We start from the raw sequence: 43655 nt of genomic DNA, 5'->3' as shown, positions 1-43655 counted from the left end.
ACGTATGTTCACTCAGAGACTTGGTATTCATTTATTGTCCGAAGACATTAAGAATCCATGTCACTTTGAGTGCCCACACAGATTGTCTGATAAATTGTTAAAGAGCAGTGCCGCTTCGCTTTTCGCTGCGGCGCGGGGTGTGCATATTACGCTTTCCCGCTTCAGAGTCAAGCGTTTATTTTCGCTATTCTCTGCTGACCCGGCGGCGTGTGTGCCGTTGTTCCGTGTCAGTGGAGGCGCATTATAGGGAGTTATTCCGAGGTGACAAGAGGAAATTTAAAAAAAGTTTCCGTCCGCGTTTTTTTTCACCAACAGAGGTGAAATCAAGCTACAAATTGTTCTATTTGATGTATCTGCAACCACAATCACATTCGAGGTGGCATAATTATCAGCATGAATCTTTAAGGAATAAAAGCGATGCCATTAAGCGCACAACAGCTGGCCGCCCAAAAAAACCTGTCGTATGTGCTGGCAGAAAAGCTGGCTCAGCGGATTTTAGCGGGTAAATATGCCCCGGGCAGCATCCTGCCGGGTGAAATGGAGCTGGGTGAGCAGTTTGGGGTGAGCCGTACCGCAGTGCGCGAAGCGGTGAAAACCCTGACGGCAAAAGGTATGGTGCTTCCACGTCCTCGTATTGGCACACGCGTGATGCCACAGAGTAACTGGAATTTTCTCGATCAGGAGCTGCTCTCCTGGTGGATGACGGAAGACAACTTTCATCAGGTCGTCGATCACTTTCTGGTGATGCGCAGCAGCCTTGAACCTCAGGCATGTCTGCTTGCCGCCATGCTTGGCACAGCAGAGCAGAAAGCGCAGCTTAACGCGTTAATGGAAGAGATGGTGTTCCTGAAAAAACACTTCAACCGCGAACGCTGGGTTGAGGTCGATATGGCCTGGCATGAACATATCTATATGATGAGCGCCAATCCGTTCCTCACCTCGTTTGCCTCTTTATTTCATTCGGTGTATCACACCTACTTTACCTCTATTACACAAAACGACGTGGTAAAACTGGAATTGCATCAGGCGATAGTAGATGCCATTCAGGAAAGCGACGGGCAGCGAGCCCTGAGTGCGTGCCAGGCATTACTGGCTGCGCCAACCCACCAGCAGGTAAATAAATGACAAAGAAAAAAGCGCGCAGCATGGCCGGATTGCCGTGGATTGCAGCCATGGCGTTTTTTATGCAGGCACTGGATGCCACCATCCTCAACACCGCGCTTCCCGCTATTGCGCAAAGCCTTAACCGCTCCCCGCTGGCGATGCAGTCCGCCATCATCAGCTACACCCTGACGGTCGCAATGTTAATTCCGGTTAGCGGATGGCTGGCCGACCGCTTCGGTACCCGCAGAGTTTTCATGCTGGCCGTAACACTCTTTACGCTCGGTTCGCTGGCCTGTGCGCTCTCCTCGTCCTTAACGGAACTGGTTATCTTCCGCGTATTACAGGGCATTGGCGGCGCGATGATGATGCCCGTGGCGCGCCTTGCCTTATTACGAGCCTACCCTCGAAGCGAACTGCTTCCCGTGCTCAACTTCGTCACCATGCCGGGACTGGTCGGCCCGATACTTGGCCCGGTACTCGGTGGCGTGTTTGTCACCTGGGCAAGCTGGCACTGGATCTTCCTGATTAATATTCCGATTGGCGTTGCGGGGCTGCTGTATGCCCGCAAATATATGCCGAACTTTACCACGCCAAGACGCAGCTTCGACATGGGGGGCTTTTTCCTGTTTGGCCTGAGCCTGGTGCTCTTCTCCAGCGGGATGGAGTTGTTTGGCGAGAAGATCGTCGCGACGTGGATGGCGCTCTCCGTTATCCTCGCCGGGATTCTGCTGTTCCTTCTTTATATACGTCACACGCGCCGTCACCCGACGCCGTTAATCTCTCTTGGGCTCTTCAACACCCGAACCTTTTCCGTCGGGATCGCGGGAAACATTGCCTCACGTCTGGGAACCGGCTGCGTACCGTTCCTGATGCCACTGATGCTGCAGGTCGGTTTCGGCTATCCGGCCCTGATTGCCGGCTGCATGATGGCCCCTACGGCGATGGGTTCGATACTGGCAAAATCGACCGTGACGCAGGTGCTACGCTGGTTTGGCTATCGCAAGACGCTGGTTGGCGTGACGGTCTTTATTGGCCTGATGATTGCGCAGTTCTCGCTGCAGTCCGCCTCGCTTCCTGTCTGGATGCTGATACTGCCGCTGTTTGTGCTGGGCATGGCGATGTCGACGCAGTTCACATCAATGAACACCATCACTCTTGCGGATCTGACCGACGAGAACGCCAGTAGCGGCAACAGCGTGCTGGCAGTCACCCAGCAGCTGTCGATCAGTTTAGGGGTGGCCGTGAGCGCGGCGGTACTGCGGTTTTATGAAGGTTTCGACAGCGCGAACACCGTCGAGCAGTTCCACTATACCTTTATCACCATGGGCGCACTCACCGTCGTTTCAGCGCTGGTCTTTATGCTGTTAAAACCGAAAGATGGCCGTAACCTGATAAAAGAACGCCATAAGGCGAAAGCTAAACCGAACCCCGTTCCATCAGAACAGGAGTAAGCTGCAGGCGTTGCTGCTGCAGCGTGGGCTGAGCCATTCGGTGGATCAACACATCGATGGCCAGCTCGCCCAGCTCATCTTTTGGCTGATGGATGGTGGTGAGCGGCGGCGTCATATAGCTGGCCAGCTCAATATCATCGTAGCCGATTACCGCCATATCGTCGGGAACACGCAAACCGGCCTGATATAACGCCTGATAGGCGCCAAACGCCATGGCATCGTTGCCGATAAAAACAGCCTGCGGACGCTGCGGCTGCGCCAGCAGCGTCTGCATCGCTTCAAAACCACCGTGAAACTCAAAATCGCCGGTAATACGGTACCCTTCCGGCACGGAAAGTCCTGCCCGCGCCATTGCGGCGAGATACCCTTCCAGACGCAAACGCGCCGGGGTTTTGTCCAGCGGGCCGGTAATACAGGCGATGCGGGTATAGCCTTTATCGATCAGATACTGGGTGGCCATATCGCCCCCCAGCAGGGAGTTATCCTGAATAAGATCGCTGGTGCCGTCGAACGGTGCCCAGTCCATCATCACCGTGGGAATGGAGGGGTAGCGCTGGATAATCTCTTTCGAGGGCTGGTGCGTTTCGGTACAGAGCAGCAGTAGCCCGTCGACGCGTTTTTGCATCAGCGTTTCCAGGTTACGATTCATGCGCTGCTCGTCACCTTCGGTATTGCACAGCACCAGGCTGTAGCCACGCTCGAAGCAGCTGCGCTCCACGCCGCGAACCAGTTCTGAATAAAAGGGGTTGGTACTCGCGGTGATCAGCATACCGATGGTGCGCGTCTGGTTGAGCTTAAGGCTGCGCGCCAGCGCAGACGGCGCATAGTTGAGATCTTTTACTGCCGCTTCGACTTTTTCCCGAATCGCCTCGCTGACGAAGCGATCGTTATTAATGACGTGAGACACCGTCGAGGTAGAAACGCCCGCCAGGCGAGCGACATCTTTCATTGTGGCCAAGCGTTACCCCTGCTGACTTAAGAATTCATCGATCTCTTTACGCCACGGAACGGAAGGCTGAGCGCCCTTGCGCGTCACCGCAATCGCGGCGGCAGCGTGTGCGAAGCGGATAGCGTCATCCATTCTCATGCCTTCCAGCAGCGCGGTCACCAGTGCACCATTGAAGGTGTCTCCCGCTGCGATGGTATCAATCGCTTTGACCTTAAAGCCCGGCACGCGGCGGCCTTCGCCATTGACGCTTGCCCACACCCCACGGCTACCCAGGGTGATGATCACTGTTCCGATGCCTTTGTCGTGCAGCGCACGCGCGGCTCGCGCGGCATCATCATCGTTTTCAACGCGAATGCCCGTCAGCTTTTCGGCTTCGGTTTCGTTCGGCGTGATGATGTCCACCAGCGCCAGCAGCTCGTCAGATAATACACGGGCAGGGGCCGGATTAAGTACGACAGTGGTATGATTTTCATGCGCAATTTTGGCGGCGGCCAGCACGCTTTCAACCGGCGACTCCAGCTGCATCAGCAGGGCTTCCGCTCCGCCGATGAGTGCACGTTGCGCTTCTACGCGTTCCGTCGTCAGCGCCGCGTTAGCGCCAGCATGAATACCGATGACATTCTCACCTTCTGCGTTGACGAAAATCAGCGCCACGCCGGTAGATTCCCCTGCAACAACGCTGACCGGTGCGATATCGATATTGTCGCTCGCCAGCTGCTTGCGTACGCGCTCACCGGTATCGTCATCACCCGTGCAGGCGATAAACGCAATATTTGCCCCGCTGCGACCGGCAGCAACGGCCTGGTTTGCACCTTTACCGCCAAATGCCACCTGATACTGGTTACCCGTGACGGTTTCGCCTGGTGTCGGGAACGATTCAAGGTTAAGAATGTGATCGGCATTGATACTGCCAAGGACGACGAGGTTGCCTGCGGTTTTCATGGTTGGATTGTCCATCAGAGAGCGCCACCGGTGTTACCCGGTGGCGTATGCCACACTTTTCTTTATTGGTGTCCCTCAGGCCGCCGTGACGGCCTGATTCGCCTTTACTGCTTGATGACCAGCTTCAGGTCAACCGGGTATTTGGCCTGAACTTTTTCGCCCTTCAGCACTTTGTCGGCAGTTTCAACGCCAGTGGCGCCAATCTGCTCAGGCAGCTGAGCAATGGTCGCTGCCAGTTTGCCATCGTTTACTGCTTTTTCACCATCCGGCGTGCCGTCAAATCCGACAACCATCACATCAGATTTACCAGCGGTCTGCAGGGCACGCAGCGCGCCCAGCGCCATTTCGTCGTTCTGCGCGAATACTGCCTGCACGTCAGGGTGCGCGGTCAGCAGGTTCTGCATGACGTTCAGACCTTTAGTACGGTCGAAGTCTGCCGGCTGGCTGGCCAGTACGTTGAATTTATGCGCTGCAACCGCCTGCTGGAAGCCTTCGCCACGCTCGCGGGCGGCAGACGTCCCGGCAATCCCCTGCAGTTCGATGACTTTCGCGCCTTCACCGGCTTTCTTCGCGATGTAATCACCCGCGATTTTACCGCCCAGCACGTTATCAGACGCAATATGGCTCACAACTTCGCCTTTGGTTGCCTGACGGTCCAGGGTGATTACCGGGATCTTCGCCTGGTTTGCCATCTTCACGGCGTTGCCTACGGCATCAGAATCGGTTGGGTTGATCAGCAGAATTTTGGTGCCGCGAACGGTTAAGTCCTGAACGTTAGCCAGCTCTTTCGCCGGGTTGTTCTGTGAATCCAGAACCACCAGGTTGTAGCCCAGTTTGTCCGCTTCTTTCTGCGCGCCATCCTTCAGAGAGACGAAGAACGGGTTGTTCAGGGTAGAGACAACCAGCGCGATGGTGTCTTTCGCCATGGCGTTAGCACTTACGGTTGCGCTCAGCGCGACAGCAGAAACCAGGGTAGCCAGTTTTTTCATGTTCATATCTAAGATGTCCTGTAGTGTCGTCAGTTACTGTTTTTTGTTGTCTACCAGTACCGCCAGCAAAATCACCACTGCCTTAACGATCATCTGGTAATAGGAGGAAACACCTAACAAATTCAAACCATTATTCAGGAAACCGAGGATCAGTGCGCCGATCAATGTCCCAACAATGCGACCTTTACCGCCCGCAAGACTCGTACCGCCCAGAACCACTGCCGCAATGGCGTCCAGCTCATACCCCGTACCCGCCGTTGGCTGCGCGGAGGAGAGGCGCGCCACTTCGATAATGCCTGCCAGTGACGCCAGCAGACCGCACAGGGAGTAAACGATAATTTTGACTTTATTAACGCTGATACCGGACAGGCGCGTTGCCGCTTCGTTACCGCCCAGCGCATAGATATAACGGCCCAGACGAGTGTGATGCAGCATGTACCACGCCGCCAGGAAGACGATAGCCATGATCCATACCGGGGTCGGGACACCCAGCGGGCGACCGATACCGAACCAGCCAAACAGATCGGCGTTATCGGTAAAGCCGGTATTGACCGGGCTGCCGTTGGTATAAACCATGGTCACCCCGCGCAGCAGCAGCATCATCACCAGCGTCGCGATGAACGCCTGAACGCGGCCTTTTGCCACAATCACGCCGGTGACGGCGCCTATCGCCGCACCTGCCGCCAGGGCAGCGGCCACGGCCACCAGCGCGTTGACTTCAATGCCGACAATCGAAGCGGCGATCGCGCCGGTGAGCGCCAGCAGGGAACCGACGGACAGATCGATACCTGAGGTCAGAATCACCAGCGTCATGCCGACCGCCATAATGGCGTTCACCGACGTCTGCTGCAGAATATTGAACAGGTTATTAACGGTGAAGAAATTCGGGCTCATGGTCGACACAATCGCGATCAGCACCAGCAGGGCAATTAGCGATTTTTGCTCCATCAGCCACGCCTTTGTGAAATAGCGGCGACCAGAAACAGCCTGGGTAGTCATCTTCTTACTCCTGATTCACGCGATTAAGCTTGCCCACAGCGGCAGCCATCAGAACTTCCTGGGTGGCCTGCTCGCGAGTGAATTCACCGCCGAGATGCCCTTCATGCATGACGATAATGCGATCGCTCATGCCTAATACTTCTGGCATCTCGGAAGAGACCAGAATGATGCTCAGACCGTCGGCCTTAAACTGGTTAATCAGCTGATAGATCTCTTTCTTCGCCCCCACGTCTACGCCGCGGGTTGGCTCGTCGAGGATCAACACTTTCGGACGCGTCATCAGCCCGCGCGCAATCGCCACTTTCTGCTGATTCCCGCCGGACAACAGGCCAATCGCCTGCTCCATCGACGGGGTTTTGACGTTAAAGAGGCGGATAAAATCGCTCACCGCCTGCTGCTCGTCTTTATGCTTCAGGCTGCCACCGCTGTGGCTGAAATAGCGCAGCGCGGTCAGGGACATGTTCTCTTTTACTGACATCCCCAGCACCAGGCCGTCGCGTTTGCGGTCTTCGGAGATATAGACGATGCCGTTCGCCAGACCATCCTGCGGAGAGCGGGTGACCACTTCATGGCCGTCGAGGGTGACATAACCGCTGGTACGCGGCAGTGCGCCGTACAACACTTTCATCAGCTCGGTACGTCCCGCCCCCATCAGGCCCGCTACGCCCAGGATCTCGCCCTGGCGCAGGGTGAAGGTCACGTCGTTCACACCCGGACCGCAGAGGTTGTCCACCTTCAGGCGGATCTCACCCGGCGCTTTATCCAGATGCGGGTACTGATCTTCGAGCTTACGTCCCACCATCATTTCGATGAGCGTATCTTCAGTCAGCGTCGCCACTTCGCGCTCGGCAATAAACTGCCCGTCGCGGAAAACGGTGACGTCATCGCAGATTTCGAAGATCTCTTTCATACGGTGAGAGATATAGACAATCCCGCGCCCCTGCGATTTCAGCTCGCGGATAACGCGGAACAGGGATTCGGTTTCGGTATCGGTCAGGGCGTCGGTCGGTTCATCCATAATGATGACCTTCGACTCGAAGCTCAGCACCTTCGCGATTTCCACCATCTGCTGATCGCCGATGGAGAGATCGCCCACCAGGCGGTCGCTCTTAAAGCGCAGGTTCAGCTTCGCCAGCAGCTTGTCCGCTTCGGCATACATGGTTTTCCAGTCGATCTTACCGAAGCGGTTCACAAACTCGCGGCCGAGGAAGATGTTTTCCGCAATGGTGAGCTGCGGGATGAGGTTCAGCTCCTGGTGAATAATACCGATGCCCGCTTCCTGAGAGGATTTCGGGCCAGTGAAGGTGGTCTCTTTACCCAACCAAAGGAGTGAACCGGCATCGCGTTGGTAGATACCGGTCAGCACTTTCATCATGGTGGATTTGCCGGCGCCGTTTTCGCCCACCAGCGCCATGACGCGCCCGGGGTAGACGTTCAGCGCCGCGCCGGAGAGGGCTTTTACGCCCGGGAACGACTTATCGATCCCTTTAAGTTGCAGTAATGCGTCCATGATGGCCTCAGAAGGTGACGCCAGCACAGAGAATGATATTCGCATACGGGGAACACTCCCCGCTGCGAATCACCGCCTGACTGTCTGCGGTTTGTTGTTTGAATTGTTCGTGCGTTGTGTAACGAATATCTATGGTATTTCCCTGGTGTTGTTGCAGCTGCTCAAGGTGGCTGAGCAACGTTTCGTGGAGTTGCGGATTATGTTGTTTGATTTCCGCCGCGAGAATGACCGCCTCAACCTGCATCTCCGCGGTCACCACGTCCAGTACCTGCATAAACGAGGGTACGCCCTGCGTTAACGCCATATCGATACGGGTTGTGCTGCGCGGAACCGGTAAGCCTGCATCGCAAACCACCAGCGTATCGGTATGCCCAAGACGGGAAATAACCGATGAGATTTCTGAGTTGAGTACAGTGCCTTTCTTCATTTTCTTGCTCCACTAGCGAAACGTTTCGCTAAAAGTAGTGTAGCCCCAGAAATGTTCAGAAAACCATCATGACGTAACAGATTTGTGATCGACGTCGAAACGTTTCGCTAAGTGAAATGGCGTGGAGGTAAATGCAAAACGGTAACCCCCTGGTTACCGTTTTTTATGTTTGCGCCCTCTCCCTGTGGGAGAGGGGCGGGGTGAGGGCATCAGGCCGCACAAAGACTTAAATCTCGACCTGCGTTCCCAGCTCAATCACGCGGTTAGGCGGGATCTCAAACTGGTCAGGCGCACGCAGGGCATTACGCTGCAGGATGAGGTATAGCTTGCCGCGCAGGCGCAGATACCACGGGCGCTTGCCGATAATCAGCGACTCGTGCGACATAAAGAACGACGTTTCCATCATCCTACAGCTCAGCCCTTCCAGGCCGCAGCGGTGGAACACCTCTTCCACGTTTGGCGTTTCACGCCAGCCGTAGCTTGCCACCACGCGCCAGAAGGTCGGCGACAGTTGCTCGATTTGCACGCGACGCACATTGTGAACATACGGCGCATCTTCGGTGCGCAGCGTCAGCAGGATCACGCGCTCGTGCAGCACTTTGTTGTGCTTGAGGTTATGCATCAGCGCGAACGGAATGACATTCAGTGCGCGAGACATGTATACCGCGGTACCCGGCACGCGGACCGGCGGAGATTTCTCCAGAGAAGCGATCATCGCCTCCAGAGAGTTCCCGTGCTCGTGCATACGGCGCAGCAGGCGGAAACGCTCGCTTTTCCAGGTGGTCATGACAATGAACATCACCAGACCCAGCGTCAGCGGCAGCCAGCCACCGGAGACAATCTTGTCGAGGTTCGCAGAGAACAGCGGCACGTCGATGCACAGGAAGCCCACCAGAATCATCGCCACGAGGAATTTATTCCAGTGCCAGTTTCGGTACGCCACCGTGGTGGAGAGAAGCGACGTCAGCACCATCGTACCGGTTACCGCAATACCGTACGCCGCCGCCAGGTTACTGGAGTGCTCGAAGCTGACGATAACAATGACCACAGCGAAATAGAGCAGCCAGTTAATGAACGGGATGTAGATCTGACCCGACTCCATCTCTGAGGTATGGATGATGCGCATCGGTGAGAGATAACCCAGACGCACGGCCTGGCGCGTCAGAGAAAACACGCCGGAAATCACCGCCTGAGAGGCAATGACGGTCGCCAGCGTCGCCAGGATCAGCATAGGTACCAGCGCCCAGTCAGGCGCCAGCAGGAAGAACGGGTTCTTGATCGCTTCCGGGTTTTTAAGCAGCAGCGCCCCCTGACCGAAGTAGTTCAGCACCAGCGACGGGAGCACCACAATAAACCATGCCACGCGGATAGGCAGTTTCCCGAAGTGACCCATGTCAGCATACAGCGCTTCCACACCGGTGATGGAGAGCACCACGGCACCCAGCGCCACAAAGGAAACCACTTTGTATTCGAGGAAGAAATGCACGGCCCAGTAGGGATTCAGCGCCTGCAGCACTTCCGGGTTCGCGATAATGCTGCGCAAACCAAGCGCCGCCAGGATCAGGAACCAGGCCAGCATAATCGGTGCAAACAGTTTGCCCACCAGCCCGGTACCGTGCTTCTGGATCATGAACAGCAGCGTCAGGACAATAATGGCCAGCGGAACCACCCATGAATCAAGTTGTGGAGCGATAATCTCCAGCCCCTCTATCGCCGACAGCACCGAAATAGCGGGCGTGATAACCACCTCTCCGTAGAAGAAACTGCCCCCAATCAGGCCGATAATGACCAGCACTGAGGTCATTCTGGCCGAGGTATTGCGCCCGGCAAGAGACATCAGGGTCAGGATCCCGCCTTCACCTGCGTTATCAGCACGCATAACGAAGGAGAGATACTTAACGGAAACCACCAGGATCAGCAGCCAGAAAATGAGGGACAGGAAGCCAAACACGGCATCGCGTTCAACACCAAAGCCAAACTGGCCGGACAGACATTCACGAAGCGTATAAAGCGGGCTGGTGCCGATATCACCGTAGACAACCCCGATCGCCGCAAGCGTTATTGCGGGTAATGATTGCTTATTATCAGTGCTCATAGACTAGTCTTTTCGTTTAAATAACAAATGTGTTCCTGGTCCCTTGGCCCACAAAAAGCGCACAGTATGCACGATTCATTGCAAAATCGTACCCCTAAATGCAACCGCATTAATGTAGCGCAAAGAAAATTGCGCCGCACTTCAGTCTATTACCAGCCCTGACTGAAACGTCTATACTCGCTTCAATTGGCCGCCACGACGGCGAAAGGATGCAAAACTATTATGGCTCACTCACATTTATTAGCAGAAAGAATTTCCCGCCTCAGCAGCGCGCTGGAGAAAGGCCTTTTCGAGCGTAGCCACGCCATTCGCCTCTGTTTACTGGCGGCGCTCAGCGGTGAAAGCGTGTTTTTGCTGGGACCGCCGGGCATTGCCAAAAGCCTGATTGCCCGCAGGCTAAAATTTGCTTTTCAGAATGCTCGCGCCTTCGAATATCTCATGACCCGCTTTTCCACCCCGGAAGAAGTGTTTGGCCCCCTTTCCATTCAGGCGCTGAAAGATGAAGGGCGCTATGAGCGTTTGACGGCGGGGTATCTGCCTGAGGCTGAGATTGTCTTTCTCGATGAGATCTGGAAAGCGGGACCGGCCATTCTGAACACCCTGCTCACGGCGATAAACGAACGTCGGTTCCGCAACGGCGCCAGTGAAGAGAAAATCCCGATGCGCCTGCTGGTAGCCGCCTCTAACGAACTGCCCGAGGCCGACAGCAGTCTGGAAGCGCTGTATGATCGTATGCTCATCCGCCTGTGGCTGGACAAAGTGCAGGACAAATCAAACTTCCGCTCCATGCTGGTGAGCCAGCAGGATGAGAGTGAAAACCCGGTATCCGCTTCGCTGCAGGTGACGGATGAGGAGTACTACCAGTGGCAGCAGGATATCAGCAAAGTCAAACTGCCTGACGCCGTATTCGAGCTGATCTATCTGCTGCGTCAGCAGCTTGATCTCCTCCCTTCTGCACCCTATGTCTCCGATCGTCGCTGGAAAAAAGCGATCCGCCTCCTGCAGGCCAGCGCCCTGTTTAGCGGCCGCGATGCCGTTGCCCCCATCGATCTGATCCTGCTGAAAGATTGCCTCTGGCACGACGCGGAAGGCATGAATCTGATGCAGCAGCAGCTTGACGTTTTGATGACCGGACACGCCTGGGGGCAGCAGGCGATGCTCAATCAACTGGGGGCGATTGCTCAGCGGCGCATCCAGCTTCAGCAGCAGCAAAGTGATAAAACCGCGCTGAAAGTGAATCGCCTTGGAGGCATGTTCGCCCGCAAGCCGCACTACGAGCTTCCTGCCGATCTGACTGGTACAACGCTCACGCTGCTGCTCCAGCAGCCGCTCAAACTGCATGATATGCAGGTGGTACACATTACGATTGAGCGCGAGGCGCTGGCGCAGTGGCTGGATAAGGGTGGAGAGATCCGCGGCAAGCTCAACGGCATCGGCTTCGCGCAGCCGCTGAATATGGAAGTGGACAGCAGCCAGCATCTGGTGATCCGCGACGTCAGCCTGCAGGGATCGCGTCTGGCGCTGCCGGGCACCGCCTCGGACAGCGTACCGGAAGAGATTAAGCAGCAGCTGGAAGCGCTGGATACGGAATGGCACCAGCAGCACACCCGCTTTAGCGAACAGCAAAAATGCCTCTTTATTCATAGCGACTGGTTAGGTCGCATCGAAGCCAGCCTGCAGGACGTCAGCGCGCAGATCAAACAGGCGCGTCAATGCTAACCCTGGACACGCTCAACGTCATGCTGGCCGTCAGCGAGGAGGGGTTGATCGAAGAGGTGGTCATAACACTTCTGGCGTCACCGCAGCTGGCAGCCTTCTTTGAAAAATTTCCGAAGCTCAAAAAGGCGATGACGGACGATCTTCCGCGCTGGCGCGAAAATTTGCGTCAGCGGTTCAGGGAGACAGAAGTTCCGCCTGAGTTAACGGAAGAGGTGGCCTGTTATCAGCAGTGCCAGCGGCTCTCCACGCCGCAGTTTATCGTTCAGCTACCGCAAACCCTGACGTTGCTCGACAAGGTCCACTCCCCGTTTGCCAGCCAGGCCCGGGGGCTGGTCACGGATAACGCCACTTTTACCCCGGCACTGCACACCCTCTTCTTACAGCGCTGGCGCCTCAGCCTGGTGGTGCAGGCCACGACGCTAAACCAGCAGCTGCTGGATGAAGAGCGCGAACAGCTGCTCAGTGAAGTTCAGGAACGAATGACCCTGAGCGGCCAGTTAGAACAGGTGCTGGTGGAGAATGAAAACGCCGCTGGGCGTCTCTGGGATATGAGCGCAGGCCAGCTCCGGCGCGGGGACTATCAGCTGATCGTCAAGTACGGCGATTTTCTGACGCAGCAGCCCGAGCTGATGAAGCTTGCAGAACAGCTGGGACGCTCAAGAGAGGCAAAGTCGGTTCCAAAGAAAGACGCCCCGATGGAAACCTTCCGCACCCTGGTGCGTGAACCGGCCACCGTACCGGAGCAGGTCGACGGGCTCCAGCAGAGCGATGATATTTTGCGTCTTCTGCCCACGGAGCTGAGCACGCTGGGGATGACCGAGCTGGAGTATGAGTTTTACCGTCGGCTGGTAGAAAAACAGCTCCTCACCTACCGGCTGCACGGCGAAGCCTGGCGCGAGAAAATCAGCCAGCGGCCGGTCGTTCATCAGGATTTTGATGAACAGCCGCGCGGGCCCTTCATCGTTTGCGTGGATACGTCCGGATCGATGGGCGGGTTTAACGAGCAGTGTGCAAAAGCTTTTTGTCTGGCGCTGATGCGCGTGGCGCTCGCCGATCGCCGTCGCTGCTTCATCATGCTGTTCTCCAGTGAAGTCGTAGGGTATGAGCTGACGAACCAGCAGGGGATCGAGCAGGCAATCCGCTTCCTGAGCCAGCGTTTTCGCGGCGGCACGGATTTGGCCAGCTGCTTTCGCAGCATTGTGGAGCGTATGCAGGGCGGCGACTGGTACGACGCCGACGCGGTGGTGATTTCCGATTTTATTGCCCAGCGGCTGCCGGATGACGTGGTGAATAAGGTGAAGGAGTTACAGCGGGTGCATCAGCACCGTTTTCATGCGGTGGCAATGTCCGCCCATGGAAAACCCGGCATCATGCGCATCTTCGATCATATCTGGCGCTTTGATACCGGGCTGCGTAGCCGCCTGCTCAGACGCTGGCAGCGTTAATTACAGAAGAGAGCCGACGCTTTCACGTACCTGCTGCGGCCAGACGCCACACTGAACCTGACCGATATGGGGTAATTGCAGCAGCAGCATGGTCAGACGGGACTGGCCGATACCGCCGCCAATCGTCTGCGGCATTTCACCGCGCAGCAGCGCCTGGTGCCACTCGAGTTTGAGACGATCTTCATCTCCGGTGACCGCCAGCTGGCGCTTCAGCGCGTCAGCATCCACGCGGATCCCCATAGAAGAAAGCTCGAATGCGTCTTCCAGTACCGGGTTCCAGACCAGAATATCGCCGTTCAGCCCGGCAAACTCGCCCTCACCCGCAGTGCTCCAGTCATCATAATCCGGCGCGCGAACGTCGTGGCGTTTGCCATCAGACAGTTTGCCGCCGATCCCAATCAGAAATACCGCGCCCAGCTCTTTAGCAATCGCACGTTCACGGCCTTTGGCATCCAGATCCGGGAAGCGGGCCAGCAATTCCTGGCTGTGCACAAAGTGGATCGTATCCGGCAGGAACGGTGCCAGACCAAACTCTTTGCTTACGGCTGCTTCGGTCGCTTTGATCCCGGCGTAGATCGCCTCAACGGTGGATTTCAGCGTGCCGACGTGGCGCTCGCCGTCACCCATTACGCGCTCCCAGTCCCACTGGTCAACATAGACAGAGTGAATTGGGGTGAGGCGGTCTTCATCGGGGCGAAGGGCTTTCATGTGCGTGTAGAGCCCTTCGCCCGCGCTGAAGTCGTGTTGCCCCAGGGTTTGACGCTTCCACTTCGCCAGTGAATGAACCACTTCAAACTGGGCGTCTGGCAGTGTTTTCACTTTCACCTGTACCGCTTTTTCGCATCCAGACAAGTTATCCTGGGTCCCGTCACCCACGCGGCTCAGAATCGGCGCCTGGACTTCAATTAGCCCAAGTTTATCTTCCAGCTGGCGGGAAAAATGGGATTTAACGAAACTGATCTGGCGTTGTTTTGCGATGTAAGCGGTTTTCATTATTTATACTCCTGCGTCCTGTTGATATTGATTAAGCAACAGAAATGGCATCACATTCAATAACTCATCAACAAAAAGCCACCTTCACTTTTGATTCGATAAAATTAAACGCTAGAATAGAGTGATTCATTAATCTTCATAAGAAAAAGCTATGGAAAATTATCAGATCGACAATCTCGACCGCGGCATTCTGGAGGCGTTAATGGCCAATGCCCGTACCGCCTACGCCGAACTGGCGAAACAGTTTGGCGTCAGCCCGGGAACCATTCACGTTCGCGTAGAGAAAATGAAGCAGGCGGGGATCATTACCGGCGCACGCATTGACGTCAGTCCTAAACATCTGGGTTACGACGTCTGCTGCTTCATTGGCATCATTCTTAAAAGCGCCAAAGACTATCCTTCCGCCCTGGCGAGACTAAACGCACTGGATGAAGTCACCGAGGCGTATTACACCACCGGGCACTACAGCATCTTTATTAAAGTCATGTGCCGATCCATCGACGCCCTTCAGCAGGTACTTATCAACAAGATCCAAACAATCGATGAAATTCAGTCCACCGAGACCCTGATCTCCCTGCAAAACCCGATCATGCGTACCATCCGCCCGTGATCGGGCAAATTCATTCCCACATTTTCCACAGGTAGATCCCAGCTCGTTCACAGCGTACAATGGCCGTCTCTTTATCCAGGCGAGCGATCAATGGCGGACATTACCCTTATCAGCGGCAGCACCCTTGGTGGTGCGGAATACGTAGCGGAACATCTGGCTGAAAAGCTGGAAGATGCGGGCTTTTCCACGGAAACCCTGCACGGCCCGTTGCTGGAAGATCTCCCGACTGACGGGGTCTGGCTGCTGATCACCTCCACGCACGGCGCGGGCGATCTGCCGGATAACCTGCAACCTTTATATGACGAACTGCTGGAACAGCAGCCCGACCTGTCAAACGTCCGTTTTGGCGCAGTGGGGATCGGCAGTCGCGAATATGACACCTTTTGCGGGGCAATAGAGAAAGTCGAAGCCGCTGTCACCTCCTGCGGAGCAAAACAGCTGGGTGAAACGCTCAAGATCAACATCCTCGATCATGACATTCCGGAGGATCCAGCCGAGATCTGGCTCGCGGAATGGAAAAATTTACTCAAAAACGATTAAAGATCGCGCGAACAGATGTGGATAACTCTGGTTAAAAGCTCGTATTAACCCGTAGTTATCCAAAGAACAACCGTAGCGTCGTTTTTGGCCTGTGCATAAAGTCGCGATCTGATCCCAGCTTATACGGTCCAGGATCACCGATCATTCACAGCAAACGATCCTTTCTAACTGCATGATCTTCTTTATGAGATCGGACTTATCCACACAGGTTCGCGATCCTAATAAGAGATCACAATAGAACAGATCTCTAAATAAAAAGATCTTCTTTTTAATAGCCCAGGATCCCAATGCTTTCTCGAAAGACTAAAGTTGAGTAGAATCCACGGCCCGGGCTTCAATCCATTTTCATACCGCTTTACGCGAGGCAGACCACCATGTTTTATCAGGATCCTTTTGACGTCATCATCATTGGCGGGGGTCACGCAGGCACTGAGGCCGCAATGGCCGCAGCGCGAATGGGTCAGCAGACCCTGCTTTTGACACACAATATCGACACGCTGGGACAAATGTCCTGTAATCCGGCGATTGGCGGCATTGGGAAAGGACACCTGGTAAAAGAAGTGGATGCACTTGGCGGCCTGATGGCGAAAGCGATCGATCAGGCTGGCATCCAGTTTAGGATACTAAACGCGAGTAAAGGCCCCGCTGTCCGTGCGACCCGTGCTCAGGCAGACCGCGTACTTTACCGTCAGGCGGTGCGTACCGCCCTGGAGAACCAGCCGAACCTGATGATCTTCCAGCAGGCGGTTGAAGATCTTATCGTTGAGAACGATCGCGTCGTGGGTGCCGTGACCCAGATGGGCCTCAAATTCCGCGCGAAAGCCGTGGTGCTGACTGTGGGCACATTCCTGGACGGTAAAATTCATATCGGTCTGGATAACTACAGTGGTGGCCGTGCTGGCGATCCGCCGTCTATTCCACTGTCTCGTCGTCTGCGCGAACTGCCGCTGCGCGTTAGCCGCCTGAAAACAGGCACGCCGCCGCGTATTGATGCGCGTACCATTGATTTCAGCGTGCTGGCGCAACAGCACGGTGATAACCCAATGCCGGTCTTCTCGTTCATGGGTAATGCGGCACAGCATCCGCAGCAGGTACCGTGCTACATCACGCATACCAACGAGAAAACCCATGACGTGATCCGCAATAACCTCGATCGTAGCCCCATGTATGCTGGCGTGATCGAAGGGATCGGTCCACGCTACTGTCCGTCGATCGAAGACAAAGTGATGCGCTTTGCCGATCGTAACCAGCACCAGATCTTCCTGGAGCCGGAAGGGCTGACCTCGAACGAAATTTACCCGAACGGCATCTCCACCAGCCTGCCGTTTGATGTGCAGATGCAAATTGTTCGCTCAATGCAGGGGATGGAGAATGCGAAAATCGTTCGCCCTGGCTACGCTATTGAGTACGATTTCTTCGATCCGCGTGACCTGAAGCCAACCCTGGAAAGCAAATTCATCCACGGTCTGTTCTTCGCGGGTCAGATTAACGGCACCACCGGCTACGAAGAAGCGGCTGCACAGGGTCTGCTTGCCGGTTTGAACGCCGCGCGCTTCTCTGCTGAGAAAGAAGGCTGGGCACCAGGCCGTTCTCAGGCGTATCTGGGCGTGCTGGTTGACGATCTCTGCACGCTGGGCACCAAAGAACCGTACCGTATGTTTACCTCTCGCGCGGAATATCGCCTGATGCTGCGTGAAGATAACGCCGACCTGCGTCTGACCGAAATGGGCCGTGAACTCGGTCTGGTTGATGACGAACGCTGGGCGCGCTTCAACGAGAAGCTGGAACGCATTGAACAGGAACGTCAGCGCCTGAAAACCACCTGGGTAAATCCGCAGGCGGAAACTGCTGCCGAAGTAAACGCTCACTTAACAGCGCCGCTGTCGCGCGAGGCCAGCGGGGAAGATCTGCTGCGCCGTCCTGAAGTCACCTACGAGAACCTTGTCAAACTGACCGCGTTCGCGCCGGGCCTGGAAGACGCTGAAGCGGCAGAGCAGGTTGAGATCCAGGTGAAGTACGAAGGTTACATCGCGCGTCAGCAGGATGAGATCGAAAAACAGCAGCGTAACGAAAACACGCTGCTGCCGGAAATGCTGGACTACCGCCAGGTGACGGGTCTTTCTAACGAAGTGATCGCCAAGCTGAACGATCACAAACCGGTGTCGATCGGTCAGGCGTCCCGCATCTCGGGGGTTACCCCTGCGGCGATTTCGATCCTGCTGGTCTGGCTGAAAAAGCAAGGTATGTTGCGCCGCAGCGCGTAATTGACATTGCTTTTGGCGGGTGGCGCTTCGCTTACCCGCCCTACTTATTCGTAGGCCCGGTAAGCGGCAGCGCCACCGGGCGAAAAATCTCTAAACAGGTATTCACCGTGCTCAACAAACTCTCTCGTCTGCTGGATCAGGCAGGTATTTCGCTCACCGATCACCAGAAAAATCAGCTGGTGGCCTATGTCGATATGCTGAACAAATGGAACAAAGCGTACAACCTGACGTCTGTTCGCGACCCCAACGAGATGCTCGTTCGCCATATACTCGATAGCATCGTGGTTGCCCCATGGTTGAAAGGTGAGCGTTTCATCGACGTGGGTACGGGTCCAGGTTTACCGGGCGTTCCGCTGTCGATTGTTCGCCCTGAGAGCCATTTCACGCTGCTGGACAGCCTTGGCAAGCGCGTGCGCTTTTTACGTCAGGTACAGCATGAGCTGAAGCTTGAGAACATCACGCCCGTGCAGAGCAGGGTAGAGGAGTTCCCGGCAGAACCGCCGTTTGACGGGGTTATCAGCCGCGCGTTTGCTTCGCTCAATGACATGGTGAGCTGGTGTAAGCACTTGCCTGCGGAGAACGGCCGCTTTTATGCGCTGAAAGGGCAGTTGCCAGGCGATGAGATTGAACAGCTTCCAGACGGTTTTGCTGTCGAGTCTATTGAGAAATTAGAGATTCCTCAGCTCGAAGGTGAACGTCATCTGGTGATAATTAAGCCAAACAATTTTTAAAAAATTAATAAAAAATGTGGAATTCGTGCTGTTCTTATCATGTTAAAAAACAGCACAACTACCGGGGTTTTATCGGGGAGCTTTTAACCTCTACTTCACTAAGGTTTTTCTTCCGGTTAACGTAGCGCCTATTGTTCACCTAGAAGATAGTCATCTGTGAAAATATAAGTCTGCTAAAAGTGGAAGGCAGTAACCAGAACGTAATGTTAATTATTTATTAAGAATGTCAATAAAAGGTTTTTATTGTGTACTGGGCTGTTTTGAAAATAGTTGCGACATTTTGTGTTTAATTTCATAAAGATAAATTTTCGCGATTTGCGCCTTTGATAAATACAACCTTATCGCAAATGTGTGTTTTGTGATCTCGTGCACGCTTTATCGACAACGTTTTCGCGCTGTTTGCAGTTTTGGTCGAAGGTTGACGCTTTCAGCGAAAGTTAAAAAATAGCGGTGGGGAAAAATATTTAAACATTTATTCACCTTTTCGCTACTTAATGTTTGAAATCACGGGTGCGCACCGTATAATTTGACCGCTTTTTGATGCTTGACTCTGAGCCTTAAAGGACGTTTTATACGACACGCGGCATACCTCGAAGGGAGCAGGAGTAAAAACGTGATGTCTGTGTCGCTCTTGAGTAGAAACGTTGCTCGTAAGCTTCTGTTCGTTCAGTTTCTGGCTGTGATAGCAAGTGGACTGCTGTTTAGCCTCAAAGACCCCTTCTGGGGCATCTCCGCCGTGTGCGGGGGTTTGGCGGTTGTGCTGCCAAACGTGTTGTTTATGATTTTTGCCTGGCGTCATCAGGCGCATACACCCGCCAAAGGCCGCGTGGCCTGGTCCTTCGCCCTCGGCGAAGTGTGTAAGGTGTTGCTGACCTTTGCTCTACTGGTGATGGCGCTGGCGGTTTTGAAAGTGGTCTTCATGCCGCTGATAGCAACGTGGGTTTTGGTGCTGGTGGTACAAGTTCTGGCTCCAGCTGTAATCAATAACAAAGGGTAAAAGGCATCATGGCTTCAGAAAATATGACGCCGCAGGATTACATAGGTCACCATCTGAATAACCTTCAGCTGGACCTGCGTACATTCTCGCTGGTGGATCCACATAACCCCCCGGCCACCTTCTGGACGATCAACATCGACTCCATGTTCTTCTCGGTGGTTTTGGGTCTTCTGTTCCTGGCCATGTTCCGCGGTGTTGCTAAACGAGCGACCAGCGGTGTACCAGGGAAATTCCAGACCTTCATCGAAATGATCATCGGCTTCGTCCATGGCAGCGTCAAAGACATGTACCATGGCAAGAGCAAGCTGATTGCTCCGCTGGCGCTGACCGTGTTCGTTTGGGTCTTCCTGATGAACCTGATGGACCTGCTGCCAATCGATCTGCTGCCGTTTATCGGCGAGCACATCTTCGGCCTGCCTGCACTGCGTGTTGTACCGTCTGCGGACGTGAACATCACCCTGTCGATGGCGCTGGGCGTGTTTATCCTGATTCTTTTCTACAGCATCAAAATGAAAGGCGTAAGCGGCTTTGTGAAAGAGCTTACCTTGCAGCCGTTCAACCACTGGGCGTTTATTCCGGTCAACCTGATCCTGGAAGGCGTTAGCCTGCTGTCCAAACCTGTTTCACTGGGTCTGCGACTGTTCGGCAACATGTATGCGGGTGAGCTGATTTTCATTCTGATCGCGGGTCTTCTGCCGTGGTGGTCACAGTGGGTTCTGAATGTGCCGTGGGCCATTTTCCACATCCTGATCATTACGCTGCAAGCCTTTATCTTCATGGTTCTGACGATCGTCTATCTGTCGATGGCGTCTGAAGAGCACTGATTTTTTACCAACACTACTACGTTTTAATTGAAACAAACTGGAGACTGTCATGGAAAACCTGAATATGGATCTGCTGTACATGGCTGCCGCTGTGATGATGGGTCTGGCGGCTATCGGTGCTGCGATCGGTATCGGCATCCTCGGGGGCAAATTCCTGGAAGGCGCAGCGCGTCAACCTGATCTGATTCCTCTGCTGCGTACTCAGTTCTTTATCGTTATGGGTCTGGTGGATGCTATCCCAATGATCGCTGTAGGTCTGGGTCTGTACGTGATGTTTGCTGTCGCGTAGTAGTAGTTTTAAAACCCTAAGCCACAGAAATTAAAGAGGTATTGTGCTGTGAACATGAACGCAACAATCCTCGGCCAGGCCATCGCGTTTATTCTCTTTGTCTGGTTCTGCATGAAGTATGTATGGCCGCCTTTAATGGCTGCCATCGAAAAACGTCAGAAAGAAATTGCTGACGGTCTGGCTTCTGCAGAACGCGCTAAGAAAGATTTGGACCTTGCACAGGCCAACGCGACAGACCAGCTGAAAAAAGCGAAAGCGGAAGCTCAGGTAATCATCGAACAGGCTAACAAACGCCGTTCGCAGATCCTGGACGAAGCCAAAGCTGAAGCAGAACAGGAACGTACTAAGATCGTGACACAGGCTCAGGCAGAAATTGATGCTGAGCGTAAACGTGCTCGTGAAGAACTGCGTAAGCAGGTTGCGATTCTGGCTGTTGCTGGCGCCGAGAAGATCATCGAACGTTCCGTGGATGAAGCTGCTAACAGCGACATCGTGGACAAACTTGTCGCTGAACTGTAAGGAGGGAGGGGCTGATGTCTGAATTTGTTACGGTAGCTCGCCCCTACGCCAAAGCAGCTTTTGACTTTGCTGTCGAACACCACAATGTCGATCGCTGGCAGGATATGCTGGCGTTTGCCGCTGAGGTGACGAAAAACGAACAAATGGCTGAGTTGCTTTCCGGTGCGTTAGCACCTGAAACTCTCGCCGCGTCGTTTATCGCCGTGTGCGGAGAGCAACTGGATGCCAACGGCCAGAACCTGATTAAGGTGATGGCAGAAAATGGTCGTCTCCGTGTGCTCCCGGATGTTCTCGAGCAGTTTGAGCACTTACGTGCCCTTAGTGAAGCAACCGCTGAAGTTGAAGTGACTTCTGCGACTGAACTGAGTAACGAACAGCTTGCGAAAATCACCGCCGCGATGGAAAAACGTCTGTCACGCAAAGTTAAGCTGAATTGCAAAATCGATAAGTCTGTAATGGCAGGCGTAATCATCCGCTCGGGTGATATGGTCATTGATGGCAGCGTACGCGGCCGTCTTGAACGCCTTGCAGACGTCTTGCAGTCTTAAGGGGACTGGAGCATGCAACTGAATTCCACCGAAATCAGCGAACTGATCAAGCAGCGCATTGCTCAGTTCAGTGTTGTGAGTGAAGCTCACAACGAAGGTACTATTGTTTCTGTAAGTGACGGTGTTATCCGCATCCACGGCCTGGCCGATTGTATGCAGGGTGAGATGATTTCCCTGCCGGGTAACCGTTACGCTATCGCACTGAACCTGGAGCGCGACTCCGTAGGTGCAGTTGTGATGGGTCCATACGCTGACCTCGCCGAAGGCATGAAGGTTAAGTGTACTGGCCGTATTCTGGAAGTGCCGGTTGGCCGTGGCCTGCTGGGTCGCGTTGTTAACACCCTGGGTGCGCCAATCGACGGTAAAGGTCCGGTTGAGCACGATGGCTTCTCCCCAATCGAAGTTATCGCACCAGGCGTTATCGACCGTCAGTCCGTAGATCAGCCTGTTCAGACAGGTTATAAGTCCGTTGATGCCATGATTCCAATCGGTCGTGGTCAGCGTGAATTGATCATCGGTGACCGTCAGACCGGTAAAACCGCGATGGCTATCGACGCCATCATCAACCAGCGTGACTCCGGCATCAAATGCGTGTACGTGGCCATCGGCCAGAAAGCTTCCACCATTTCTAACGTGGTTCGTAAACTGGAAGAACACGGCGCACTGTCTAACACCATCGTTGTGGTAGCAACTGCGTCTGAATCTGCTGCACTGCAATACCTGGCGCCATACGCCGGTTGCGCAATGGGCGAATACTTCCGTGACCGCGGTGAAGATGCACTGATCGTATACGATGACCTGTCTAAACAGGCTGTTGCTTATCGTCAGGTTTCCCTGCTGCTCCGTCGTCCACCTGGACGTGAAGCGTTCCCTGGCGACGTATTCTACCTCCATTCTCGTCTGCTGGAGCGTGCTTCCCGCGTTAACGCGGAATACGTCGAGAACTTCACCAAAGGTGAAGTGAAGGGTAAAACGGGCTCTCTGACCGCTCTGCCGATCATTGAAACCCAGGCGGGTGACGTTTCTGCGTTCGTTCCGACCAACGTAATCTCCATTACCGATGGTCAGATCTTCCTGGAAACCAACCTGTTTAACTCCGGTATTCGTCCGGCAGTTAACCCGGGTATCTCCGTATCCCGTGTTGGTGGTGCTGCTCAGACCAAGATCATCAAGAAACTGTCCGGTGGTATCCGTACCGCACTGGCACAGTATCGTGAACTGGCTGCGTTCTCTCAGTTCGCATCCGATCTGGACGAAGCAACCCGTAAACAGCTGAGCCACGGTCAGAAAGTGACCGAGCTGCTGAAGCAGAAACAGTACGCACCAATGTCTGTTGCTCAGCAGGGCCTGGTTCTGTTCGCGGCTGAACGCGGTTACCTCGAAGATGTGGAACTGGCGAAAATCGGTAGCTTCGAAGCCGCTCTGCTGGCTTACGTCGACCGTGATCACGCTCCGCTGATGCAAGAGATCAACCAGACCGGTGGCTATAACGACGAAATCGAAGGCAAGCTGAAAGCTATCCTCGATTCCTTCAAAGCAACCCAATCCTGGTAATCGTCCGGCGGCTTGTCTCAGGACAAGCCGCCTGGCATTGAGGAGAAGCTCATGGCCGGCGCAAAAGAGATACGTAGTAAGATCGCAAGCGTCCAGAACACGCAAAAGATCACTAAAGCGATGGAGATGGTCGCCGCTTCCAAAATGCGTAAATCGCAGGATCGCATGGCGGCCAGCCGTCCTTATGCAGAAACCATGCGCAAAGTGATTGGTCACCTTGCAAACGGTAATCTGGAATATAAGCACCCTTACCTGGAAGAACGCGACGTTAAGCGCGTGGGCTACCTGGTGGTGTCGACCGACCGTGGTCTGTGTGGCGGCTTGAACATTAACCTGTTCAAAAAACTGCTGGCGGATATGAAAGCATGGTCTGAAAAAGGCGTTCAGTGCGATATCGCAATGATCGGCTCTAAAGGCGTCTCTTTCTTTAACTCCGTTGGTGGCAACATTGTCGCTCAGGTGACCGGTATGGGTGATAACCCGTCCCTGTCCGAACTGATCGGCCCGGTTAAAGTGATGTTGCAGGCTTATGATGAAGGCCGTCTGGACAGACTGTACGTTGTCAGCAACAAATTCATTAACACCATGTCTCAGGTTCCAACGCTCACGCAGATGCTGCCGTTACCGGCATCAGAAGATGGCGAGCTGAAGCAAAAAACCTGGGATTACCTGTATGAACCCGATCCGAAACCGCTGCTGGATACCCTGCTGCGTCGTTACGTTGAATCTCAGGTTTATCAGGGCGTTGTAGAAAACCTGGCCAGCGAGCAGGCCGCACGAATGGTGGCGATGAAAGCCGCGACCGATAATGGCGGCAGCCTGATTAAAGAGCTGCAGTTGGTTTACAACAAAGCTCGTCAGGCCAGCATTACTCAGGAACTCACCGAGATCGTCTCGGGGGCCGCCGCGGTTTAACCAGGTTTACGAATTACGTAGAGGATTCAAGATGGCTACTGGAAAGATTGTCCAGGTAATCGGCGCCGTGGTGGACGTCGAGTTCCCTCAGGACGCCGTACCACGCGTGTACGACGCGCTTGAGGTACAGAATGGTAACGAGAGCCTGGTGCTGGAAGTTCAGCAGCAGCTCGGCGGCGGTATCGTGCGTACCATCGCGATGGGTTCTTCCGACGGTCTGCGTCGTGGTCTGGAAGTAAAAGACCTTGAGCACCCGATCGAAGTCCCGGTAGGTAAAGCAACACTGGGTCGTATCATGAACGTATTGGGTCAACCAATCGACATGAAAGGCGACATCGGTGAAGAAGAGCGTTGGGCTATCCACCGCGCGGCACCTTCCTACGAAGAGCTGTCCAGCTCTCAGGAACTGCTGGAAACCGGTATCAAAGTTATCGACCTGATGTGTCCGTTCGCGAAGGGCGGTAAAGTCGGTCTGTTCGGTGGTGCGGGCGTAGGTAAAACCGTAAACATGATGGAGCTGATCCGTAACATCGCGATCGAGCACTCCGGTTACTCTGTGTTTGCGGGCGTAGGTGAACGTACTCGTGAGGGTAACGACTTCTACCACGAAATGACCGACTCCAACGTTCTGGACAAAGTATCCCTGGTTTACGGCCAGATGAACGAGCCACCAGGAAACCGTCTGCGCGTTGCGCTGACCGGTCTGACTATGGCTGAGAAATTCCGTGACGAAGGCCGTGACGTTCTGCTGTTCGTTGATAACATCTATCGTTACACCCTGGCCGGTACTGAAGTATCTGCACTGCTGGGTCGTATGCCTTCAGCGGTAGGTTATCAGCCTACGCTGGCGGAAGAGATGGGTGTTCTTCAGGAACGTATCACCTCTACCAAAACCGGTTCTATCACCTCCGTTCAGGCGGTATACGTACCTGCGGATGACTTGACTGACCCATCACCAGCCACCACCTTTGCGCACTTAGATGCAACCGTGGTACTGAGCCGTCAGATCGCGTCTCTGGGTATCTACCCAGCCGTTGACCCGCTGGACTCCACCAGCCGTCAGCTGGATCCACTGGTTGTTGGTCAGGAACACTACGACACCGCGCGTGGCGTACAGTCCCTGCTGCAGCGTTACCAGGAACTGAAAGACATCATCGCCATCCTGGGTATGGATGAACTGTCTGAAGAAGACAAACTGGTGGTAGCACGTGCGCGTAAGATCCAGCGCTTCCTGTCCCAGCCATTCTTCGTTGCGGAAGTATTCACCGGTTCTCCGGGTAAATACGTTTCCCTGAAAGACACCATCCGTGGCTTTAAAGGCATCATGGAAGGCGAATACGATCACCTGCCGGAGCAGGCGTTCTACATGGTTGGTTCCATCGACGAAGCCGTGGAAAAAGCCAAAAAACTTTAACGCCTTAATCGGAGGGTGATATGGCAATGACTTACCACCTGGACGTCGTCAGCGCAGAGCAACAAATGTTCTCTGGTCTGGTCGAGAAAATCCAGGTAACGGGTAGTGAAGGTGAACTGGGTATCTTCCCGGGTCACGCACCGCTGCTCACCGCCATTAAGCCTGGTATGATCCGCATCGTTAAACAGTTCGGTCACGAAGAGTTTATCTATCTGTCCGGCGGCATTCTTGAAGTGCAGCCAGGCAGTGTGACCGTTCTGGCCGATACCGCTATCCGTGGCCAGGATCTCGACGAAGCGCGAGCCCTGGAATCGAAGCGTAAGGCTGAAGAGCACATTAGCAGCTCTCATGGTGACGTGGATTACGCTCAGGCGTCTGCGGAGCTGGCCAAAGCGATCGCGAAACTGCGCGTTATCGAGTTGACCAAAAAAGCGATGTAACACCGGCTTGAAAAGCACAAAAGCCAGTCTGGATACCAGGCTGGCTTTTTTTTTCGGCCTTAATTCATGATGAAAAAGATGTAGAATTTTAAGCATCAAACGTTTTTACTTCTCACTCAAACTACCGTCAGGATGCGTATGTCAAACAGTGCGATGAGCGTGGTGATCCTTGCCGCAGGCAAAGGGACCCGCATGTATTCCGATCTGCCTAAGGTGCTCCACACGCTTGCAGGAAAGCCAATGGTGCAGCATGTCATTGATGCAGCGAATGAACTGGGTGCGAGTCAGGTCCACCTGGTCTACGGCCACGGTGGCGATCTGCTTAAAAAGACGCTGAGCGATGACAAGCTCAACTGGGTGCTTCAGGCCGAACAGTTGGGTACAGGCCATGCGATGCAGCAGGCAGCGCCTTTCTTTGCGGATGACGAAGACATTTTGATGCTCTACGGCGATGTCCCGCTGATCTCCGTTGAAACACTGACTCGTCTGCGTGCAGCCAAACCGCAGGGCGGCATCGGTTTGTTGACCGTCGTGCTGGACGATCCGAGCGGTTATGGCCGCATCACCCGTGAAAACGGTAACGTCACGGGTATTGTTGAGCATAAAGATGCCAGCGACGAACAGCGCAAGATTCAGGAGATCAACACCGGTATCCTGATTGCCAATGGCGCGGATATGAAGCGCTGGCTGTCCAAACTCAACAACAACAACGCGCAGGGTGAATACTACATCACCGACATCATTGCGATGGCGTACCACGAAGGGCGTGAAATTGCCGCCGTTCATCCGGCGCGCATCAGCGAAACGGACGGTGTGAACAACCGCCTGCAGCTTTCCCGTCTTGAGCGTATTTATCAGTCCGAGCAGGCCGAAAAACTGCTGCTGGCGGGCGTGATGCTGCGCGATCCGGCGCGTTTCGATCTGCGTGGTTCGTTATCTCACGGGCGTGACGTTGAGATTGATACTAACGTTATCCTCGAGGGTAACGTGACGCTGGGCAACCGCGTCAAAATTGGCACCGGCTGCGTGATTAAAAACAGCGTCATCGGTGACGACTGCGAAATCAGCCCGTACAGCGTGGTGGAAGATGCCCGTCTGGATGCCGCCTGTACCATCGGCCCGTTTGCGCGTCTGCGCCCGGGCGCTGAGCTGCTGGAAGGCGCTCACGTGGGTAACTTCGTGGAAATGAAAAAAGCGCGTCTGGGTAAAGGCTCGAAAGCCGGTCATCTGACCTATCTTGGCGACGCGGAAATTGGCAATAACGTGAATATTGGTGCAGGGACGATTACCTGTAACTATGACGGCGCGAATAAGTTTAAAACCATCATCGGTGATGACGTGTTCGTTGGCTCCGATACGCAGCTGGTGGCGCCTGTTACCGTGGGTAACGGGGTGACCATTGCCGCCGGAACAACCGTCACGCGCGATGTGGCCGAGAACGCGCTGGTGTTAAGCCGCGTTCCGCAGGTCAGCAAGCAGGGCTGGAAACGCCCGGTGAAGAAAAAGTAACGGATTTACCCCTCACCCTAACCCTCTCCCCACAGGGGAGAGGGGATCGTTCGGTGCGGTGTTTTTCTCCCTCGCCCCTTTGGGGAGAGGGCCGGGGTGAGGGGATAATATAATCCTCCCCCCACAAGCAGTACCCATAAAAATAACCCCACTCTCTACAAGGCTCGGGGCGCCCGGAAAGGGCAAATACAGGTCAGCGACAACGCAGGCATAATGCCTAAATTCGGAATCTAAAATTATGTGTGGAATTGTTGGCGCAGTTGCGCAGCGTGATATTGCTGAAATCCTTCTCGAAGGTTTACGTCGTCTGGAATACCGTGGTTACGACTCAGCCGGTCTGGCTGTCGTCGATGCAGAAGGCCATATGACCCGTCTGCGTCGTCTCGGAAAAGTGCAGATGCTGGCCCAGGCCGCGGAAGAACATCCGCTGCACGGTGGAACCGGTATTGCGCACACCCGCTGGGCGACGCACGGTGAACCGTCTGAAGGTAACGCGCACCCGCATGTGTCTGAACACATCGTGGTTGTGCACAACGGCATTATCGAAAACCACGAACCGCTGCGCGAAGAACTGAAAGCGCGCGGCTATACCTTCGTCTCTGAAACTGACACCGAAGTGATTGCTCACCTGGTGCACTGGGAGCTGGAGCAGGGCGGCACACTGCGTGATGCGGTTCTGCGTGCTATCCCTCAGCTGCGCGGTGCGTACGGTACGGTGATCATGGATTCCCGCGACCCGTCCACGCTGCTGGCCGCGCGTTCCGGTAGTCCGATGGTTATCGGCCTGGGCATGGGCGAAAACTTCATCGCTTCTGACCAGCTGGCGCTCCTGCCGGTTACCCGTCGCTTTATCTTCCTCGAAGAGGGTGATATCGCGGAAGTGACTCGCCGCAGCGTGACCGTGTTCGATACCAAAGGCGAGCAGGTGAAACGTCAGGAGATCGAATCGAATCTGCAGTACGACGCGGGCGATAAAGGCGCTTACCGTCACTACATGCAGAAAGAGATTTACGAGCAGCCAAACGCCATCAAAAACACCCTGACCGGGCGCATCAGCCACGGTGAAGTGGATCTGAGCGAGCTGGGCGCAAACGCGAACGAACTGCTCGGCAAGGTCGAGCATATTCAGATCGTGGCCTGCGGCACCTCATACAACTCCGGTATGGTTTCTCGCTACTGGTTTGAATCCCTGGCGGGCGTGCCGTGCGATGTGGAAATCGCGTCTGAATTCCGCTATCGCAAATCTGCGGTGCGTCGTAACAGCCTGATGATCACCCTTTCTCAGTCTGGCGAAACGGCGGACACGCTGGCCGCGCTGCGTCTCTCTAAAGAGCTGGGTTACCTGGGCTCGCTGGCCATCTGTAACGTTCCTGGCTCTTCCCTGGTGCGTGAATCCGATCTGGCGCTGATGACCAACGCTGGCACCGAAATCGGCGTGGCCTCCACCAAAGCGTTTACCACTCAGCTGACCGTTCTGCTGATGCTGGTGGCGAAGCTGGCGCGTTTGAAAGGCGAAGATGCTTCCGTTGAGCACGACATCGTTCACGGCCTGCAGGCGCTGCCGAGCCGCATTGAGCAGATGCTGTCTCAGGACAAACGCATTGAAGCGCTGGCGGAAGACTTCTCTGATAAACATCACGCCCTGTTCCTGGGTCGTGGCGATCAGTATCCGATTGCGCTGGAAGGCGCGCTGAAGCTGAAAGAGATCTCCTACATTCACGCTGAAGCCTATGCGGCAGGCGAGCTGAAACACGGCCCGCTGGCGCTGATTGACGCGGATATGCCGGTCATCGTTGTGGCACCAAACAACGAACTGCTGGAAAAACTGAAATCTAACATCGAAGAAGTCCGCGCCCGCGGTGGTGTCCTGTACGTCTTCGCCGACAAAGATGCCGGTTTTGTCAGCAATGACAACATGCACATCATCGAGATGCCGCATGTGGAAGAGGTGATTGCACCCATCTTCTACACCGTTCCGCTGCAGCTGCTGGCCTATCACGTGGCGCTGATCAAAGGCACCGACGTCGACCAGCCGCGTAACCTGGCGAAATCGGTTACCGTAGAATAATCCCTTCAGGCTCCACCTTCGGGTGGAGCTTTTTTATCCTGCCTGGTTTGTTTTTCATCAATCCTTTCTCATTTTTAATAATGACAATTTGTCATCTTCAGCTACTTTTTTCAGTGTCACATAAAGAAAATATTTCTGAAAACGTCTTGTCATAAAAGTGGCTAACGCATTGAAAAATAAGTTTTCTTTTACTGTTTTTTAAGTGAAATTTCCATTGTCATAAAACTGTCATAATTCGTACATTTATCTGTCACCTGTTTGTCCTATTTTGCTCATCGTAGCCACTAAACAACGATTTACGAAAATCTTGCAGGAGACATTATGAAAGTTATGCGTACCACTGTCGCAACTGTTGTCGCCGCGACCTTATCTCTGAGCGCGTTCTCTGTATTTGCAGAAGCAAGCCTGACTGGCGCTGGTGCAACCTTCCCTGCGCCGGTGTATGCCAAATGGGCGGATACCTACCAGAAAGAAACCGGTAACAAGGTTAACTATCAGGGTATCGGCTCCTCCGGTGGCGTTAAACAAATTACCGCGAACACGGTTGATTTCGGCGCGTCTGACGCTCCACTGTCTGATGACAAACTGGCTCAGGAAGGCCTGTTCCAGTTCCCGACCGTGATCGGTGGCGTGGTCCTGGCCATCAACCTGCCGGGCGTGAAGTCGGGCGAGCTGGTGCTGGACGGCAAAACCCTGGGTGACATCTACCTGGGCAAAATCAAAAAATGGGATGACGAAGCGATCGCCAAACTCAACCCAGGCCTGAAGCTGCCTTCTCAGAACATCGCCGTGGTTCGCCGCGCGGATGGTTCCGGTACCTCTTTCGTGTTCACCAGCTACCTGGCAAAAGTGAACGAAGAGTGGAAATCTAAAGTCGGCTCCGGCTCTACCGTTAACTGGCCAACCGGTCTGGGCGGTAAAGGTAACGACGGTATCGCCGCGTTCGTACAGCGTCTGCCTGGCTCCATCGGCTACGTAGAGTATGCGTACGCTAAGCAGAACAACCTGTCCTACACCAAACTGGTTTCAGCCGACGGCAAACCGGTTAGCCCAACCGAAGAGAACTTTGCTAACGCCGCCAAAGGCGCTGACTGGAGCAAATCGTTCGCGCAGGATCTGACTAACCAGAAAGGCGAAGGTGCATGGCCAATCACCTCTACCACCTTCATCCTGGTTCACAAAGAGCAGAAGAAACCTGAGCAGGGCACCGAAGTGCTGAAGTTCTTCGACTGGGCATACAAAAACGGCGGCAAACAGGCTAACGCTCTGGATTACGCCACCCTGCCGGACAACGTGGTTGAGCAGATTCGCGCTGCATGGAAAACCAACGTGAAAGACAGCAGCGGTAAAGCGCTGTACTAACAGGATATATTTAACGAAGATGGCGGGTGGCGCTGCGCTTACCCGCCCTACGGTTTAAGCTGTAGGCCCGGTAAGCGTTAGCGCCACCGGGCATATTCGTAAAAACGTCTCAAACAGAAGAGTAATTTATGGCTGCAACCAAGCCTGCATTTAACCCTCCGGGTAAAAAAGGTGACATGATTTTCAGCGCGCTGGTTAAACTGGCTGCGCTGATTGTGCTATTGCTGCTGGGCGGCATTATCGTGTCTCTGATTTTCTCCTCATGGCCGAGCATCCAGAAATTCGGTTTCTCCTTCCTGTGGACCAAAGAGTGGGACGCGCCGAACGACATCTACGGTGCCCTGGTGCCGATTTACGGCACGTTGATGACCTCGTTCATCGCCCTTCTGATTGCGGTTCCGGTAAGCTTTGGTATTGCCCTGTTCCTGACGGAACTGGCGCCGGGCTGGCTGCGGCGCCCGCTGGGTATTGCCATCGAACTGCTGGCAGCCATTCCAAGTATCGTCTACGGCATGTGGGGCCTGTTCATCTTTGCTCCCCTGTTCGCCACATACTTCCAGGAACCGGTCGGTAACGTTCTTTCTGCCATTCCGTTTGTGGGGGCCCTGTTCTCTGGCCCGGCTTTCGGTATTGGCATTCTGGCGGCAGGTGTGATCCTCGCCATCATGATTATTCCGTACATTGCGGCGGTTATGCGCGATGTCTTCGAACAAACGCCGGTGATGATGAAAGAGTCGGCCTACGGTATCGGCTGCACCACCTGGGAAGTGATCTGGCGCATCGTCCTTCCGTTCACCAAAAATGGGGTGATCGGGGGCGTGATGCTGGGCTTAGGTCGTGCGCTGGGTGAAACCATGGCGGTTACCTTTATCATCGGTAACACCTACCAGCTCGACAGCGCGTCGCTCTACATGCCGGGTAACAGTATTACCTCGGCGCTGGCGAATGAATTTGCGGAAGCGGAATCGGGTCTGCACGTGGCGGCGCTGATGGAGCTGGGTCTGATTCTGTTCGTTATCACCTTCATTGTTCTGGCGATTTCCAAGCTGATGATTATGCGTCTCGCTAAAAATGAGGGGGCACGCTAATGGCTACTCTCGAAATGCAAGCTACCGCTGAACTGGCGGAATCTCGCCGTAAAATGCAGGCCAGACGCCGCATGAAAAACCGCATTGCCCTGACGCTCTCTATGGCGACGATGGCATTCGGCCTGTTCTGGCTGGTCTGGATCCTCTTCTCGACGGTTGTTCGCGGAATTGACGGAATGTCACTGTCGCTGTTCACCGAAATGACGCCGCCGCCGAACACGGCGGGTGGTGGCCTGGCGAATGCCCTGGCGGGCAGCGGACTGCTGATCCTCTGGGCGACGGTCTTCGGCACGCCGCTGGGCATCATGGCGGGCATCTACCTGGCAGAATACGGTCGTAAATCCTGGCTGGCGGAAGTCATTCGCTTCATCAACGACATTCTGCTGTCTGCACCGTCTATCGTCGTGGGTCTGTTTGTATACACCGTGGTGGTGGCGCAGATGGAACACTTCTCCGGCTGGGCGGGTGTGATTGCACTGGCGCTGCTGCAGGTGCCGATTGTGATTCGAACCACCGAGAACATGCTGAAACTGGTGCCGGACAGCCTGCGTGAAGCGGCTTATGCGCTGGGTACGCCGAAATGGAAGATGATCTCGGCGATTACGCTGAAGGCGTCGGTCTCCGGGATCATGACCGGTATCCTGCTGGCGGTTGCGCGTATCGCGGGTGAAACGGCGCCGCTGCTGTTTACGTCCCTCTCCAATCAGTTCTGGAGCACGGACATGATGCAGCCGATCGCCAACCTGCCGGTAACGATCTTTAAATTTGCGATGAGCCCATTCGCGGAATGGCAGCAGCTGGCCTGGGCCGGGGTGCTGATCATTACCCTTTGCGTACTGTTGCTGAACATTCTGGCGCGCGTCATTTTCGCGAAGAAGAAACACGGTTAATTTTTTACGGCGCGGCAGCTCGCGGCGCCGAATGAGGAAATGAGTCAATGAGTATGGTTGATACTGCCCCGGGTAAGATTCAGGTTCGTGATTTGAACTTCTACTACGGCAAATTCCATGCCCTGAAGAACATCAACCTGGATATCGCCAAGAACCAGGTCACGGCATTTATCGGTCCGTCCGGCTGTGGGAAATCCACGCTGCTGCGTACCTTTAACAAAATGTATTCGCTCTATCCGGAGCAGCGCGCTGAAGGGGAAATCATCCTCGACGGCGAAAACATTCTGACCCAGGCTCAGGATATTGCCCTGCTGCGCGCGAAAGTGGGGATGGTATTCCAGAAACCCACACCGTTCCCGATGTCCATTTATGACAACATCGCCTTTGGCGTTCGCCTGTTTGAAAAGCTCTCCCGTGCCGATATGGACGAGCGCGTGCAGTGGGCTTTGACCAAGGCCGCATTATGGAACGAAACCAAAGATAAGTTGCACCAGAGCGGTTACTCTCTCTCCGGTGGTCAGCAGCAGCGTCTGTGCATTGCGCGCGGTATTGCGATTCGCCCTGAAGTGTTGCTGCTGGATGAGCCGTGTTCAGCGCTGGACCCGATCTCAACCGGCCGCATTGAAGAGCTGATCACCGAACTGAAGCAGGATTACACCGTGGTTATCGTGACCCATAACATGCAGCAGGCTGCACGTTGCTCCGATCACACGGCGTTTATGTACCTGGGTGAATTGATTGAGTTCAGCAACACGGACGATCTGTTCACTAAGCCCGCGAAGAAACAAACCGAAGATTATATTACTGGCCGCTACGGTTGATTTGCCTTAGTGCATGTGGAGAAACCATGGACAACCTCAATCTTAATAAACATATTTCAGGCCAGTTCAACGCAGAGCTGGAAAGCATCCGCACGCAGGTGATGACCATGGGTGGCATGGTTGAGCAGCAGCTTTCTGATGCAATTACGGCAATGCACAACCAGGACAGCGAGCTGGCGAAGCGCGTCATTGAAGGCGACAAAAACGTCAACATGATGGAAGTCGCTATCGACGAGGCCTGCGTGCGCATTATCGCGAAACGTCAGCCGACGGCGAGCGACCTGCGTCTGGTGATGGCAATCATCAAAACCATCGCCGAGCTGGAGCGTATTGGTGACGTGGCCGATAAAATCTGCCGCACCGCGCTGGAGAAGTTCTCTCAGCAGCACCAGCCGCTGCTGGTGAGTCTGGAGTCGCTGGGCCGTCACACCGTGCAGATGCTGCACGACGTGCTGGATGCCTTTGCGCGTATGGACCTGGACGAAGCGGTGCGTATCTACCGTGAAGACAAGAAGGTCGACCAGGAGTATGAAGGCATCGTGCGTCAGCTGATGACCTACATGATGGAAGATTCCCGTACGATCCCAAGCGTACTGACTGCCCTGTTCTGCGCGCGCTCCATCGAGCGTATCGGCGACCGCTGCCAGAACATTTGCGAATACATTTTCTACTTCGTGAAGGGTCAGGACTTCCGTCACGTGGGCGGCGACGAGCTGGATAAGCTGCTGGCGGGTAAAGATCCGAAAGAGTAATGTTTGTGGCGGGTGGCACTAGCGCTTACCCGCCCTACTAGCCCTGTAGGCCGGATAAGCGTTAGCGCCATCCGGCTTTGTTTTTTCAGCGAGTAATATCCCATCCGCGCGCCTTCCACAGCGCGGGCAACTGCGCCAGATCGGTGAAGGTCGTGACTTTTGGATGATCGATCGGCTTGTTGTGCGGGTCGGCGCAGAAGTAAAACACCTCCATTCCCGCATCAATCCCCGACTGCGCGCCAGCAGATGAGTCATCCACCAGAATGCAGTTCTCTACGTTGACGCCCATCGCTTTCGCCGCATGGAACATCAGTGCCGGGTCCGGCTTCCAGCGCTGGATATCGTAGCCACTGAACAGTTTTTCCGGGAAGTGGTGCAGCATCTCAAGCTTGCCCAGCGAGTGCTGCATTTTGCTGACCGGGCCGTTGGAGACCACGCAGATCGGCACCGTCATGGTATCCAGCAGCGCGTTTGCGCCCGGAATCACCCCCAGCTCCGAATCGAACAGGCGTGCAACCTCGGCGCGGTACACCGGTTCCAGAGCCGCTTTCTCCAGAACGACGCCGTGTTCTTCGTTAATGATGTCGATGATCTCGTAGAGCTTCACGCCCTTAAAGCGTTTAAACACCTCTTCGAGTTCCAGCGTAATGCCAAATTCCTGGAACATGGCCACATACGCGCGGGAACAAATGACCTCACTGTCGACCAGCGTACCGTCGCAGTCGAAAAATACCGCTTCAATTCCGGACATGCCTTTCCCTTTTAACCAGTTTAACGTTTACGTGCGGCAGTTCGCCGGAACGCAATCGTTGCCGTATAAGCAAATTCAATGAAAAAAGTATCACGTAACCGCCACTATTGTCGCATTTTGGTATAGGATAGCGACGAATTTTCCCTCCTTGTTCGGAAATTGATGATGAGTCAACAACACACTACCCAGACGTCTGGTCAGGGTCTGCTTGAGCGCGTTTTCAAACTGCGCGAGCACGGCACAACGGCACGCACCGAAGTGATCGCGGGTTTCACCACCTTCCTGACGATGGTCTATATCGTTTTTGTTAACCCTCAAATTCTGGGCGTTGCTGGCATGGATACCAGCGCCGTCTTTGTAACCACCTGCCTGATTGCGGCCCTTGGCAGCATTCTGATGGGTGTGTTCGCTAACCTGCCGGTTGCGCTGGCCCCGGCGATGGGCCTGAATGCGTTCTTCGCATTCGTGGTCGTTCAGGCGATGGGGCTGCCGTGGCAGGTTGGCATGGGCGCCATCTTCTGGGGCGCGGTTGGTCTGCTGCTGCTGACCATTTTCCGCGTGCGTTACTGGATGATTGCGAACATTCCTGTGAGCCTGCGCGTGGGCATCACCAGCGGTATTGGTCTGTTCATCGGTATGATGGGGCTGAAAAACGCCGGCGTTATCGTGGCGAACCCGGATACGCTGGTGAGCATCGGTCACCTGACCTCTCATAACGTGCTGCTGGGCGTGCTGGGCTTCTTTATCATCGCGATCCTGGCTTCCCGTAATATTCACGCGGCGGTGCTGGTGTCCATCGTGGTGACCACGCTGCTGGGCTGGATGCTGGGCGACGTTCACTATAACGGCATCGTTTCCGCGCCACCGAGCATCTCTACCGTTGTTGGTCACGTCGATCTGGCGGGCTCCCTGAACCTGGGCCTGGCGGGCGTGATTTTCTCCTTCATGCTGGTGAACCTGTTCGACTCCTCCGGCACGCTGATTGGCGTGACCGATAAAGCGGGTCTGGCGGATGAAAAAGGGAAATTCCCGCGCATGAAGCAGGCGCTGTTTGTGGACAGCGTCTCCTCTGTAACCGGTGCGTTTATCGGAACCTCGTCTGTTACCGCGTACATTGAATCTTCTTCCGGCGTGTCCGTGGGCGGCCGTACCGGCCTGACGGCGGTGGTCGTGGGTATTCTGTTCCTGCTGGTGATCTTCCTCTCTCCGCTGGCGGGTATGGTTCCACCGTACGCGGCGGCGGGTGCGCTGATCTACGTGGGTGTGCTGATGACCTCCAGTCTGTCACGCGTGAAGTGGGATGATTTAACCGAAGCGGTGCCGGCGTTTATTACCGCCGTGATGATGCCGTTCAGCTTCTCGATTACCGAAGGTATCGCGCTGGGCTTTATCTCTTACTGCGTAATGAAGATCGGTACCGGCCGCTTCCGCGACCTCAGCCCGTGCGTCATCGTTGTGGCGCTGCTGTTTGTACTGAAGATTGTGTTTATTGACGCGCACTAAGGTGCGGTTTGTGGTGTCAGGTGGCGCTTCGCTTACCTGACCTACTGACGAGTGTAGGCCCGGTAAGCGCTAGCGCCACCGGGCTTTTTTATCAGGCTTTAACCCGCTTAATATAATCCCCGAACGCCGTCAGCTGGCCAGAGAGATGGTCGCGCGTGCTCTGATCCACCACCTCACCCGTTTGCGGGTCGACCTTATTCTGAATCACTCCGCCCATAAATTCCGGCTTGTTCATCACCATCGCATCGAGGAATACCAGGATCTGGCGCAGGTGATACTGGCAGCGCGCGCCGCCAATCGCGCCCATGGAGCTGGTCTGGATCAGCACCGGTTTGCCTGACAGCGGCTGCTCAGGTAAACGGGACAGCCAGTCGATGGCATTCTTCAGGCCACCCGGAACCGAGTAGTTATACTCTGGCGTGACGATGACCACGCCGTCGGCCTGGCGGATCTGCTCTGCCAGCACCTCAACGCTCTGCGGGAACCCTTCTTCCTGCTGGACATCCGCATCATACAGCGGAATATCGCCAATAGACGGCAGGGCGCTAATTTCCATACCTGCAGGCGCCAGCTGTGGCAGCGTGCGGGCTACCATCCCGTTAAATGAACCTTTGCGCAGGCTTCCCAGTAAAGTAACGACTTTCAACGTATCAGACATGATTACTCCTGTTTCATCATGATGACCCTGATTGGATCAGCTAAGGGTGAATGCTTTTTCTGCCGGTAAACTGGTTAAACGCATCAGGCGTGCGGCGGGCTCGTTGGCGCGCTCGGGCACATCAGGAAGGCTACGCCATCCCTGTTGGCTGTCAAATTCCCAGATTTTCATGCGTTCGATGGCGGGGGTAACCGCAATGGACCAAATAAGCACATCTTCTGCGTCACTGAGCGCCTCTACCAGCGTGGCCTGAGTGGCACGAAGACGTCCGGAGCCTGGCAGCAGCTGCAGCAGGCTGGCGTCGTCTGAGGCGCATCCACAGAGCTTGCGAATGCTCTGGCGTAAGGTAATGAGCTGGGCTCTGGCTTCGACAGGATCGTTCTGGTTGCGGACCCATAGCTTCTCATTGCTGGAGAGCGGATAGTCTTCATGCGCATTACCGCCATGGAAGCTGCGCGTCGCGCGCTGAAGTTCCATATCGAGCCCACAATCCCCTTCGGTGGTCAGTGCGACGCCAATGATATTGCCCGCGTAGGCAATCGAAAAACGAGGGAGATCCGGGTCGGCAAAGACCGGACGGCCTTCGGGTTGGGTAATGATATCCGGCAGCTCGCTGGTGCCGTACAGCATAAACAGCAGTTCTGCGAGAAGCGCTCTGGACGCTAAAAACCGCGTCCTGCGGTGTTCCGGGAGAGTGAGTGCTTCAGTGTGACAGGCTGAAGAAATTCTTGCCGATACGAGACGTCCTTCCGTAAGTATCCCTCTTGCAAAGTGCGTAGCCATTTTTCGCTCCTTGATAATGGTCGTAATCGGTTAAACGGTTACATGATTATCGCTTAACTTGACTCCTGTTTTAATCAGTAAATGGGAGTAAGAGAAGCCTTAGGACCGAACTTTACATTTTCTTAGGCAAAAATTGGATCGCTCGCACCGTACAGCGCCTTGATGGTCTCCCGCAGCCACAGGATTTTCGGATTATGACTGTTCCGTTTATGCCAGATCAGCGTGAAGGGAACGGTAAGCTTTTCAGCCTGCGCTTCATCAATGGGAATAGGAAGCGCGATCAGCTTCCGCTGGTGGAGTTCATTGTAGTGATGGCAGTAGTGCGGAGCCGTGGCGATATAGTTATGGTTGGGCTGCGCCGCCATAAACATCGCCTGTTCAAAGCCCGGCAGGCTCATGGCGATCGTGCGCTCGCGTCCCATCTCCTTTAGCACCTCATCAAGCGCCCAGGTGTCGCTGCGTTCCCAGAAGATGCTGATATGGGGATAGCGCAGGAAGGTCTCCAGATTCCACTCTTGCTGAAGCGCCGGATGATCCTCGCGCAGATAGACGCAGGGGCGATCGCTGAACAGAATTTCGTAGTCGATAAACCACGGCATCAGCTTAAGCAGTTCGCGGGATCGCGGATGCGTTTCACGCCCGGTGAAGCCCAAATCAACCTCGCCACGCGTAATCGCGTCCAGCGAGTCGTAATCCCACTGACGCATTTTCACCGTAGCCTGCGGATAGCGCTGGTTCACCTGCTCCAGCAGAGTATTGAAGCGGATCAGCATCAGCGGCGTTTCCGCGGCCAGCACGAACGTCAGCCCGCCCGGAGAGTCATGGTGGAATTTATCGAGGATTTGGTTGCCGATTTGCATCCAGTCAGCCAGATCCTGCTCAAGACTTACCGTCAGTGGTGTCGGCAGCAGCCCTAGCGGCGTTTTGACAAACAGCGGGTCGTCAAACCAGTCGCGCAGCTTGGCCAGCGATTTGCTCACCGCCGACGGCGTCACGTTCATCCGCTTCGCCGCTTTGGTGACGCTGCGCTCCTGCAGCAAAAGCTGCAGGCACAGCAACAGGTTAAGATCGAGACTGCTGATGGGCTTCTTCATAGTGCGCCGCGGGCCGGATGACCATAAGTAAGGTAATGCACAGTATGCTACAGCCAATCAGAACCCCGATCAGCATATTCAGCGCGTTGAGCCCGATGACCGCCGCCAGCCAAATCCACAGCGACGAGCCGCAGACCTGCGCGATCCCCAGCACCGAGCTTGCCACGCCTGCCCGCAGCGAGAAGGGGCCAAGCGCCTGGCTCATCGCCACGCCAAAGCCAACCGAGAACCCGGCGCAAATAAGGGTAATACCCACCAGCATCACCGCATGTGAGCTGGTGGTCGCCAGGATCGCGCCTGCCGTGAGGAATAAAACCTGTGAGGTCAGCATCAGCGTGCGCTGGCTGAAAACATTTAGCGCAAACGGGGTGGAGAACGAGACCGCCATACTGACCATGGCGGTTAATGCCATCACCGTTGAATACTCACCGCGATCGAAGCCCATGGTTTCCATCAGTAAAACCGGGGAAACGTTTACATAGGTCAGGATCACCGCCACGCTTAACGTGGTCACGGCCAGACGGCTGAGGAAAAAGCGGTTGAGAAGCTTCTCTGCCGGGTGAATGGTGGCGGTATGGCCGGTATTCTGCGAGCCCGGGTGGGTCTCTTTCAGCACGGCGATGGATAAGGTAAACACCAGCGCGCCCATGGCCGCCATGGTCCAGAACAGGCTCTGCCACGGGAATTTCAGCATGATCAGATATCCCACGACCGGGGCCAGCACCGGGATGATGCAGGTAATACCGTTCAGCATCGAGAGCACCTTAGCGCGACGCTGGGCGCTTAGGGTGTCGCGCAAAATGGCAAACGCCACCACGTAGCAACCGCCAGCGCCAATACCCTGGATAAACCGTCCGGTCAGGAACACGGTGCTGTTTTGCGCCTGTGAGCAGAGCAGAGAGGCCAGGGCAAAAATGATGGCACCGGTTATCGCGACTGGCTGACGGCCTGCCTTATCCGCGATCTTCCCGGCAAAGACCATCGACGACGCCATCCCCGCGAGGTAGGCCGAAAACGCGATGTGCAGCTGCGCTTCGCTGGCACCCAGATCGCGGGCGATGTGCGGTAATCCCACCAGATACATATCAATACCAGACGGATAAAGCAGAACTAATGCGAAACTACAAAACAGAAAACGCGCCATAAACCCCCCATAGATGCAGGCATGCAGGATAGGGGGTGAAAAGGGATTAGGCGAGTTGCCATTTGGACAATGGTGATTTCCCAGGAGGAAATCACCATTAATTAGCGGGCATTACTTACCAATACAGAAGCTCGAGAAGATCCTTCCCAGCAGATCGTCCGACGTAAACTCCCCGGTGATCTCGCTCAGATTCTGCTGCGCCAGGCGCAGCTCTTCCGCCAGCAGTTCACCCGCCCACGCGCCGATCAGCTGTGCTTTACCCTGAACAAGGTGATTTGCCGCCTCTTCCAGCGCCTGCAGGTGACGACGACGCGCCAGGAAGCCGCCTTCCATGCTGGTGTCAAAGCCCATGCTCTGCTTGAGATGGTTACGCAGGTCGTCCACGCCCTCACCGGTCCGCGCCGACAGGCGAATCAGTGAGTGACCGTTCACATCGCTGATACCCAGCGTTTCGCCGGTGACGTCCGCTTTGTTACGCACTACGGTGATTGGCAGTTTCGCCGGCAGACGGGCGATAAAGTCTGGCCAGATCTCAGCCGGGTCAACGGCGTCGGTGGTGGTGCCGTCCACCATAAACAGCACGCGGTCGGCCTGCTCGATCTCCTGCCAGGCGCGCTCGATACCGATGCGCTCCACTTCGTCGCTGGCATCGCGCAGACCGGCGGTATCAATGATGTGCAGCGGCATCCCGTCGATATGGATATGCTCGCGCAGCACGTCGCGGGTGGTCCCGGCAATGTCGGTTACGATCGCCGCTTCACGGCCCGCCAGGGCATTCAGCAGGCTCGATTTCCCGGCGTTAGGGCGTCCGGCAATCACCACCTTCATCCCTTCGCGCAGCAGGCTGCCCTGGCGCGCTTCGGCACGGACGGCGTCGAGATCGGCCATCACCTGGTTGAGCTGGGCTTCGATTTTGCCGTCAGAGAGGAAGTCGATCTCCTCATCCGGGAAGTCGATAGCCGCTTCCACGTAGATGCGCAGGTGAGTAAGTGCTTCCACAAGGTGATTCACACGCGCGGAGAATGCCCCCTGCAGCGAGTTCAGGGCGGAGCGGGCCGCCTGTTCGGAACTGGCATCGATCAGGTCTGCAATGGCCTCCGCTTGCGCCAGGTCGAGCTTGTCGTTGAGGAAGGCACGCTCGGAGAACTCGCCCGGCTTCGCAATGCGCAGGCCCGGCAGGGTCAGAATACGTTTTAACAGCAGGTCGAGGATAACCGGCCCGCCGTGGCCCTGAAGCTCCAGCACGTCTTCACCGGTAAAGGAGTTCGGGCCGGGGAACCACAGCGCAATGCCCTGGTCCAGCGGCGTGCCGTCGGTGTCCTTAAACGGCAGGTAATCAGCGTAGCGCGGCTTTGGCAGTTTACCCAGCACCGCTTCGGCCACCTCGCGCGCCTTCAGGCCGGAGATACGCAGAATGCCTACACCACCGCGTCCCGGTGGGGTTGCCTGGGCGACGATAGTGTCGTTATGGCTCATGGTTGCTCTCGTTCAATACAAATAAAAAAGGCGGTCAATCGACCGCCCTTATTTTAGCGTTAACTTACCGAATCAGGACTTTTTCTTTTCGCGGCTATGCAGGCCACGTTTTTCCAGACCACGGTAAATCAGCTGCTGCTGGATGATGGTCACCAGGTTGCTGACGATATAGTACAGCACCAGACCTGACGGGAACCACAGGAAGAACACGGTGAAGATGACCGGCATAAAGGTCATGATCTTCTGCTGCATCGGGTCGGTCACGGTGGTCGGCGACATCTTCTGGATGAAGAACATCGTCACGCCCATCAGGATCGGCAGGATGTAGTACGGGTCCTGTGCGGACAGGTCATGGATCCACAGGGCGAACGGCGCGTGACGCAGCTCAACGGAACCCATCAGCATGTAGTACAGCGCAAGGAAGATTGGCATCTGAATCAGCAGCGGGAAGCAACCACCCAGTGGGTTCACTTTCTCTGCTTTGTACAGGGCCATCATTTCCTGGCTCTGACGCTGTTTGTCATCGCCCAGACGCTCACGCATTGCCTGAATCTTCGGCTGCAGCATGCGCATCTTCGCCATGGAGGTGTACTGCGCTTTAGTCAGCGGGTACATGATGCCACGAACGATGAAGGTGATAACGATGATGGAGAAGCCCCAGTTACCCAGGAAGCTGTGGATGAACTTCAGCAGCTTAAACAGCGGCTGAGAGATGAACCACAACCAGCCGTAATCCACGGTCAGATCCAGGTGCGGCGCAACAGCGGCCATTTTGTCCTGAATTTCCGGGCCGACCCACAGGGTGCTTGCCAGCTTACCGGTTTGACCCGGCTGAACCAGAACCGGCTGAGATTTGTAGCCGATGGCTGCAAGACCGTTACCCAGGTTCGCGGTATAGAAGTTGTTGGTACCGTCGTTATTTGGCACCCACGCAGTAGCGAAATACTGCTGCAGCATTGCCACCCAACCGCCTTTAGCGCTGACGTTCAGGTTTTCATTATCGGCAATGGTGTCGAATTTGTATTTCTCATACTTCGCGTCTGGCGTGGAGTACGCCGCGCCACGGAAGGTATGCAGCGCAAAGTTGCTGCTTCCGGTGTCTCGGTGAGACGGCAGATTGATGGACTGCTTCAGCTGGCCAAAGGTCGACAGCTCCAGCGGTTTCGCACTGGCGTTCTGTACGCTGTAGCCTACGTTCACCGCATATTCACCGCGTTTCAGGGTGAAGGTTTTGGTGAAGGTGTTGCCTGCGGCGTCGGTGTACGTCATCGGGATCGCGAGTTCGTTCTGACCATCAGCCAGCACAAAGGTGTCGTTCTCGACGGTATACAGTGGACGCGCACCGTTAGCCGGGTTATCCGGGCCGTCACGACCGGTCAGGCCGCTCTGCGCCTGGTAGATAAACTCAGGCGTGGTTTCCAGTAACTGGAACGGTTCGTTAGACTTCAGCTCTTTCGGGTAGGTTAACAGCAGCGCCTGCTCAACATC

41 protein-coding genes (1 of these 41 only partly in view) are annotated in these 43655 nt (G+C 55.1%); 26 read left to right on the top strand and 15 right to left on the bottom strand.

The window, feature by feature from the left end:
- The 3 genes from ACDO57_RS22100 to mdtD form a co-directional block, all read left to right on the top strand.
- Positions 1-247, top strand: a 247-nt coding sequence (locus ACDO57_RS22100; RefSeq protein WP_248272274.1) for a hypothetical protein, incomplete at its 5' end; no start/stop codon positions are given.
- A gap of 170 nt (positions 248-417) precedes the next feature.
- Positions 418-1125, top strand: coding sequence for a FadR/GntR family transcriptional regulator (locus ACDO57_RS22095; RefSeq protein ID WP_090420261.1), 708 nt, complete (start codon positions 418-420; stop codon positions 1123-1125).
- Positions 1122-2555, top strand: coding sequence for a multidrug transporter subunit MdtD (mdtD, locus tag ACDO57_RS22090; protein WP_370884592.1), 1434 nt, complete (start codon positions 1122-1124; stop codon positions 2553-2555). The genes ACDO57_RS22095 and mdtD overlap by 4 nt, the downstream gene beginning before the upstream one ends.
- Here mdtD and rbsR read toward each other — a convergent pair.
- The 7 genes from rbsR to kup form a co-directional block, all read right to left on the bottom strand.
- Entirely contained in the window at positions 2521-3513 is a 993-nt protein-coding gene (gene rbsR, locus ACDO57_RS22085) for a ribose operon transcriptional repressor RbsR (RefSeq protein WP_074180468.1), read from the bottom strand. The two genes, mdtD and rbsR, sit on opposite strands and share 35 nt — an antisense overlap.
- A gap of 3 nt (positions 3514-3516) precedes the next feature.
- A complete protein-coding gene (gene rbsK / locus ACDO57_RS22080; RefSeq protein WP_024907898.1) occupies positions 3517-4446 on the bottom strand; it encodes a ribokinase in 930 nt (309 codons plus the stop codon).
- Between the two features lie 104 nt (positions 4447-4550).
- Positions 4551-5441 (bottom strand): ribose ABC transporter substrate-binding protein RbsB, encoded by an 891-nt coding sequence (gene rbsB, locus ACDO57_RS22075; RefSeq protein ID WP_010426610.1) that lies wholly within the window; start codon positions 5439-5441, stop codon positions 4551-4553.
- Positions 5442-5468: 27 nt separating this feature from the next.
- Positions 5469-6434 carry a ribose ABC transporter permease gene (gene rbsC / locus ACDO57_RS22070; RefSeq protein WP_006808742.1) on the bottom strand — a complete coding sequence of 322 codons (966 nt, stop codon included), beginning with the start codon at positions 6432-6434 and terminating at the stop codon, positions 5469-5471.
- Between the two features lie 4 nt (positions 6435-6438).
- Complete coding sequence (gene rbsA, locus ACDO57_RS22065) at positions 6439-7944, bottom strand: ribose ABC transporter ATP-binding protein RbsA (RefSeq protein WP_021242658.1); 1506 nt, start codon at positions 7942-7944, stop codon at positions 6439-6441.
- Positions 7945-7951: 7 nt separating this feature from the next.
- Positions 7952-8371, bottom strand: a complete 420-nt coding sequence (rbsD, locus tag ACDO57_RS22060) for a D-ribose pyranase (protein WP_370884591.1) — start codon at positions 8369-8371, stop codon at positions 7952-7954.
- 226 nt (positions 8372-8597) lie between these two features.
- Positions 8598-10466 (bottom strand): low affinity potassium transporter Kup, encoded by a 1869-nt coding sequence (gene kup / locus ACDO57_RS22055; RefSeq protein ID WP_024907895.1) that lies wholly within the window; start codon positions 10464-10466, stop codon positions 8598-8600.
- 222 nt (positions 10467-10688) lie between these two features.
- On the opposite strand from kup, the gene ravA reads away from it, so the two are divergent.
- Positions 10689-12185, top strand: a complete 1497-nt coding sequence (ravA, locus tag ACDO57_RS22050; protein WP_248166062.1) for an ATPase RavA — start codon at positions 10689-10691, stop codon at positions 12183-12185.
- Complete coding sequence (gene viaA / locus ACDO57_RS22045; protein WP_032648593.1) at positions 12179-13630, top strand: ATPase RavA stimulator ViaA; 1452 nt, start codon at positions 12179-12181, stop codon at positions 13628-13630. Before ravA ends, viaA begins: the two co-directional genes overlap by 7 nt.
- Here viaA and asnA read toward each other — a convergent pair whose 3' ends face one another.
- Positions 13631-14623: an aspartate--ammonia ligase gene (asnA, locus tag ACDO57_RS22040; protein ID WP_061716268.1), complete on the bottom strand. Its 993-nt coding sequence runs from the start codon at positions 14621-14623 to the stop codon at positions 13631-13633.
- Between the two features lie 151 nt (positions 14624-14774).
- On the opposite strand from asnA, the gene asnC reads away from it, so the two are divergent.
- From asnC to phoU, 20 genes are all read left to right on the top strand, one after another.
- Positions 14775-15233, top strand: coding sequence for a transcriptional regulator AsnC (asnC, locus tag ACDO57_RS22035; protein ID WP_024907891.1), 459 nt, complete (start codon positions 14775-14777; stop codon positions 15231-15233).
- 90 nt (positions 15234-15323) lie between these two features.
- Complete coding sequence (gene mioC / locus ACDO57_RS22030; RefSeq protein ID WP_023309786.1) at positions 15324-15773, top strand: FMN-binding protein MioC; 450 nt, start codon at positions 15324-15326, stop codon at positions 15771-15773.
- Between the two features lie 374 nt (positions 15774-16147).
- Positions 16148-18037, top strand: coding sequence for a tRNA uridine-5-carboxymethylaminomethyl(34) synthesis enzyme MnmG (mnmG, locus tag ACDO57_RS22025; RefSeq protein ID WP_023333918.1), 1890 nt, complete (start codon positions 16148-16150; stop codon positions 18035-18037).
- A 107-nt stretch (positions 18038-18144) separates the two neighbouring features.
- On the top strand, positions 18145-18768 hold the full coding sequence (gene rsmG / locus ACDO57_RS22020) for a 16S rRNA (guanine(527)-N(7))-methyltransferase RsmG (RefSeq protein ID WP_148769899.1): 624 nt from the start codon (positions 18145-18147) through the stop codon (positions 18766-18768).
- A gap of 616 nt (positions 18769-19384) precedes the next feature.
- Positions 19385-19765: a F0F1 ATP synthase subunit I gene (atpI, locus tag ACDO57_RS22015; protein WP_023333920.1), complete on the top strand. Its 381-nt coding sequence runs from the start codon at positions 19385-19387 to the stop codon at positions 19763-19765.
- A gap of 8 nt (positions 19766-19773) precedes the next feature.
- Entirely contained in the window at positions 19774-20589 is an 816-nt protein-coding gene (atpB, locus tag ACDO57_RS22010; RefSeq protein ID WP_008500193.1) for a F0F1 ATP synthase subunit A, read from the top strand.
- A gap of 49 nt (positions 20590-20638) precedes the next feature.
- Complete coding sequence (gene atpE, locus ACDO57_RS22005; RefSeq protein WP_000429386.1) at positions 20639-20878, top strand: F0F1 ATP synthase subunit C; 240 nt, start codon at positions 20639-20641, stop codon at positions 20876-20878.
- A 48-nt stretch (positions 20879-20926) separates the two neighbouring features.
- Positions 20927-21397 (top strand): F0F1 ATP synthase subunit B, encoded by a 471-nt coding sequence (atpF, locus tag ACDO57_RS22000; RefSeq protein WP_014072436.1) that lies wholly within the window; start codon positions 20927-20929, stop codon positions 21395-21397.
- Between the two features lie 14 nt (positions 21398-21411).
- A complete protein-coding gene (gene atpH, locus ACDO57_RS21995) occupies positions 21412-21945 on the top strand; it encodes a F0F1 ATP synthase subunit delta (RefSeq protein ID WP_024907887.1) in 534 nt (177 codons plus the stop codon).
- A 12-nt stretch (positions 21946-21957) separates the two neighbouring features.
- Entirely contained in the window at positions 21958-23499 is a 1542-nt protein-coding gene (atpA, locus tag ACDO57_RS21990; RefSeq protein WP_006808751.1) for a F0F1 ATP synthase subunit alpha, read from the top strand.
- Positions 23500-23550: 51 nt separating this feature from the next.
- Positions 23551-24414 (top strand): F0F1 ATP synthase subunit gamma, encoded by an 864-nt coding sequence (gene atpG / locus ACDO57_RS21985; RefSeq protein WP_024907886.1) that lies wholly within the window; start codon positions 23551-23553, stop codon positions 24412-24414.
- A 31-nt stretch (positions 24415-24445) separates the two neighbouring features.
- On the top strand, positions 24446-25828 hold the full coding sequence (gene atpD, locus ACDO57_RS21980) for a F0F1 ATP synthase subunit beta (RefSeq protein WP_006177559.1): 1383 nt from the start codon (positions 24446-24448) through the stop codon (positions 25826-25828).
- A gap of 20 nt (positions 25829-25848) precedes the next feature.
- Positions 25849-26268 carry a F0F1 ATP synthase subunit epsilon gene (locus ACDO57_RS21975; RefSeq protein WP_006177560.1) on the top strand — a complete coding sequence of 140 codons (420 nt, stop codon included), beginning with the start codon at positions 25849-25851 and terminating at the stop codon, positions 26266-26268.
- 138 nt (positions 26269-26406) lie between these two features.
- The gene (gene glmU / locus ACDO57_RS21970) at positions 26407-27777 is read left to right on the top strand and encodes a bifunctional UDP-N-acetylglucosamine diphosphorylase/glucosamine-1-phosphate N-acetyltransferase GlmU (protein WP_024907885.1); all 1371 of its coding nucleotides are present in this window, start codon (positions 26407-26409) and stop codon (positions 27775-27777) included.
- A gap of 238 nt (positions 27778-28015) precedes the next feature.
- Complete coding sequence (gene glmS / locus ACDO57_RS21965) at positions 28016-29845, top strand: glutamine--fructose-6-phosphate transaminase (isomerizing) (RefSeq protein WP_331413971.1); 1830 nt, start codon at positions 28016-28018, stop codon at positions 29843-29845.
- Positions 29846-30166: 321 nt separating this feature from the next.
- Positions 30167-31207: a phosphate ABC transporter substrate-binding protein PstS gene (gene pstS, locus ACDO57_RS21960; protein ID WP_024907884.1), complete on the top strand. Its 1041-nt coding sequence runs from the start codon at positions 30167-30169 to the stop codon at positions 31205-31207.
- A gap of 128 nt (positions 31208-31335) precedes the next feature.
- Positions 31336-32295, top strand: a complete 960-nt coding sequence (gene pstC, locus ACDO57_RS21955; RefSeq protein ID WP_024907883.1) for a phosphate ABC transporter permease PstC — start codon at positions 31336-31338, stop codon at positions 32293-32295.
- On the top strand, positions 32295-33185 hold the full coding sequence (pstA, locus tag ACDO57_RS21950) for a phosphate ABC transporter permease PstA (protein ID WP_024907882.1): 891 nt from the start codon (positions 32295-32297) through the stop codon (positions 33183-33185). Before pstC ends, pstA begins: the two co-directional genes overlap by 1 nt.
- 47 nt (positions 33186-33232) lie before the next feature.
- Entirely contained in the window at positions 33233-34006 is a 774-nt protein-coding gene (pstB, locus tag ACDO57_RS21945; RefSeq protein WP_008500183.1) for a phosphate ABC transporter ATP-binding protein PstB, read from the top strand.
- Positions 34007-34032: 26 nt separating this feature from the next.
- Positions 34033-34758: a phosphate signaling complex protein PhoU gene (phoU, locus tag ACDO57_RS21940; RefSeq protein WP_008500182.1), complete on the top strand. Its 726-nt coding sequence runs from the start codon at positions 34033-34035 to the stop codon at positions 34756-34758.
- Positions 34759-34843: 85 nt separating this feature from the next.
- On the opposite strand, the gene yieH is transcribed toward phoU, so the two are convergent.
- Entirely contained in the window at positions 34844-35509 is a 666-nt protein-coding gene (yieH, locus tag ACDO57_RS21935) for a 6-phosphogluconate phosphatase (protein ID WP_370884590.1), read from the bottom strand.
- 165 nt (positions 35510-35674) lie between these two features.
- Between yieH and adeP the strand changes: the two genes are divergently transcribed.
- Positions 35675-37012, top strand: coding sequence for an adenine permease AdeP (adeP, locus tag ACDO57_RS21930; protein WP_148769901.1), 1338 nt, complete (start codon positions 35675-35677; stop codon positions 37010-37012).
- Between the two features lie 91 nt (positions 37013-37103).
- Here the strand turns inward: adeP and ACDO57_RS21925 are convergent, their stop codons facing one another.
- The 6 genes from ACDO57_RS21925 to yidC form a co-directional block, all read right to left on the bottom strand.
- Complete coding sequence (locus ACDO57_RS21925; protein WP_032648582.1) at positions 37104-37670, bottom strand: NADPH-dependent FMN reductase; 567 nt, start codon at positions 37668-37670, stop codon at positions 37104-37106.
- Positions 37671-37706: 36 nt separating this feature from the next.
- Positions 37707-38453 (bottom strand): 4'-phosphopantetheinyl transferase superfamily protein, encoded by a 747-nt coding sequence (locus tag ACDO57_RS21920; protein ID WP_024907878.1) that lies wholly within the window; start codon positions 38451-38453, stop codon positions 37707-37709.
- 122 nt (positions 38454-38575) lie between these two features.
- Positions 38576-39547, bottom strand: coding sequence for an HTH-type transcriptional regulator YidZ (yidZ, locus tag ACDO57_RS21915; RefSeq protein ID WP_024907877.1), 972 nt, complete (start codon positions 39545-39547; stop codon positions 38576-38578).
- Positions 39516-40691: an MFS transporter gene (locus ACDO57_RS21910; RefSeq protein WP_032648577.1), complete on the bottom strand. Its 1176-nt coding sequence runs from the start codon at positions 40689-40691 to the stop codon at positions 39516-39518. Before ACDO57_RS21910 ends, yidZ begins: the two co-directional genes overlap by 32 nt.
- Positions 40692-40802: 111 nt before the next feature.
- On the bottom strand, positions 40803-42167 hold the full coding sequence (gene mnmE / locus ACDO57_RS21905) for a tRNA uridine-5-carboxymethylaminomethyl(34) synthesis GTPase MnmE (protein ID WP_021242672.1): 1365 nt from the start codon (positions 42165-42167) through the stop codon (positions 40803-40805).
- A 72-nt stretch (positions 42168-42239) separates the two neighbouring features.
- Positions 42240-43655 carry the 3' portion of a membrane protein insertase YidC gene (gene yidC, locus ACDO57_RS21900; protein ID WP_032648576.1) on the bottom strand. It continues 228 nt past the right edge of the window, so the window shows 1416 of its 1644 coding nt (coding positions 229-1644); its start codon lies off the right edge, out of view; the stop codon is at positions 42240-42242.

Source organism: Enterobacter cloacae complex sp. 2015409 (assembly GCF_041365315.1).
GTDB lineage: Bacteria > Pseudomonadota > Gammaproteobacteria > Enterobacterales > Enterobacteriaceae > Enterobacter > Enterobacter pseudoroggenkampii.
The sequence above is the reverse complement of the archived record's forward strand: the minus strand, read 5'-3'. Positions and strand labels throughout refer to the sequence as shown.

Excerpts from the sequence above, each read along its gene's own strand:
- ACDO57_RS21910 (WP_032648577.1), bottom strand. The coding sequence starts at position 40,691 with ATGGCGCGTTTTCTGTTTTGTAGTTTCGCATTAGTTCTGCTTTATCCG.
- atpH (WP_024907887.1), top strand. The coding sequence starts at position 21,412 with ATGTCTGAATTTGTTACGGTAGCTCGCCCCTACGCCAAAGCAGCTTTT.
- ACDO57_RS21925 (WP_032648582.1), bottom strand. The coding sequence starts at position 37,670 with ATGTCTGATACGTTGAAAGTCGTTACTTTACTGGGAAGCCTGCGCAAA.
- atpE (WP_000429386.1), top strand. The coding sequence starts at position 20,639 with ATGGAAAACCTGAATATGGATCTGCTGTACATGGCTGCCGCTGTGATG.
- phoU (WP_008500182.1), top strand. The coding sequence starts at position 34,033 with ATGGACAACCTCAATCTTAATAAACATATTTCAGGCCAGTTCAACGCA.
- rbsK (WP_024907898.1), bottom strand. The coding sequence starts at position 4,446 with ATGAAAACCGCAGGCAACCTCGTCGTCCTTGGCAGTATCAATGCCGAT.
- atpG (WP_024907886.1), top strand. The coding sequence starts at position 23,551 with ATGGCCGGCGCAAAAGAGATACGTAGTAAGATCGCAAGCGTCCAGAAC.
- yidZ (WP_024907877.1), bottom strand. The coding sequence starts at position 39,547 with ATGAAGAAGCCCATCAGCAGTCTCGATCTTAACCTGTTGCTGTGCCTG.
- asnA (WP_061716268.1), bottom strand. The coding sequence starts at position 14,623 with ATGAAAACCGCTTACATCGCAAAACAACGCCAGATCAGTTTCGTTAAA.
- asnC (WP_024907891.1), top strand. The coding sequence starts at position 14,775 with ATGGAAAATTATCAGATCGACAATCTCGACCGCGGCATTCTGGAGGCG.
- pstB (WP_008500183.1), top strand. The coding sequence starts at position 33,233 with ATGAGTATGGTTGATACTGCCCCGGGTAAGATTCAGGTTCGTGATTTG.
- rbsA (WP_021242658.1), bottom strand. The coding sequence starts at position 7,944 with ATGGACGCATTACTGCAACTTAAAGGGATCGATAAGTCGTTCCCGGGC.
- pstS (WP_024907884.1), top strand. The coding sequence starts at position 30,167 with ATGAAAGTTATGCGTACCACTGTCGCAACTGTTGTCGCCGCGACCTTA.
- atpD (WP_006177559.1), top strand. The coding sequence starts at position 24,446 with ATGGCTACTGGAAAGATTGTCCAGGTAATCGGCGCCGTGGTGGACGTC.
- atpA (WP_006808751.1), top strand. The coding sequence starts at position 21,958 with ATGCAACTGAATTCCACCGAAATCAGCGAACTGATCAAGCAGCGCATT.
- atpI (WP_023333920.1), top strand. The coding sequence starts at position 19,385 with ATGTCTGTGTCGCTCTTGAGTAGAAACGTTGCTCGTAAGCTTCTGTTC.
- glmS (WP_331413971.1), top strand. The coding sequence starts at position 28,016 with ATGTGTGGAATTGTTGGCGCAGTTGCGCAGCGTGATATTGCTGAAATC.
- rbsB (WP_010426610.1), bottom strand. The coding sequence starts at position 5,441 with ATGAACATGAAAAAACTGGCTACCCTGGTTTCTGCTGTCGCGCTGAGC.
- ACDO57_RS21975 (WP_006177560.1), top strand. The coding sequence starts at position 25,849 with ATGGCAATGACTTACCACCTGGACGTCGTCAGCGCAGAGCAACAAATG.
- mnmG (WP_023333918.1), top strand. The coding sequence starts at position 16,148 with ATGTTTTATCAGGATCCTTTTGACGTCATCATCATTGGCGGGGGTCAC.
- ACDO57_RS22095 (WP_090420261.1), top strand. The coding sequence starts at position 418 with ATGCCATTAAGCGCACAACAGCTGGCCGCCCAAAAAAACCTGTCGTAT.
- rbsD (WP_370884591.1), bottom strand. The coding sequence starts at position 8,371 with ATGAAGAAAGGCACTGTACTCAACTCAGAAATCTCATCGGTTATTTCC.
- mdtD (WP_370884592.1), top strand. The coding sequence starts at position 1,122 with ATGACAAAGAAAAAAGCGCGCAGCATGGCCGGATTGCCGTGGATTGCA.
- viaA (WP_032648593.1), top strand. The coding sequence starts at position 12,179 with ATGCTAACCCTGGACACGCTCAACGTCATGCTGGCCGTCAGCGAGGAG.
- ravA (WP_248166062.1), top strand. The coding sequence starts at position 10,689 with ATGGCTCACTCACATTTATTAGCAGAAAGAATTTCCCGCCTCAGCAGC.
- pstA (WP_024907882.1), top strand. The coding sequence starts at position 32,295 with ATGGCTACTCTCGAAATGCAAGCTACCGCTGAACTGGCGGAATCTCGC.
- yieH (WP_370884590.1), bottom strand. The coding sequence starts at position 35,509 with ATGTCCGGAATTGAAGCGGTATTTTTCGACTGCGACGGTACGCTGGTC.
- mnmE (WP_021242672.1), bottom strand. The coding sequence starts at position 42,167 with ATGAGCCATAACGACACTATCGTCGCCCAGGCAACCCCACCGGGACGC.
- pstC (WP_024907883.1), top strand. The coding sequence starts at position 31,336 with ATGGCTGCAACCAAGCCTGCATTTAACCCTCCGGGTAAAAAAGGTGAC.
- glmU (WP_024907885.1), top strand. The coding sequence starts at position 26,407 with ATGTCAAACAGTGCGATGAGCGTGGTGATCCTTGCCGCAGGCAAAGGG.
- adeP (WP_148769901.1), top strand. The coding sequence starts at position 35,675 with ATGAGTCAACAACACACTACCCAGACGTCTGGTCAGGGTCTGCTTGAG.
- mioC (WP_023309786.1), top strand. The coding sequence starts at position 15,324 with ATGGCGGACATTACCCTTATCAGCGGCAGCACCCTTGGTGGTGCGGAA.
- kup (WP_024907895.1), bottom strand. The coding sequence starts at position 10,466 with ATGAGCACTGATAATAAGCAATCATTACCCGCAATAACGCTTGCGGCG.
- atpB (WP_008500193.1), top strand. The coding sequence starts at position 19,774 with ATGGCTTCAGAAAATATGACGCCGCAGGATTACATAGGTCACCATCTG.
- ACDO57_RS21920 (WP_024907878.1), bottom strand. The coding sequence starts at position 38,453 with ATGGCTACGCACTTTGCAAGAGGGATACTTACGGAAGGACGTCTCGTA.
- rbsC (WP_006808742.1), bottom strand. The coding sequence starts at position 6,434 with ATGACTACCCAGGCTGTTTCTGGTCGCCGCTATTTCACAAAGGCGTGG.